This window comes from Zhongshania guokunii (genome assembly GCF_040892635.1).
GTDB classification, from domain to species: Bacteria; Pseudomonadota; Gammaproteobacteria; order Pseudomonadales; family Spongiibacteraceae; genus Spongiibacter; species Spongiibacter guokunii.
The window spans coordinates 519,043-576,713 of record NZ_JBFRYA010000001.1; the positions used below are offsets into that span (position 1 = coordinate 519,043).

At 51.6% G+C, this 57,671-nt stretch carries 51 protein-coding genes and 2 tRNA genes (2 of these 53 only partly in view); 32 read left to right on the forward strand and 21 right to left on the reverse strand.

Annotation, left to right across the window (positions count from 1 at the left end):
• Positions 1-912 carry the start of a transcription-repair coupling factor gene (mfd, locus tag AB4876_RS02390; RefSeq protein WP_368380046.1) on the reverse strand. The gene continues 2,532 nt to the left of window position 1, outside the view, so the window shows 912 of its 3,444 coding nt (coding positions 1-912); the start codon lies at positions 910-912; its stop codon lies off the left edge, out of view.
• A 161-nt stretch (positions 913-1,073) separates the two neighbouring features.
• Here mfd and AB4876_RS02395 point away from each other — a divergent pair, with 161 nt between their 5' ends.
• From AB4876_RS02395 to nqrM, 9 genes are all read left to right on the forward strand, one after another.
• Positions 1,074-2,540, forward strand: coding sequence for a glyceraldehyde-3-phosphate dehydrogenase (locus AB4876_RS02395; RefSeq protein ID WP_368380047.1), 1,467 nt, complete (start codon positions 1,074-1,076; stop codon positions 2,538-2,540).
• Positions 2,541-2,771: 231 nt separating this feature from the next.
• Positions 2,772-4,112, forward strand: coding sequence for a Na(+)-translocating NADH-quinone reductase subunit A (locus AB4876_RS02400; protein WP_368380048.1), 1,341 nt, complete (start codon positions 2,772-2,774; stop codon positions 4,110-4,112).
• Between the two features lie 3 nt (positions 4,113-4,115).
• Positions 4,116-5,312 (forward strand): NADH:ubiquinone reductase (Na(+)-transporting) subunit B, encoded by a 1,197-nt coding sequence (locus tag AB4876_RS02405; protein ID WP_368380049.1) that lies wholly within the window; start codon positions 4,116-4,118, stop codon positions 5,310-5,312.
• Positions 5,305-6,072, forward strand: a complete 768-nt coding sequence (locus tag AB4876_RS02410) for a Na(+)-translocating NADH-quinone reductase subunit C (RefSeq protein WP_008247647.1) — start codon at positions 5,305-5,307, stop codon at positions 6,070-6,072. The genes AB4876_RS02405 and AB4876_RS02410 overlap by 8 nt, the downstream gene beginning before the upstream one ends.
• Positions 6,073-6,075: 3 nt before the next feature.
• Entirely contained in the window at positions 6,076-6,741 is a 666-nt protein-coding gene (locus AB4876_RS02415) for an NADH:ubiquinone reductase (Na(+)-transporting) subunit D (protein WP_368380050.1), read from the forward strand.
• On the forward strand, positions 6,741-7,349 hold the full coding sequence (gene nqrE / locus AB4876_RS02420) for an NADH:ubiquinone reductase (Na(+)-transporting) subunit E (protein ID WP_008247650.1): 609 nt from the start codon (positions 6,741-6,743) through the stop codon (positions 7,347-7,349). The genes AB4876_RS02415 and nqrE overlap by 1 nt, the downstream gene beginning before the upstream one ends.
• A 23-nt stretch (positions 7,350-7,372) precedes the next feature.
• Positions 7,373-8,596 (forward strand): NADH:ubiquinone reductase (Na(+)-transporting) subunit F, encoded by a 1,224-nt coding sequence (gene nqrF / locus AB4876_RS02425; RefSeq protein WP_368380051.1) that lies wholly within the window; start codon positions 7,373-7,375, stop codon positions 8,594-8,596.
• A complete protein-coding gene (locus AB4876_RS02430; protein WP_368380052.1) occupies positions 8,556-9,617 on the forward strand; it encodes an FAD:protein FMN transferase in 1,062 nt (353 codons plus the stop codon). Before nqrF ends, AB4876_RS02430 begins: the two co-directional genes overlap by 41 nt.
• A gap of 1 nt (position 9,618) precedes the next feature.
• Positions 9,619-9,858, forward strand: a complete 240-nt coding sequence (nqrM, locus tag AB4876_RS02435; protein ID WP_008247660.1) for a (Na+)-NQR maturation NqrM — start codon at positions 9,619-9,621, stop codon at positions 9,856-9,858.
• 100 nt (positions 9,859-9,958) lie between these two features.
• Here nqrM and AB4876_RS02440 read toward each other — a convergent pair whose 3' ends face one another.
• The gene (locus AB4876_RS02440; protein WP_368380053.1) at positions 9,959-11,068 is read right to left on the reverse strand and encodes a 3-deoxy-7-phosphoheptulonate synthase; all 1,110 of its coding nucleotides are present in this window, start codon (positions 11,066-11,068) and stop codon (positions 9,959-9,961) included.
• Between the two features lie 134 nt (positions 11,069-11,202).
• Here AB4876_RS02440 and AB4876_RS02445 point away from each other — a divergent pair, with 134 nt between their 5' ends.
• Genes AB4876_RS02445 through AB4876_RS02455 form a run of 3 tightly spaced genes read left to right on the forward strand, consistent with a single transcriptional unit; the run spans position 11,203 to position 14,434 of the window.
• The gene (locus AB4876_RS02445; RefSeq protein WP_368380054.1) at positions 11,203-12,450 is read left to right on the forward strand and encodes a lipoprotein-releasing ABC transporter permease subunit; all 1,248 of its coding nucleotides are present in this window, start codon (positions 11,203-11,205) and stop codon (positions 12,448-12,450) included.
• A 59-nt stretch (positions 12,451-12,509) separates the two neighbouring features.
• Entirely contained in the window at positions 12,510-13,214 is a 705-nt protein-coding gene (gene lolD, locus AB4876_RS02450) for a lipoprotein-releasing ABC transporter ATP-binding protein LolD (RefSeq protein ID WP_368380055.1), read from the forward strand.
• Positions 13,214-14,434, forward strand: a complete 1,221-nt coding sequence (locus tag AB4876_RS02455; RefSeq protein WP_368380056.1) for a lipoprotein-releasing ABC transporter permease subunit — start codon at positions 13,214-13,216, stop codon at positions 14,432-14,434. The genes lolD and AB4876_RS02455 overlap by 1 nt, the downstream gene beginning before the upstream one ends.
• Before the next feature lie 110 nt (positions 14,435-14,544).
• On the opposite strand, the gene AB4876_RS02460 is transcribed toward AB4876_RS02455, so the two are convergent.
• Positions 14,545-15,066 carry a DUF2062 domain-containing protein gene (locus AB4876_RS02460; RefSeq protein WP_368380057.1) on the reverse strand — a complete coding sequence of 174 codons (522 nt, stop codon included), beginning with the start codon at positions 15,064-15,066 and terminating at the stop codon, positions 14,545-14,547.
• A 105-nt stretch (positions 15,067-15,171) separates the two neighbouring features.
• Here AB4876_RS02460 and AB4876_RS02465 point away from each other — a divergent pair, with 105 nt between their 5' ends.
• The 14 genes from AB4876_RS02465 (at position 15,172) to AB4876_RS02530 (ending at position 28,001) form a co-directional block, all read left to right on the forward strand.
• Positions 15,172-17,559 (forward strand): DNA internalization-related competence protein ComEC/Rec2, encoded by a 2,388-nt coding sequence (locus AB4876_RS02465; protein ID WP_368380058.1) that lies wholly within the window; start codon positions 15,172-15,174, stop codon positions 17,557-17,559.
• Positions 17,560-17,623: 64 nt separating this feature from the next.
• Positions 17,624-18,262 (forward strand): MotA/TolQ/ExbB proton channel family protein, encoded by a 639-nt coding sequence (locus AB4876_RS02470; protein WP_368380059.1) that lies wholly within the window; start codon positions 17,624-17,626, stop codon positions 18,260-18,262.
• Positions 18,259-18,723 carry an ExbD/TolR family protein gene (locus tag AB4876_RS02475; protein WP_368380060.1) on the forward strand — a complete coding sequence of 155 codons (465 nt, stop codon included), beginning with the start codon at positions 18,259-18,261 and terminating at the stop codon, positions 18,721-18,723. Before AB4876_RS02470 ends, AB4876_RS02475 begins: the two co-directional genes overlap by 4 nt.
• A gap of 28 nt (positions 18,724-18,751) precedes the next feature.
• A complete protein-coding gene (gene msbA, locus AB4876_RS02480; RefSeq protein ID WP_368380061.1) occupies positions 18,752-20,551 on the forward strand; it encodes a lipid A export permease/ATP-binding protein MsbA in 1,800 nt (599 codons plus the stop codon).
• Between the two features lie 6 nt (positions 20,552-20,557).
• The gene (lpxK, locus tag AB4876_RS02485) at positions 20,558-21,556 is read left to right on the forward strand and encodes a tetraacyldisaccharide 4'-kinase (RefSeq protein WP_368380062.1); all 999 of its coding nucleotides are present in this window, start codon (positions 20,558-20,560) and stop codon (positions 21,554-21,556) included.
• 91 nt (positions 21,557-21,647) lie between these two features.
• The gene (kdsB, locus tag AB4876_RS02490; RefSeq protein WP_368380063.1) at positions 21,648-22,412 is read left to right on the forward strand and encodes a 3-deoxy-manno-octulosonate cytidylyltransferase; all 765 of its coding nucleotides are present in this window, start codon (positions 21,648-21,650) and stop codon (positions 22,410-22,412) included.
• Positions 22,412-22,897 carry a low molecular weight protein-tyrosine-phosphatase gene (locus AB4876_RS02495; RefSeq protein ID WP_368380064.1) on the forward strand — a complete coding sequence of 162 codons (486 nt, stop codon included), beginning with the start codon at positions 22,412-22,414 and terminating at the stop codon, positions 22,895-22,897. Before kdsB ends, AB4876_RS02495 begins: the two co-directional genes overlap by 1 nt.
• Positions 22,897-23,904 (forward strand): UDP-N-acetylmuramate dehydrogenase, encoded by a 1,008-nt coding sequence (gene murB, locus AB4876_RS02500; protein WP_368380065.1) that lies wholly within the window; start codon positions 22,897-22,899, stop codon positions 23,902-23,904. Before AB4876_RS02495 ends, murB begins: the two co-directional genes overlap by 1 nt.
• Complete coding sequence (locus AB4876_RS02505) at positions 23,904-24,503, forward strand: alpha-ketoglutarate-dependent dioxygenase AlkB family protein (protein ID WP_368380066.1); 600 nt, start codon at positions 23,904-23,906, stop codon at positions 24,501-24,503. The genes murB and AB4876_RS02505 overlap by 1 nt, the downstream gene beginning before the upstream one ends.
• Positions 24,504-24,570: 67 nt before the next feature.
• Positions 24,571-25,215, forward strand: a complete 645-nt coding sequence (gene uvrY / locus AB4876_RS02510; RefSeq protein ID WP_368380067.1) for a UvrY/SirA/GacA family response regulator transcription factor — start codon at positions 24,571-24,573, stop codon at positions 25,213-25,215.
• Positions 25,216-25,234: 19 nt separating this feature from the next.
• A complete protein-coding gene (gene uvrC / locus AB4876_RS02515) occupies positions 25,235-27,076 on the forward strand; it encodes an excinuclease ABC subunit UvrC (protein WP_368380068.1) in 1,842 nt (613 codons plus the stop codon).
• Between the two features lie 41 nt (positions 27,077-27,117).
• On the forward strand, positions 27,118-27,678 hold the full coding sequence (gene pgsA, locus AB4876_RS02520; protein WP_301026861.1) for a CDP-diacylglycerol--glycerol-3-phosphate 3-phosphatidyltransferase: 561 nt from the start codon (positions 27,118-27,120) through the stop codon (positions 27,676-27,678).
• A 134-nt stretch (positions 27,679-27,812) separates the two neighbouring features.
• A tRNA-Gly gene (locus tag AB4876_RS02525) sits at positions 27,813-27,888 on the forward strand.
• Between the two features lie 39 nt (positions 27,889-27,927).
• A tRNA-Cys gene (locus tag AB4876_RS02530) sits at positions 27,928-28,001 on the forward strand.
• A 135-nt stretch (positions 28,002-28,136) separates the two neighbouring features.
• Here AB4876_RS02530 and AB4876_RS02535 read toward each other — a convergent pair.
• From AB4876_RS02535 to AB4876_RS02580, 10 genes are all read right to left on the reverse strand, one after another.
• Positions 28,137-28,862, reverse strand: a complete 726-nt coding sequence (locus AB4876_RS02535; protein ID WP_368380069.1) for a copper resistance protein B — start codon at positions 28,860-28,862, stop codon at positions 28,137-28,139.
• Entirely contained in the window at positions 28,859-30,745 is a 1,887-nt protein-coding gene (locus tag AB4876_RS02540) for a copper resistance system multicopper oxidase (RefSeq protein ID WP_368380070.1), read from the reverse strand. Before AB4876_RS02540 ends, AB4876_RS02535 begins: the two co-directional genes overlap by 4 nt.
• Before the next feature lie 83 nt (positions 30,746-30,828).
• The gene (locus AB4876_RS02545) at positions 30,829-31,275 is read right to left on the reverse strand and encodes a hypothetical protein (protein ID WP_368380071.1); all 447 of its coding nucleotides are present in this window, start codon (positions 31,273-31,275) and stop codon (positions 30,829-30,831) included.
• Between the two features lie 95 nt (positions 31,276-31,370).
• Positions 31,371-31,787, reverse strand: coding sequence for a Cu(I)-responsive transcriptional regulator (cueR, locus tag AB4876_RS02550; RefSeq protein WP_368380072.1), 417 nt, complete (start codon positions 31,785-31,787; stop codon positions 31,371-31,373).
• Between the two features lies 1 nt (position 31,788).
• Positions 31,789-34,254 (reverse strand): heavy metal translocating P-type ATPase, encoded by a 2,466-nt coding sequence (locus AB4876_RS02555; RefSeq protein WP_368380073.1) that lies wholly within the window; start codon positions 34,252-34,254, stop codon positions 31,789-31,791.
• A gap of 11 nt (positions 34,255-34,265) precedes the next feature.
• Positions 34,266-34,538, reverse strand: coding sequence for a heavy-metal-associated domain-containing protein (locus AB4876_RS02560; RefSeq protein ID WP_368380074.1), 273 nt, complete (start codon positions 34,536-34,538; stop codon positions 34,266-34,268).
• Between the two features lie 74 nt (positions 34,539-34,612).
• Complete coding sequence (locus AB4876_RS02565; protein ID WP_368380075.1) at positions 34,613-35,767, reverse strand: sulfate/molybdate ABC transporter ATP-binding protein; 1,155 nt, start codon at positions 35,765-35,767, stop codon at positions 34,613-34,615.
• A gap of 25 nt (positions 35,768-35,792) precedes the next feature.
• Complete coding sequence (gene cysW, locus AB4876_RS02570) at positions 35,793-36,653, reverse strand: sulfate ABC transporter permease subunit CysW (protein ID WP_368380076.1); 861 nt, start codon at positions 36,651-36,653, stop codon at positions 35,793-35,795.
• Positions 36,650-37,519 carry a sulfate ABC transporter permease subunit CysT gene (gene cysT, locus AB4876_RS02575; RefSeq protein WP_368380077.1) on the reverse strand — a complete coding sequence of 290 codons (870 nt, stop codon included), beginning with the start codon at positions 37,517-37,519 and terminating at the stop codon, positions 36,650-36,652. Before cysT ends, cysW begins: the two co-directional genes overlap by 4 nt.
• Before the next feature lie 42 nt (positions 37,520-37,561).
• The gene (locus AB4876_RS02580) at positions 37,562-38,578 is read right to left on the reverse strand and encodes a sulfate ABC transporter substrate-binding protein (RefSeq protein ID WP_368380078.1); all 1,017 of its coding nucleotides are present in this window, start codon (positions 38,576-38,578) and stop codon (positions 37,562-37,564) included.
• Positions 38,579-38,774: 196 nt separating this feature from the next.
• Between AB4876_RS02580 and AB4876_RS02585 the strand changes: the two genes are divergently transcribed.
• From AB4876_RS02585 to AB4876_RS02600, 4 genes are all read left to right on the forward strand, one after another.
• Positions 38,775-40,346 carry a sigma-54 interaction domain-containing protein gene (locus AB4876_RS02585; RefSeq protein WP_368380079.1) on the forward strand — a complete coding sequence of 524 codons (1,572 nt, stop codon included), beginning with the start codon at positions 38,775-38,777 and terminating at the stop codon, positions 40,344-40,346.
• Positions 40,347-40,678: 332 nt separating this feature from the next.
• Entirely contained in the window at positions 40,679-41,494 is an 816-nt protein-coding gene (locus tag AB4876_RS02590; protein ID WP_368380080.1) for an SHOCT domain-containing protein, read from the forward strand.
• A 195-nt stretch (positions 41,495-41,689) separates the two neighbouring features.
• Positions 41,690-42,511: a hypothetical protein gene (locus tag AB4876_RS02595; RefSeq protein ID WP_368380081.1), complete on the forward strand. Its 822-nt coding sequence runs from the start codon at positions 41,690-41,692 to the stop codon at positions 42,509-42,511.
• 48 nt (positions 42,512-42,559) lie between these two features.
• The gene (locus tag AB4876_RS02600; protein ID WP_368380082.1) at positions 42,560-42,853 is read left to right on the forward strand and encodes a hypothetical protein; all 294 of its coding nucleotides are present in this window, start codon (positions 42,560-42,562) and stop codon (positions 42,851-42,853) included.
• 36 nt (positions 42,854-42,889) lie between these two features.
• Here AB4876_RS02600 and AB4876_RS02605 read toward each other — a convergent pair whose 3' ends face one another.
• The 3 genes from AB4876_RS02605 to AB4876_RS02615 all read right to left on the reverse strand — a co-directional run bounded on the left by AB4876_RS02605 (position 42,890) and on the right by AB4876_RS02615 (position 45,211).
• Positions 42,890-43,192 carry a P-II family nitrogen regulator gene (locus AB4876_RS02605; protein WP_368380083.1) on the reverse strand — a complete coding sequence of 101 codons (303 nt, stop codon included), beginning with the start codon at positions 43,190-43,192 and terminating at the stop codon, positions 42,890-42,892.
• 3 nt (positions 43,193-43,195) lie between these two features.
• On the reverse strand, positions 43,196-44,140 hold the full coding sequence (locus tag AB4876_RS02610) for a sodium-dependent bicarbonate transport family permease (RefSeq protein ID WP_368380084.1): 945 nt from the start codon (positions 44,138-44,140) through the stop codon (positions 43,196-43,198).
• Between the two features lie 147 nt (positions 44,141-44,287).
• Complete coding sequence (locus AB4876_RS02615; RefSeq protein WP_368380085.1) at positions 44,288-45,211, reverse strand: cation diffusion facilitator family transporter; 924 nt, start codon at positions 45,209-45,211, stop codon at positions 44,288-44,290.
• Between the two features lie 156 nt (positions 45,212-45,367).
• On the opposite strand from AB4876_RS02615, the gene AB4876_RS02620 reads away from it, so the two are divergent.
• Positions 45,368-46,588: a DUF3754 domain-containing protein gene (locus tag AB4876_RS02620; RefSeq protein WP_368380086.1), complete on the forward strand. Its 1,221-nt coding sequence runs from the start codon at positions 45,368-45,370 to the stop codon at positions 46,586-46,588.
• On the opposite strand, the gene AB4876_RS02625 is transcribed toward AB4876_RS02620, so the two are convergent.
• The 5 genes from AB4876_RS02625 to AB4876_RS02645 form a co-directional block, all read right to left on the reverse strand.
• Positions 46,550-47,275 carry a 4'-phosphopantetheinyl transferase family protein gene (locus AB4876_RS02625; RefSeq protein ID WP_368380087.1) on the reverse strand — a complete coding sequence of 242 codons (726 nt, stop codon included), beginning with the start codon at positions 47,273-47,275 and terminating at the stop codon, positions 46,550-46,552. The two genes, AB4876_RS02620 and AB4876_RS02625, sit on opposite strands and share 39 nt — an antisense overlap.
• A gap of 49 nt (positions 47,276-47,324) precedes the next feature.
• On the reverse strand, positions 47,325-48,659 hold the full coding sequence (locus AB4876_RS02630; protein WP_368380088.1) for a glycosyltransferase: 1,335 nt from the start codon (positions 48,657-48,659) through the stop codon (positions 47,325-47,327).
• Positions 48,660-48,736: 77 nt separating this feature from the next.
• Positions 48,737-52,840 carry a non-ribosomal peptide synthetase gene (locus AB4876_RS02635; protein WP_368380089.1) on the reverse strand — a complete coding sequence of 1,368 codons (4,104 nt, stop codon included), beginning with the start codon at positions 52,838-52,840 and terminating at the stop codon, positions 48,737-48,739.
• A gap of 618 nt (positions 52,841-53,458) precedes the next feature.
• Positions 53,459-54,448, reverse strand: coding sequence for a sulfotransferase (locus tag AB4876_RS02640; RefSeq protein WP_368380090.1), 990 nt, complete (start codon positions 54,446-54,448; stop codon positions 53,459-53,461).
• A 302-nt stretch (positions 54,449-54,750) separates the two neighbouring features.
• Positions 54,751-55,221: a hypothetical protein gene (locus AB4876_RS02645; RefSeq protein ID WP_368380091.1), complete on the reverse strand. Its 471-nt coding sequence runs from the start codon at positions 55,219-55,221 to the stop codon at positions 54,751-54,753.
• A gap of 449 nt (positions 55,222-55,670) precedes the next feature.
• Between AB4876_RS02645 and AB4876_RS02650 the strand changes: the two genes are divergently transcribed.
• Positions 55,671-57,671: the 5' portion of an ATP-binding protein gene (locus tag AB4876_RS02650; RefSeq protein WP_368380092.1), read on the forward strand. It continues 1,662 nt past the right edge of the window; 2,001 of the gene's 3,663 nt are visible here — the first part of the coding sequence; it begins with the start codon at positions 55,671-55,673; its stop codon lies off the right edge, out of view.

Below are 57,671 nucleotides of genomic sequence, written 5' to 3' on the forward strand. Positions count from 1 at the left end.
CTGTTCATAGCGCTGCTGAATATCTTGCCAATAATGCTCCGCCGCACCTTCAATACCCGCCGTATTTAAAACATGGGTGTTCTCGGGCAGATAGTCAAACAGGGTGCCAGTTTCACTGAAAAACAAGGGCAGGTAATACTCAATCCCCGAGGGTGCAATACCGTCGCTCACGTCTTGGTAGACCGGACATTTGCGGTGATCGACGTTGAAGCGCTCGTGCCAGTTGCGGCGAAATAGGGCAATGCCATCGTCGTCTAAGGGTACTTCCTTGCCGGGTAGCAAACTTATGCTGGTGACCGATTCGAGGCCGCGCTGCGTCTCGGGGTCGAAACTGCGCAGGCTGTCGATTTCCATGTCGAGCAAATCTAGCCGATAGGGCGCCTCGCTGCCCATTGGAAATATATCAATAATCGCACCGCGGCTGGCGTATTCGCCGTGCTGGTAAACCGTGTCTACGTGGCGGTAACCACTTTTTTCTAGTTCGCGCCGAAACTCGCTAATGTCGATGACTTGGCCGCGCTTGAGTACCAAGCTGTGCTTGCGCACGTAATCTGGCGGCGCAATGCGCTGCATCAAAGTGCTAATGGGCGCGACGAGTATACCCTTGCCCATGGTGGGCAGTTCGCTGAGGGTCCGCAGTCGCTCTGAAACAATATCCTCGTGGGGAGAGAAGTTGTCGTAGGGCAGGGTTTCCCAGTCGGGCAATAAACTCACTGTGAGCTCAGCGGCAAAAAACCGTAGGTTCTGTTCTAGTTGATACGCCGTGGCGGTGTCGGCGGTCAGTACCAGTAGGGGTGCGTCTAGGGCGCGGGCAAGCTCTGCGGCAACTAAGCCGTGGCTCGCTGGGGGGCACTGACCCCAGCGGATTACGCCCGCGTTGGCGGGGAATTTAATGCTTGGTAATTCAATCACAGTAGAGGGATTCAGCTTTAGTCTGCGTTAAATGACGCATTGTAACCCGCTATTGGTAGTTATTACATTGCGTAGATCGCGATGGGCGGTTGAACTTGGGCTCAGTAATAAAGATAATACGCCCTCAAATTTATCCCCCCCTAAAGCAAAGGGTACCTGCCGTGACTGAAAGAAGACGTGAGCGTCCTGATGATTACTTCGCCGATTGGAAAGAACGCGAAGCGTTAGCTGAGGGAATGATCCCTCTGATTGGTAAGCTATACCGCAGCAACAACGTTAAAACCTACATCTATGGAAAGAATCTGGTCAACCTTTCGGTGCTAGATATCATGCAGGCCCACCGCTTTGTGCGGCAGGTTGAGCAAAACGAAATTTCAGAATTTGAAACCTTCCCAATTATCCAAGCTCTCGCCACGTTAGATCTCGGCACTGCGCATATTGATGCGGGTCGGATTGCTGTGTCTTATGAAGAGAGCGGTAAGGCTGCCGGTTTGTCGGTAGAAGACTTTGTTCGCAGTCAGGTAGAAAACCTGATTGGCGGTGCCAAAGATCCGGGGCGTCCATCGCGCGACGTGGTGCTGTACGGCTTTGGCCGTATTGGCCGCTTAGTTGCTCGCCTGTTAATTGAAAAGGCCGGTGGCGGTGCTAACTTGCGTCTGCGTGCGGTTGTTGTCCGTCACGGCGGCGCTGAAAACGATTTGGTTAAACGGGTTAGCTTGCTCCGTCGTGACTCCGTTCACGGTCCTTTCAATGGCACTATCCGTGTTGATGAAGAGCGCCAGTCCTTCGTTGCCAATGGCGTAGAAGTGAAGGTGATTTACGCTAATTCACCGGAAGAAGTCGATTACACTGCCTACGGCATCAACGACGCTATTTTAGTTGATAACACCGGAAAATGGCGTGATGTAGAGGGTTTATCTACACATCTTGGTCGCCCTGGCATCGCCAAGGTTATATTGACCGCGCCGGGTAAAGGCGATATGAAGAATATCGTACACGGTGTTAATAGTGATCAAATTCTGCCTGAAGACACTATTATTTCCGCGGCTAGCTGTACCACCAATGCTATTGCACCGCCACTTAAAGTGCTGGACGACAAGTTTGGCGTTGAGAATGGCCACGTTGAAACCGTTCACTCTTACACCAATGACCAGAATCTAATCGACAATTACCACAAAGGTGATCGTCGTGGTCGCAGTGCACCGCTAAACATGGTTATTTCTGAAACCGGTGCCGCCAAGGCGGTTGGTAAAGTATTACCGGCGATGTTGGGCAAATTGAGTGGCAACGCGATTCGAGTGCCAACGCCTAATGTGTCACTGGCCATTCTCAAGCTGAACTTGAAGACAGAGACCACCAAGGAAGAGCTTAACGAGTTTATGCGTAAAGTAGCTTTGCACTCGCCACTGCGTAAGCAAATTGACTACTCTAACTCGCCTGAAGTTGTGTCTAGCGACTTTGTGGGCTCACGTCACGCCTGTGTATTCGACAGTGAAGCCACGATCGTGAATGGTAAAAGCGCCATTCTGTATTGCTGGTACGATAATGAATTTGGCTATAGCTGCCAGGTTCACCGCGTGCTAGAGAAAATGGCTGGTGTTGAGTACGCGGTTTATCCCCAGGATTGAGTGGGGCGGGCTGGTTTGAGTTTCGGTCAGCCCTGACCATAAATGTTTCTGCTTACCACCGATATCCTGGTCTTTCAGTGGTAAGCAGTTCGGCGAGTCTTTATACTTGCCGCAGTTTTTGAGGCGCACGGCTGGTCACACAGTCCGTGTGTTACTCCCGGGGCGTTTCCGCGCCGGAATTTACGCAGATTTGCAATTTCGCGTTCAACCATAAGAGTGTTAGGCAGCCTTATGATCAAAATTAACAAGGGCTTGGATCTGCCCATATCCGGTGCGCCCGATCAGCATATTGAGCCTGGCTCAAAAGTGCGAGCGGTAGCGGTGCTGGGCTTTGACTATCTTGGTATGAAACCTACCATGGCAGTTAAAGTCGGCGATCGGGTTAAAACCGGACAGTTACTCTTCACCGACAAGAAAACCCCCGGCGTGCGCTACACTGCGCCAGCAACTGGCTTGATTTCCGCAGTAAATCGCGGCGAGAAGCGGGTGTTGCAGTCGGTGGTCATCGACGTCGAAGACGATGAGTACGAAACTTTTAGCAAATACGATGCTGCCGCCCTCAGTGGCCTGAGCGCCGAGCAGGTTGCTGAGAATCTTCAGCAATCGGGCTTGTGGACAGCATTACGGACACGCCCGTACAGCAAGGTACCGGCAATCGGTAGTAAGCCAGCGGCAATTTTCGTAACCGCAATCGACACTCACCCCTTAGCGGCAGATCCCGCAGTTGTGATTGCCGATGCCGAAAGCGATTTCACTAATGGCTTGGAATTACTGTGTCGCCTGACTGACGGCAAAGTCCACTTATGTGTCGCGCCAGGCAGCTCAGTGCCAAGTTTGGATAACGAGCAATTGCGCGTAGCAGAATTTGGCGGCGTGCATCCCGCTGGCTTGGCTGGCACCCATATTCACTTTTTAGAAGGCGCTAGCGCTACTAAAGTGGTGTGGACTATTGGCTATCAAGATGTGATTGCCGTGGGCAGATTGTTCACTACGGGCATGCTAAGCACTGATCGCGTGGTGGCCCTGGCTGGCCCTCAAGTAGAAAAGCCGCGTTTAATTCGCACTCGTCTTGGCGTAAGTCTAGAAGAGTTGTGTGCGGGCCAGGTTCGGCCGGGCAACAACCGTATTATTTCCGGCTCAGTGCTGGGCGGTCGCACCGCGCGCGGCGCGGGCGCCTTCCTTGGCCGCTATCACAATCAAGTGACGGTGCTTGCCGAAGGAACCCAGCGCGACTTTATGGGCTGGTTGTCACCTGGCGTAAACAAGCATTCGGCATTGCGAATTTATATTTCGCAATTTTTTAAGAAGCCAATTGCTTACACCACGAATACCAATGGCAGTGAGCGCGCTATGGTGCCGGTTGGCGCTTATGAACGCGTAATGCCGCTGGACATTTTGCCGACTCAGTTACTGCGGTCAATCATCGTGGGCGATACCCAGATGGCGCAGTCCTTGGGATGTTTAGAGTTGGACGAGGAAGACCTCGCGCTGTGTACTTATGTTTGCCCAGGCAAATATGAGTTCGGCCCGATCCTTCGCGACAATTTAAGCCGCATAGAGAAAGAGGGTTAAGTTATGGGGCTGAGAAAAATTCTTGACGATATGGAGCCGCATTTCGAGAAAGGCGGTCGCTATGAAAAATGGTACGCGCTGTACGAAGCTGCGGACACTATTTTTTATTCGCCATCTAGCGTCACTAAAAGCAATGCTCACGTTCGCGATGGTGTCGATCTAAAGCGAATTATGATTACCGTTTGGTTTTGCGCGTTTCCGGCGATGTTCTACGGTATGTGGAATATCGGCTTTCAGGCCAACCAAATTATGCTGGACTCTGGCATCGCCGCCGGTGAAGGCTGGCGTCATGCCATGATCTCAATGATGGCCGGATACGATCCTGCCAGCCTCTGGGATAATTTCTGGCACGGCTTTTGGTATTTCATTCCGGTTTACGCCGTAACATTTATTGTTGGCGGTTTCTGGGAAGTACTGTTTGCCATGAAGCGTGGCCACGAAGTTAATGAAGGCTTCTTTGTTACTTCAATTCTTTTTGCCCTGATTTGCCCGCCGAGTATTCCTCTGTGGCAGGTTGCCTTGGGTATCAGCTTTGGTGTGGTTATTGCCAAAGAAGTATTCGGCGGCACCGGCAAAAACTTCTTAAACCCCGCTTTAGCGGGCCGCGCGTTCCTCTTCTTCGCGTACCCCGCGCAGATGTCTGGTGACGCAGTATGGACGGCCGTTGACGGCTTTACCGGCGCAACACCGCTGTCTGTCGTAGCCAGCGATGGTATGGCGGTTTTGCAAGAAAAGATGACGTGGATGGACGCCTTCCTCGGCAATATGCACGGCTCAATGGGTGAAGTGTCAACCTTGGCAATTTTCCTGGGTGGCGGCGTACTTTTGTGGACCGGCATTGCCTCATGGCGCATCGTGGTTGGTGTGTTGATCGGTATGTTTGGCCTGTCGATGCTGTTCAACTCCATGCAGAGCGACAATTTAATGATGGCCATGCCTTGGCATTGGCATCTGGTATTGGGCGGCTTTGCTTTCGGTATGATGTTTATGGCGACTGACCCTGTGTCATCGTCGATGACCAATACTGGTAAATGGATTTTTGGCGCCTTGATCGGTTGTATGGTGGTGTTGATTCGCGTAGTTAATCCCGCTTTCCCAGAGGGCATGATGTTGGCAATTTTGTTCGCTAACTTATTCGCGCCGCTAATCGATCATTTTGTGGTGCAGGCAAATATCAAGCGGAGGTTGGCACGTGGCTAATAACGACAGTATCCCAAGAACGCTGCTGGTTGCCGTTACCCTGTGTATTGTCTGCGCTCTGGTTGTTGCCAGCGCGGCAGTTATGCTGAAACCGGCGCAAGTAATCAATAAAGCTCTAGACCGCAAAGCCAATATCTTGGCGGCGGCTGGACTGCTAGTCCCCGGTGAAAGTGTCGAGGAGCAGTTTAAGCAGGTCACGACTAAAATTGTTGACTTAGAAACCGGTAAGTTTACCGATGAGTTAGCTATAAAAGGTTTTGAGCAAGCTAAAGTGGCCAAAGATTCAGCGACTTCAATTGCGCTGGGTGATGACGATCTCGCCAAAATTCGCCGTCGTGAAAACTTCGCTATGGTGTATTTGATAGAGAAAGATGGCAAATACGATAAGGTGATTTTGCCGGTTCGCGGCTACGGCTTGTGGTCAACACTTTACGGCTTTCTGGCATTGGAAAATGATTTCAATACTGTTGCGGGCTTAGGTTTTTACGATCACGGCGAAACGCCTGGATTGGGTGGCGAAGTCGACAATCCAAAGTGGAAGGCGATTTGGCCTGGTAAAGAGATCTACAGTGATGGCGATGTTGCTATTGAACTGGTCAAAGGCAATGTAGACAGCAGCACACCTAATGCCGAAAACAAGGTGGATGCACTTTCTGGTGCGACGTTAACCAGCCGCGGTGTTAGCAATTTGCTGCGCTTCTGGATGGGTGAGCTGGGTTATAAATCTTTTTTAAGCAACTTGCGTTCAGGGGAGGCATAAGCCATGTCGACAATGAGAGAAGCCCTAAGCAAGCCAATTTTACAGAACAACCCCATCGCGCTGCAGATACTCGGTATCTGCTCGGCCTTGGCGGTGACCTCCAGCCTTAAAGTAACGCTGGTAATGTGTATTTCTGTGACCTTGGTGACGGCCTGCTCTAGCTTTGCGGTATCGCTGATCCGCAAACAGATCCCGAGCAGTATTCGTATTATCGTGCAGATGGTGATTATTGCCTCGCTGGTAATCGTGGTCGACCAGCTGTTAAAGGCCTACGCCTTTGCTATTAGTAAACAGCTTTCGGTATTCGTTGGTTTGATTATCACCAACTGTATCGTAATGGGCCGCGCCGAAGGTTACGCAATGAAGAACCCGCCAGTGGCAAGCTTTGTCGATGGCATTGGTAACGGTCTGGGCTACAGTGTTGTGCTAATTAGTATTGCCGTGGTTCGCGAATTGCTTGGTTCTGGCAAATTATTTGGTTATGAAATACTGCCCCTTATTACTGATGGTGGCTGGTATGTGCCTAACGGTTTGTTGTTATTGCCACCAAGCGCCTTCTTCCTGATTGGTATTTTTATCTGGGTTTTGCGCTCAGCTAAACCAGAGCAGGTGGAAAAGGAAGAATTCAAAATCACTAAAAACACTCGCAGCGTTAAGGAGGCTTTCTAATGGAACACTTTATAAGCCTATTTGTGCGCTCGGTGTTTATCGAAAACATGGCGCTGGCCTTTTTCTTGGGTATGTGTACGTTTTTGGCGATTTCCAAAAAAATTCAGGCCGCGATTGGCTTGGGTATTGCGGTCATCGTGGTAATGGCGCTGACCGTCCCGGTCAATAGCTTAATTTATAACCATTTGCTCCGCGAAGGCGCACTGGCTTGGGCCGGTTACCCAGACGTGGATTTGAGCTTTCTCGGTTTGCTTAGTTATATCGGCGTTATCGCTGCCATAGTGCAAATTATGGAAATGGTATTGGATAAATACGTGCCGGCGCTTTACAACGCGCTGGGCGTATTCCTGCCGTTGATCACAGTTAACTGCGCAATTATGGGTGGCTCGCTGTTTATGGTTGAGCGCGACTACGGCTTTGCCGACTCGGTAGTATACGGCGCGGGTGCCGGCACTGGCTGGGCATTGGCGATTGTTGCCCTGGCAGGTATCCGTGAAAAACTCAAATACAGCGATGTTCCCGAGGGCCTGCGTGGTCTCGGTATTACTTTCATCACTGTTGGCTTAATGTCGTTGGGCTTTATGTCCTTCGGCGGTATTGATCTCTAACCGAGAACACTGGAGAGGAATTAATGAATACAGTAGTTATTCTCGGTGTGGGCATGTTTACCGCGATTGTATTGTCGCTGGTGTGCATTATTTTGTTTGCGCGCTCACGCCTAGTCAGCAGCGGCAATGTCACCATCGAGATCAATGGCGAAAAAACCATTACCGTGCCTGCAGGCGATAAATTATTAAACACTTTGTCTGGCCAGGGCGTGTTCTTGGCTTCAGCCTGCGGTGGCGGCGGTAGCTGCGCCCAGTGTAAGTGTATTGTTAGCGACGGCGGCGGCTCGATGCTCGCTACCGAAGAAGCGCATTTTAGCCCTCGCGAAGCTCGCGAAGGCTGGCGTTTGTCTTGCCAAACTCCGGTTAAGCAAGATATGAAGATTGAAGTGCCAGAGGACGTCTTTGGTGTTAAACAGTGGGAATGTACTGTTGAGTCCAACCCCAATGTGGCAACCTTCATCAAAGAGCTGACCTTGAAACTGCCAGAGGGTGAGAACGTTAACTTCCGCGCTGGCGGTTATGTACAGCTAGAATGCCCGCCGCACCATGTTAAGTATTCGGATTTTGATATTCCGGCTGAATACAAAGGCGACTGGGAGCGTTTTGGCTTCTTGAATGTTGAATCTAAAGTGGAAGAGACGGTTATTCGCGCCTACTCCATGGCCAATTACCCAGAAGAGCGGGGCATTGTTAAGTTCAATATTCGCGCGGCGACGCCACCACCAAATAATTTGGCCTTAACACCGGGGCAGATGTCGTCTTGGGTCTTTAATCTTAAGCCTGGCGACAAGGTGAAGGTTTATGGTCCCTTTGGTGAGTTCTTCGCGAAAGATACCGACGCTGAAATGGTGTTTGTCGGCGGTGGTGCTGGTATGGCGCCGATGCGCTCCCATATCTTCGATCAGCTGATGCGTTTAAAAACCAAGCGCAAAATCACTTTTTGGTACGGCGCTCGCTCTATGCGTGAAGCCTTCTACGTAGAAGAGTACGATAAGCTGGCTGCAGAGAATGAGAACTTTGAGTGGCATTTGGCGCTCTCTGATCCCCAGCCTGAAGATAATTGGACTGGCATGACCGGCTTTATCCATCAGGTCTTGTTTGAAAACTACCTGAAGGACCACGAAGCACCGGAAGATTGCGAGTACTATATGTGTGGGCCGCCGATGATGAACTCGGCTGTTATCAAAATGTTGGAAGATCTCGGTGTTGAACAAGACAATATACTTCTCGATGACTTCGGTGGGTAATTTGCCTCGCAACACAATAAAAGCAGCCTTAGTGCTGCTTTTATTGTTTTTGGTAGGCTGCTCAGCGAAACAAGCGCCATTTTTACAAGTGAATGGCAGTACCATGGGCACCACTTATCACATCACTCTGCGTCAGCCGAGCGATGAGTGGACGGAGCACAGCCTTAAGGAGGCGCTGGACCTGCGCTTGCAGGCGTTTAATCAGCTCGCTTCAACGTACATCCCAGACTCTGAATTAAACCGTTTAAATGACGCGCCGGTGAATGAGTGGTACCCGGTCATGCCCATGCTGTTCGATATCTTAGTATTGTCGACTGAAGTGAGTTGGGTCACAAATGGCGCGTTTGATATTACGGTTGCACCGCTGGTGAACTTGTGGGGCTTTGGGCCCGTTAAACACGAAGGCAAACCGAGTGATGAGGCTGTTGCCAAAGCGCTCGAAACCGTAGGCTTTGGTGAAATTGAGCTGGATATCCTCGATAAAAAGGTGCTTAAGCATAAAGATCTTCACATCGACTTGTCGGCTATTGCCAAGGGCTACGGTGTTGATGTGGTCGCTTTATGGCTGGAATCCCTCGGTACCAAGGACTATTTGGTCGAGATTGGCGGTGAGATGCGCGTCGCGGGCCTGAGTCCGCGCGGCGATCAATGGCGAATTGGGGTAGAGAATCCCGATGTGGAAAACCCAGAAACCACGCCGATCCGCTTAGGTAATATTGGTGTGGCCACCTCGGGCGACTATCGCAATTACTTTGAAGAAGACGGGGTGCGTTACTCGCACACCATTGATCCGAATACAGGGCGGCCGATTAGCCATAATTTGGCCTCGGTTACGGTATTGGACGCCTCTTGTGCTTATGCAGATGCGCTGGCCACTGCGTTTTCGGTTATGGGCGCTGATAAAGCGCTGAAGTTGGCTGAACAAATGGCCATACCGGTTTATATTATAGAAAAGGGCGACGCGGGCTTTGTCCGCCGCTACAGTTCCGCGTTTGCTCCGTATCTGGAGCAGGAGAAATAAAATGGCAACGATATTTGCTGCGTTTTTTGTGATGCTACTGATTGTCGGCGCAATGTCGATTGGAGTCTTAATGGGTCGCAAGCCCATTGCTGGGTCTTGCGGAGGGGTTGGCGCTGCACTGAGCGACCCTGACTATATCTGTGACTTGTGCGGTAATGACCCGAAGAAATGCACCGAGGAAAACGATGCAGCAGCGGCTGCGCGGAATAAATCGAGCACGACGTTTTACGACGCAAGCTGAGATCGCTTAATGCTTGACGGGAGACGATAGACGCTAAGCAATGACAAGCGCTCGCCTTTGAATAGTGAGCGCAGCGAATAAAGGCGTCTCCCGTCTCCCATCAAGCGTCCTGCCAAACAGTAACTCGCTCCAAATATGCCTTCCTCGCAATTTCCATGTCTTTCAAGAACGGCTCTAGTTCATTAAGCGTTAGCGCTTGAGGTCCGTCGACTAGGGCTTTTGTTGGCGCAGGATGAAAATCAACCAACACCATGTTGGCGCCGGCTAACACACCTTGAGCGGTGGCGTGGCAGAGTTCTAAAACTCCGTCGGGGGCGACATCGCGGCTGCCCACCGAGTGGGAGGGGTCGATGCAGACTGGCATTCTGGTTAGTCTTTTCACTGTCGGTACTTGCGCGAAATCCACCATATTGCGGTGGGGGGCGCCAAATTCACTTTTCATGCCGCGCAGGCAAAAAATAACTTGGTTATTACCCTCGCTAGCGAGGTATTCCGCTGCGTTTAGTGATTCATTCAAGGTGATACCGAAGCCGCGTTTAAGTAAGGCGGGGTAGGTGTTTTGGCGGCCGATGGCCTTGAGTAACTCAAAATTCTGAGTGTTGCGGGTGCCGATCTGCATAATCACGCCACAGGGCTTGCCAGCGTCTGCAAGGGCTTGGTCGATTTCCTGCATATGGCTTTCATGGGTCACTTCCATGGCGACAACTTTTATGCCGTATTTACCCGCCAAATCAAATACCCAAGGTAGGCAGCTTTTGCCGTGCCCCTGAAATGCATAGGGATTGGTGCGGGGTTTGTAGGCGCCCATGCGTGTGCAGCTGAGCCCGTTGGCCTGCAGTGCCTTGAGCATTTCTTCGACGTGTTTCGGGTTGTCTACCGCGCATAGTCCAGCAAAAATGTGGAGCGATTCTTGGTCGAAACTCAGGCCCTGATAATGAAATCCACTGGAGCGCTGCTGGTCTTTATGGCGGCCCAGTATGCGGTATTCTTCGGATATGCGGATTACTTTCTCTACCGCCGGTAAACTTTCAATTTCTTCGATATCGAGGGCGTGGGTGTCGCCAAGCAGATAAATCTCCCTGAGATTTTGAAGTTGGCCACTGACCTGATGTTGTCTAATTTTTACGTCTGGCAGTTGCTTAAGGTGGGCCAAGGTTTTGATAAACGCGGGGTCTAACTCGCTGATGTTGGGATGAAGTATTAATAGCATGTAAAACCTCTTATACCGACGCTAATCCAATATTGGTTTAGCGAATACAAATAGCAAAATATGTTTTCTCATAATCCCTATGCTCAATGATAGTATAGGCGCAGATTTTCGACGTGGATTACGATTAGCTTCCTATGGCTGTTCCCCTATTTTTACGCATTGGTATTCGCTACTTTCGGCGCGCCTCGGGCAACGATCGTTTCCTGTCGCTAGTGTCTTGGTTTTCGCTACTGGGCATGCTGATTGGCGTGGTGTCCTTAATTGTGGTCATGGCAGTGATGAACGGCTTTGAACGCGAGCTGCAGCAGCGGGTTTTGTCGGTAGTGCCCCACGGCTATATCGAAGGTCCCCAGCGCCGATTAAGCGATTGGCAGCGCTATGCAGCCACCGTCGAGCAAAATCCACAAGTTAGCGCCGTGGCCCCCTATGTGGGTGGCAAGGCGATGTTGGCCGTATTTAAGCGTTTGCGAGGCGTGTCACTGTACGGTATTGATCCAGAGCAAGAGCGGGGCGTGTCGGCGGTGGGTGAGCACATGGTCGCTGGTGACTACCTTAGCGGCGACGCGGGCCAGTACCAAATCATTATTGGCGATATTCTCGCGCGTCAGCTCGGGGTGAATATTGGCGATGGCGTTACTGTAATTCTGCCTAAGGTGACAGTTACCCCCTTTGGTTTATACCCCCGTGAGAAGGAGTTTATCGTCAGTGGCGTATTCAGTGCCGGTGCTCAGCTCGACGCCACCAGTGCCTTTATTCATATCAGCGACGCTCAGCGTCTGTATCAGCTTGGCGACGATGTTGAAGGTCTTCGTCTGCAATTAACGGATATGTTTGCCGCGCCACATTTACTGCCGGAGCTAGCAGCGCTGCTGCCAGAGGGCAGTGTGGCGGTGAGCTGGAGCGACAGCCAAGGCAGCTTGTTTCAGGCCGTTAAAATGGAAAAGCAAATGGTGCGTTTGCTACTGCTGTTTATCGTGCTCATCGCCGCCTTTAATATAGTCTCTATCCTCAGTATGGCGGTATCTGCTAAACGGGGCTCTATTGCGGTGCTGCGTACTATGGGCAGCACGCCGGGCTCGATTATGGCCATTTTTATTGTTTATGGAATGGCTACCGGTTTAATCGGGCTTGGCTTGGGTTTGCTGATTGGTGTGCCTTTGGCCCAGCATATTGGCGAAGTGGTCGCTTTTTTAGAACAGCTGAGCGGTTTGCAGCTGTTTAATCCCCAGGTGTATTTCATAACGCGTCTTCCCTCCTACTTGCAGTGGTCAGATGTGGCCGTGGTTAGCGGCTTTGCTTTGTTGCTTAGTTTACTGGCTACGCTGTATCCCGCTTGGCAGGCCTCCCGAGTGCAACCTGCGGAAGCTCTGCGTTATGAATAGAATGTATCTGCCTAAATTGTATGTAACTAATCTGTCTATGAACAAAGAGTGTCGTATTTATGCATAATCCCAGCACCCCAGAAGATTCGGTTCTGGCCTGCCGCAATTTACATAAAAGCTTTGTTCAGGGCCCAGAACAGCTGACGATTTTGAACGATATTAATTTGGATATCGGTCGCGGCGAGCGGATTTCGATTGTTGGTCCCTCTGGCGCGGGTAAAACTACCTTGCTGCATATGTTGGGCGGCTTAGACACCCCATCGCAGGGCAGTGTGCTGGTGCGGGGCAAGGATATTGCGCAAATGAATGATCGTGAGCGCAGTCGCTTGCGCAATCGCGAGTTGGGCTTCGTTTACCAGTTTCATCACTTGCTCGCAGAGTTTTCGGCGCTCGAGAACGCGGCGATGCCGCTGCTGATTGCCGGTGAAAAGCGGGCGCAGGCCTTTGCAAAAAGCATTGAACTGCTAGAGCGGGTAGGCCTTGGTCATCGCCTGCAACACCGTCCGGCTCAGTTGTCTGGCGGTGAACGTCAACGAGTGGCGATTGCGCGGGCTTTGGCGAATAGCCCCGCCTGCGTGTTGCTGGACGAGCCAACCGGTAATTTGGATGGCGACACGGCGGCGTCGGTACAAGCATTATTGCTGGAATTAAATAGAGAGCTGCAAACCAGCTTGGTCATTGTCACCCACGACATGCAGTTGGCGCACCGTATGGATCGAATTCTCACCCTTGCTGATGGCCGACTGCAGGAGACCGCAGCCTGATGCGTTCACTGGCAGTGTTTATTGGCCTGCGCTACAGCGCCGACCGCTCAGGGAATCAGTTGGTATCGTTTCTGTCGCGGCTATCTATGGTGGGCTTGGTCCTTGGCGTAGCGCTATTGGTTACGGTGTTGTCGGTGATGAACGGCTTTGATCGAGAAATGCGCAATCGGATTTTAGCGCTAGTGCCGCATATTAGCCTGCAACCCTGGGCGTCGGGCACCACCGATTGGCAAACCTTACAAAACGATGTTGAGCGCCATCCAGCGGTAATGGCCACGGCGCCGTTCGTGCAGGGCAGTGCCATGTTGATTAAGGGCGGTTTGGTCGAGCCTGGCTTATTTTACGGTGTAGAGCCGCTCGCGGAAGCCAAGGTGTCCAATATTCGGGATTACGTTGATTTAAGTATTTTGAGCGCAGACAGCAAAAATGTAATCCTTGGCAAGGCACTGGCCGAGCGCCTCGGGGTTGAGCAGGGCGAGCGGGTCACGCTGGGCGTGCCTCAAGCCACCGGCAGTCAGAATGTGCGCTTTGTGCAAATGAAGGTGGCCGCGCTAGTCGCGACCGGCACCGAGCTGGACCAACAGATGGTCCTGATGCACATCGATCAAGCGAGCAAGCTATTTGTGGAGCCGCCGTCTGTGTCGCTGCGGGTGACGGTTAACGATGTGTTTGAAGCGCCGCAAATAGCCTGGGAGCTAGCCTCGGTGCACGGCCGAGATTTTATGCTCAAGGACTGGAGTCAGCAGTTTGGCAATATGTATCACGCCATTCAAATGTCCCGTCGTCTCGTGGTGATTATGTTATTGGCCGTGGTTGGGGTTGCAGTATTTAATGTGGTTTCGACCTTGGTTATGGTCGTAAATGACAAGCGCGCCGATATTGGTATTTTGCGTAGCCAGGGTGCTAGCCAGGGCGATATTCTGCGGATTTTTCTGAGCTATGGCGCGGTGATCGGTGCGGTAGGTGCTGTTGCTGGCGGTGTGCTTGGGGTTTTGTTGGCGGCGGTTATTGGCGATGTGGTGGCGGGTGTGGAAAGCTTCTTTGGCTTAAAACTGCTGCAAAGCGATGTTTACCCCATTAATTATTTACCCGCCGATATTCGTATTCCGGATGTGTTGGCGGTGTGTGGTCTGGCCTATGCGATGAGCTTATTGGCAACGATATACCCAGCGTGGCGGGCCTCTCGGATGGCGCCCGCAGAAGCCTTACGCAATAGTTAATCTGAAAGAAAATAGCTCGAACGCGAGCGGCTTCAATAAGGTAAGGTTATATTTTTCAATAGGTTGAAAGTGTTTATTGAGAGTGCTGATGAGGCTTTTTTGCTGCTTGCTTAAGGCTTGCGGCGGCTTTCTTGGCGTTTGCGCCAGCGCCGAATAACGTGAACACGCCATAAAACATGAATGCTGGCGGCGCCAACTAGGCCCGCTAGCAAGCCGGTGAGGAAGCAACCAACTAGCATCGGCCGCCACAAATACGTAAATTCTTCGGCTAGCCATGTCCACGACAATTCAAAATGGAAGGAGTTGGGTGGTACACCCATTACCATTGCGCCAAATTTATAGGTAAAGTAAAAAATAGCAGGCATGGTGATCGGGTTAGTGATCCAGACCAGCATCACCGAAATTGGTAAGTTTGCGCGGAAGACGATGGCGGCGAGGGCGGCAAGAAGCATTTGCGTAGGTATAGGCACAAACGCAATAAACAGGCCTAGAAAAAACGCCAAGCTCACAGAGCGGCGGTTTAAATGCCAAAGATTGGGGTCGTGTAACAGACTGCCAAAAATACGAACCGAGGGGTGCTCGCGCATTTTTTCCGGCGTCGGTAACCAACGTTTAAATAATTTACGAGCCATCCGCTCAATTCTAGTTCACATGTGTGACAGTTAAAATGTATCCAGCCGCATGCCATAGCACACGGAGCGGCGCCATTATGCACGTATCGAACGGGGTACTCCAGCATGTTGTCATGGATGACAGCGGCAATTGCGGCAATTGTCGCGGTAGCTTTTGCGCCCAGCCTGCCGCCACCGCCATTTCTGGTGGGAAGCGCATTGGCCGGATTTGGTTTCTGCCTTTTACTGCCGTTGCGTATTCGCTGGCCGCTTGTAGCTTTTTTATTGGCGGGCGGTTACGCCTGTGGCTACGGTTATTGGCGCAACGCCGAACTTTTGCCGGTCGCCTTGGAAGGTAAAGATTTGGCCGTTAAATTGCGTGTGTTAAACGTACCCGAACAGCGCTTTGCAAATCCCCCGTATTATCGTTTTGACGCGGTATCACTCGGTCCACTTAGCTGTAGCGATCATGGCGATCAAGGTTGTAATTCGGTGCAGCTTCCACGGCGGCTGGGCCGCCTGCGCCTTAATTGGTATGGCGCCGAGCCACCGGCATTGGGTGAGCTTATCAGTGCTGATGTGCGCTTACGACGTCCTCATGGCTATCGCTCGGCCGGCGCATTTGATTATGGTCGCTGGTTATTTGTGTCGGGTTACTCGGCGATCGGCTATGTGCGCAATCCAGATACGACGCCGCGCTTATCCGGCGCAGGGCTTTCTGCAGCAATTCTGCGTCAGCAGTTGATTGCTGCGCCCCTGGCCTATATCAGCCAATACCGTCATGGTTCTGTTATGAATGCCCTGTTATTTGCCGATCGCAGCGCGATCAGTTTCACTCAGTGGACACTGTTTAGCCAAACCGGCACCAGTCATTTAATGGCTATTTCCGGTATGCATATTGCGATGGTACTGGCTTGGGGCTGGTTTTTTGGGCGCCTCATGGCTTTGTTGGGGCTGCGCTCTTATTTAAACGCGCCGGTATTCGCCTTCAGTTTTGCGCTGGTATATTCGGCAATGGCAGGCTTTCCGGTGCCGACCCAGCGCGCCATGCTCATGGCGGCCACCGCATTGCTGGCGTATAGCTTGCGCCGCCATATTTCCCGCTGGCAGGGTTATTTGGCGGCGATGCTCTTGGTGCTGGTGCTAGACCCACTTGCGGTACACCAAATTGGCTTTAGCCTGTCATTCGCGGCGGTTGGCGTATTGTTGTGGGCTTATCAAGGTCAGCGTCAGCGCAATTCGTTAAGTCTGTTGCACTCACAATGGGTGGTGATAGTGGGGCTGTTGCCTGCGCTGGGCTTATGGGGCTTTGGCTTTAGTGCCCTGAGCCTACCTGCTAATTTGGTGGCTATTCCGCTGGTGGGGCTAGCTATACTGCCCGCCTTATTCGGCGGATTAATACTCTATCCAGTACTGCCTTCATTGGCTGCTCACGTGTTCTCGGTAGCAGATACCTTGCTCGATATTTTGTTCAAAGTCTTGGTTTGGCTGGCAGATTGGTTGTCATTAGTTCATTTTAACCCGCCATGGCCGGCGCTTATTTTGGGCTTCATTGCCGTCATGATTTTACTATTGCCGAGGGGGGTGCCGGCCAAATGGTTGGCAATCGTTCCTTTGTTGGCCTTGTTTTGCTGGCCAGTTCCGCGGCCAGCAAAAGGGGAGTTGTGGCTAACGGTACTGGATGTTGGTCAGGGTTTGGCGGTGTTGCTACAAACTCGCACCAAGACTTTGCTTTACGATGTGGGCCCGGACTTTAACAGTGGCTTTAATACCGCTGATGCGGTGGTGATTCCCGCTCTGCGCAAGCTTGGGATCGATCGCCTCGATACGCTGGTACTGAGCCATGCAGACCGAGATCACGCCGGTGCGGCCCCAGTACTGATGGAAAAAATGGCAGTGAATAAAGTGTTTTGGGGCGAGCGACTTAGCGGTTTGGCCGTACCTAGTGAGGAATGCGCACGTGGGCAGCGTTGGCATTGGGATGGTTTTGTATTCGAGTTCTTGGCTGGTGGTCGCAATAGCGGCGTGAAAAAAGCAATCGGTAACAATAGTTCCTGCGTGCTGATGGTTAGGGCGGAAGCGCGGGGTAGGGGGCTAGCGCTAATTACCGGTGATATCGAGGCTGATATCGAGCGACAGCTGTTAAGGCCAAATAGGCAGGTGGGCCTTGCTACGGGGGATGCAAAGCAAAATGGTCTGCAGGCCTCGGTGTTAATTGCTCCTCATCACGGCAGCAATACCTCGTCGACTAACGCGTTTATAACAGCGGTTGCGCCAAGCGAGGTGGTATTTTCGGCAGGCCTACACAATAGCTACGGCCACCCGACTGCTGGGGTCCGCAAGCGATATGCTCTACACGGCAGCCGCTGCTGGCACACAGGTCAACACGGTAGCATACAGTTTCGCTATCAAGATGGGCTGCTTACCGAGCTAGGCCCAGTCCGCGCGAGGCAATATTACTGGGAGGGAGCTTTAAATCCAGAAATATGCGCCAAATTCAAATCCGCGGGCTGATTCACTTCTTACCTTGGCCATCACTCCGTATAATGCACGCACATAAAAATTGTAGGATTGTGATGTGCTGGAACTGGTGAAAGCGGGCGGCTGGTTAATGCTGCCAATTATATTGTCTTCAATTATCGCGCTGGCTATATGTGTAGAGCGTTTTCTAAAATTAAACCCCGACAAGGTGGCGCCTCGCAATCTGCTTAACCAAGTCTGGGGTTGGCTGCAAAATAAACAGCTCGACGCTGATAAATTGCGCGAATTGCGCCGCGGCTCACCCCTCGCGCAAATCCTCGCCACCGGGCTGGCCAACGCCAAATTCGGTCGCGACATCATGAAAGAGAGCATCGAAGACACCGCCTCTCATATCATTCACGATCTCGAACGCTACTTAAACGCCCTTGGCACAATTGCCGCAGTTGCGCCGTTGCTGGGGTTATTGGGTACCGTGTTAGGTATGATTCGAGTTTTTACCGAAATAATGGTGCAGGGTACCGGCAACGCTGGGGTTTTAGCTGGCGGTATTTCTGAAGCGCTGATTACTACGGCATCAGGGCTTTGCGTGGCTATTCCCGCCCTAATTATGCATCGCTATTTTTTGCGCCGGATCGATGAGCTGGTAGTAAGGATGGAGCAAGACGCAATGAAGCTAATCAACGCCATGCACGGTGAGGTCCAAATTAAAGACGGCGCGGCGGGTAAAAAGTCGTGAAATTTAAACGCCAGCGCATGGACGATAGCGGGGTTAACTTAACCCCGCTGATCGATGTGGTCTTTCTGCTGCTAATTTTCTTTATGGTGTCGACCACGTTCACCAAAGAAAGCCGTCTGAATTTAGAGCTGCCGAGTGCTCAGGGCGAGCCGGCGCGCCAAGAAAATAAAGTTTTAGAAGTGGTGATTGATGCCAGCGGCCACTACCGGGTTAATGAACAAGCATTGCTTGATCACACTGTAGAATCTTTAATGGCGGCAATGCGTGAATTGGCCGGCAGTGACAGTGAGCTGCCGGTAATCATTACTGCAGACGCCAATAGCCCCCACCAATCGGTTATTACCGCAATGGATGCAGCCGGTCGGCTTGGCTTTGCCAAATTAAGCTTAACGACGCAAGATCCGAATTTAGCAAGCCCTGACGCAAATACTGCTGATCTAAACAGCACTTCTGCCAAGTAATTTTTAACATCAGGAAACACCCTGCACTATGAGTAATAATAAATCTGATCTCGTTATTTACGGACGCTTACTGAAATACGTATTGCCGATGTGGGTGATGTTTTTATTTAGTGTGCTGGGCTTCTCCCTGTATTCAGGCGTACAGGTCTTACTTGCCGATATGATGCAGCTGATAGTTGATTATATTGGCGGCAATATGGTGCCGGGCGACGGCGGCATGTCGGCAAGATTTATGTGGGCACTGGGCGGTAAAGACTTTGTGTTAACCGATGCGCGGCTGTGGATTGTGTTAATGATGGTCGTGCTTGGCGTGTTGCGGGGCATGGGTTACTTCGCCGGTAATTACTTTATATCGATTGTTTCGCACAGCCTAGTTCACAATTTACGCTGCGAATTGTTTAAAAAAATGCTGCATATGCCAAGTAGTTATTTTGACCAAAACTCCACCGGCATGATGATTTCTAAGATCACCTTTAACGTTGAACAGGTAACCGGCGCGGCGGTCAATGCCACTAAAGTGGTGCTGCGCGAAGGTACTTTTGCGTTAGGACTTATAGCCTATTTGCTGTACACCAACTGGAAACTCACCATGGTGTTTTTCCTCGCCTTGCCGCTGATTGCCGTTACGGTTTACTGGGTCGGAAAGCGGTTTCGCAAGCTCAGCAAAAATATTCAAAATGCCATGGGTGACGTCAATCAGGTCACCAATGAGTCGATTGGCGCCTACCGAGAGATTCGCCTTTACGACGGCGTTGCCTATGAGAGCGCACGCTTTTTAGAGGCCAGCGGCCGCAATCGCAGCCAAAACATTAAAATGGCTTACTACAACGCTATCAGCCCCTCGGTAATTCAGTTTCCGGTGGTGGTCGCAACTGGAGTTCTGGTGTGGATCGCCCTTGGTCTGGGGGGAGAAATGTCGCCGGGTGCCTTTGTCGCCTATTTGTCGGCAGCGCTATTTTTACCTAAACCGATGCGGCAGTTGGCCGATGTGAGTAGCACTATTCAAAAAGGCTTGGCAGCAGCAGAAGATATATTCGAATTTATCGACGCGGAGCAGGAAAAAGACAAGGGCAGCTATCATAGCGATACCACTCGTGGTGAGATTGAAATTCGCAATCTTAGCTTTGCCTACAATAGTGACAGCGATTTAGTGCTGCGCGACGTAAATCTAAAGGTCGCGGCGGGTAAATCCCTGGCACTTGTGGGCCTGTCTGGCTCAGGGAAATCGACTTTGGTGAGTTTGTTGTCGCGTTTCTACGAACATGAAAAAGGCGATATACTGCTCGACGGCGTGGATGTGCGGGATTATCAACTGGCCAATTTACGCGACAAAATGGCCCTCGTTACCCAGCAAGTTACCCTGTTTAACGACACCATTTTCAATAATATTGCCTATGGCAAAATGGCCGGTGCCAGCCGTGAAGATGTTCGCGCGGCTGTTGAGGCGGCGCACGCCAGCGAGTTTATCGATCAGCTTCCTAATGGCCTCGACACCATGATTGGTGAAGACGGGGTAATGCTGTCGGGTGGTCAGCGCCAGCGTTTGGCGATTGCGCGTGCTTTCTTAAAAGATGCGCCAATTCTGATTTTTGACGAAGCTACCTCGGCGCTGGATAACCGCGCTGAGAGCCATATTCAAAAAGCCATGGAAGAAGTCATGAAAGGCCGCACCACCATTGTTATCGCCCATCGTTTGAGCACTATCGAAATGGCCGATCAGATCGTGGTAATGGAGGCTGGGCAAGTTAAGGAGCAGGGCAGTCACCAAGAGTTACTCGCGCTAAACCAGCGTTACGCTCAGCTTTACCACAAGAATTTTGAGGAATAAGCCAGCGTGGCGCTGGAGCAGAAACTCAATCGCGCGTGGTACGGCAAGCCGGGCTTACTTCGGACATTGCTTCCCCTCGAATGCCTATACCGAGGGGTAGCCGCTGCCCGTCGTCAGCTCATTCGCGGCCATTCCTGTGGCGCGCCGGTCATTGTCGTCGGCAATATTTCAGTGGGCGGCAGTGGTAAAACTCCCGTGGTATTGGCTTTGGCTGAATATTGCCAAGCGCAGGGCTTTCGGGTGGGTATTGTCAGTCGCGGTTATGGTGGCCGAGCGCCAGAATATCCGTATTTGCTTACTAGTAACTCTGGTCCTGCCGAGGCGGGAGATGAACCCTACCTAATGGCTAAACGCAGCGGATTGCCGGTTGCAGTGGCGCCAGACCGTCTCGCTGCGGCGCAATTATTAGTTAGCCAAAGCGGCTGTAATCTCATCATTAGTGATGACGGCCTCCAGCATTATCGTTTAGCGCGAGATATCGAAGTATTAGTGATCGACGGCGAGCGCGGCTTTGGCAATAGCCACTGCCTGCCGGTTGGTCCGCTGCGGGAGCCGCGGTCGAGAGCCCGCGATATTGCGCTGCGTATTATCAACGGCGGCGACACCCAAAATAATTCCGGCTTAGGTGGTCATGCTATGCGCCTAAAGGGCACGGTGGCGGTGAACTTGGCAACGGGTGAGCAGCGCGCTTTGGCCGACTGGCCCGCAGCTGAGCGCCGGGTTCATGGCCTTGCCGGTATCGGCAACCCTCAGCGATTTTTCCGCAGTCTGCGCGCTGCCGGTTTTGATGTTATCGAACATGCTTTTCCAGACCACTATCCCTATGCCGCGGGGGATTTACAGTTCACCGAAGCACGGCCGGTGTTGATGACCGAAAAAGACGCGGTTAAGTGTCGACATTTTAGTTTGGATCAACACTGGATGCTGCCGGTAAACGGGGTGATCGACGATGAGTTTTATAAAAAATTGCAGTCTCGTTTGGCAGAATTTAAAGCTAAGCGCTAAGGTTTTGTTGCCGGTGCATTAGTTTGATTCACCGCGAAGCACATATAACAGCAACGATTGACCACGAGAATTGATTTAACTTGGAGTTTCCATGTCTTACACCGTAATTATCCCCGCACGTTTCGCGTCGAGTCGTTTACCTGGCAAGCCCCTGTTGGATATTGTCGGCAAACCGATGATTCAGCACGTGTGGGAGCGGGCTTGCGAAAGCGATGCCAGTCGTGTGGTCATCGCAACTGAAGATCAGCGGGTATTTGATGCCTGCCAAGGCTTTGGCGCCGAAGTAGTGATGACCTTGGCCAGTCATGAGTCGGGAACTGATCGCCTGCAAGAAGTGGTGAGCCATTTGCAATTAGGTGCCGACGAAATCGTGGTGAATGTGCAGGGCGATGAGCCGCTGATCCCCAAGGCTGCGATAGCACAAGTAGCGGCTAATTTGGCCGCAAACGCTGGCGCAAGTATTGCTACCTTGGGCGAGGCGATTGACGATATTGAGGTGGTATTTAACCCCAATGCGGTGAAGGCAGTTGCCGATATTCAGGGCTACGCCCTGTATTTTAGCCGCGCGCCCATGCCTTGGTGTCGTGATGAATGGGCCGGGGAGGACGTTAAGCTTCCGAGTTCGGCACCATTTTTGCGCCATATTGGCATTTACGCCTACCGAGTGGGCTTTTTACATCAATTCGTAAGCTGGCCGGTGGGCACGTTAGAGCGCTTTGAGAAACTGGAGCAGTTGCGGGCCATGGAGAACGGGGTGCGTATTCATATTGCCGAGGCCTGTGTGGCAATACCAGGCGGTGTTGATACCGAGGCAGATCTGCAATTGGTGCGCGACATTGTCGCGGCGGGTCGCTAATGGGTTGCAGTGTACTGTTTGTGTGCTTGGGCAATATTTGTCGTTCACCGACCGCGCATGGCGTGTTTCAAAAAATGGTGAGCGATGTTGGGCTTATGGATGAGATTCAAATTGATTCCGCTGGCACCGGCGACTGGCATATTGGTCGCGGCCCAGACCCGCGCAGCCAAGCGGCCGCGCAGAGCCGAGCTTACGATTTGTCTGCGCTCAGGGCAAGGCAGGTCTGCGCTGAGGATTTTCAAAAATTTGATTATATTTTGGCCATGGATAACAGCAATCTACAGGATTTGCGGAAAATGCGCAGTGCCCAAGACACCTGCCATTTAGGTCTGTTCCTCGATTTTGCTAGCGCTTCTGCTGTACGTGAGGTACCTGATCCATATTACGGCGGCGAAGGCGGCTTCGATGAGGTGCTCGACCTTGTGGAAGATGGCGCTCGCGGCTTGCTGGCGACAATTCAGCGTAAATTGGCGGAGCAGGGCTAATGGATATTAAGCGCCATGTCGATCTGCAGCCCTATAATACCCTTGGGGTCAGGGCTAAGGCTGATTATTTTGTTGAAGTGAGCAGCCTCGAGGAGTTGTGCGAGGCGATTCAATTTAGCAGTAGTCGGCGGCTGCGACGGGTGTTTATTGGCGGCGGTAGCAATCTGGTACTGCGCGGCGATGTGCAGGGATTGGTTATTCACGTCGCTTTGCTCGGCATTAGTTGCGAAGCGCTCGGCGACGAGCGTTTTATTACGGTGGCGGCGGGGGAGAACTGGGATGCCCTTGTTAAATACTCGCTGGCGCAGGGTTGGTATGGTCTAGAAAATCTCATCTCCATTCCAGGCTCGGCTGGAGCGGCACCGATTCAAAATATCGGCGCTTATGGCGTGGAGCTGGCCAATGTACTAGTCTCGGTTACCGGCTGGGATGTGGCGCTTAACAGCCTACGCAACGTCAGTTTGTCTGATTGCCACCTGAGCTATCGCGACAGTGTGTTTAAGGGCGCACTGCGTGACACTTTTATAATTACCGCCATCACCCTGCGCCTGCAAACAAGCCCTGCGCTTGAACTAAGCTACCCCGCACTGCGCGAGGCGCTGCCAGCAAATTGCAGCCCCACACCCGAAATTGTCGCTGAAACTGTGGCGCGAATTCGCGCCGAGAAGCTGCCAGATTTTCGTCTAGAGCCGAATGTGGGCAGCTTCTTTAAAAACCCAATCATTACAGCTAATCAGGCCAAGGCACTCCTTGCTGAATATTCAGAGTTGCCCCATTGGTCGATGCCTGAGGGGCGCGTCAAACTGGCGGCGGCGTGGCTGGTAGACCAAGCCGGCTGGAAAGGGCGGCGCCTAGGCGCGGTGGGTATTCATCCCCGCCAAGCGATTGTACTGGTTAATTATGAGGCGGCCAGTGGTGGTGAGGTGCTGGCGCTGGCTAGCGCTATTCAAGCTGATGTCAGCGCGCGCTTTGGCATTGGTCTTGAAATTGAGCCTCGCATTTACTGATGTTTTTTGGTCCCGAGCATATTCCACTAGAAAATGGCGGGCTTAGCTACTACCCGCAGTATATCGACGATCCCGACACTCTCTACCAACTGCTGCGCGACAATACCCCATGGCAGCAGCCGGTGTTGGAGGTGTATGGGCGTCGGCATGTAAGCCCACGGTTAGTGGCTTTTATTGGCGATGTCGGCGTCAGCTACCGCTATAGCGGATACCAACATATAGCCCAGCCATGGCCAGATGTTCTCAGCTCCTTGCGTGACAAAATTGTGATTGATACCGGCTATGAGTTTAATTGTGCGCTGCTAAATTATTATCGCGATGGCAATGACTGCATGGGCTATCACAGTGACGACGAGGCCGTGTTAGGAAGCGATCCCTGTGTGGCGTCGCTGAGCATAGGTTGCCCTAGGGATTTTATGCTCAAGTCAAAAATAAATAAGCGCCCAGCGCAGAAAATTAATCTCGCCTCGGGCTCCTTACTATTAATGCTACCGCCAACACAACGCTATTGGCAGCATGCGCTACCAGTGCGTAAAGGGCTAAGCCAGGGCCGAATTAATATAACCTTTCGCAAAGTGCTATTATCGCCACAGGATTAAACCACAGCAGGCTGGTTAGGCCGAGATTGCAGTGGTATTGTGACAAGCATTGGATGCGAGAATATACATGATTACAGTTTTAGTTGCCGACGATCACGCCATGGTGCGTACCGGGATTGTGCGAATGCTCGACGACGCCGATGGCATCTCTGTTATCGCGCAAGCAGCAAGTGGCGAAGAAGCCATTAGTAGCTGTCGAATTTTAAGCCCCGATGTAGTATTAATGGATGTGCGTATGCCGGGTATTGGCGGCTTGGAAGCTACCCGTAAGCTGCGTTTAGTGTCGCCAAAAACCCGTATTATCGCCCTCAGTGCCTACGATCAAGAACCCATGCCTAGCCGCCTCCTAAAAGCCGGTGCCTCAGCTTATGTAACCAAGGGTGCGTCAGAGGAAGAAATGGTGCTAGCTGTGCGGCAAGTGGCTAAAGGTCTGCGCTACTTAAGCCCCAGTGTCGCCCAGGCGATTGCCTTAAAAGGGTTTGACGGCGACGCAGAATCGCCGTTTGAATCGTTGTCTGAGCGCGAAATGCAAATCAGCTTGATGATTGCCAATTGCCAGAAGGTGCAAGACATTGCTGATCAGCTGCATATTTCTGCCAAAACCGTAAACAGCTATCGCTATCGGGTTTTTGAAAAACTCAATATTGGTGGCGATGTTGAATTGACCTTATTGGCCATGCGCCACGGTTTAATCGAGTCCCCAGGCGCTTAACTGTCGCCGTCGCAATACTATGACTGATACTGAATTAAAGCATTTCGACTCCGCCATTTTTTTAAAAACTGTTACGGCCAAGGCGGGGGTCTATGTGATGCTCAATGCGGCGGCCGAGGTTTTATACGTTGGCAAGGCCAAAAACCTTCGCAAGCGCCTGAGCAGTTATTTCCGCGCTAGTGGTTTAACCACAAAAACAGTGGCTCTTGTTGGCCGTATTCACGATATTGAGGTTACCGTCACGTCCAGTGAGCGGGAAGCGCTGCTGCTAGAGCAAAATCTCATAAAGCAGTACAAACCACCCTATAATATTCTGCTTAGAGACGATAAATCTTATCCCTATATTTATCTCAGTACCGACCACGAGCACCCGCGCCTAAGCATTCATCGCGGCCGCAAAACTGGCAAGGGCCAATATTTTGGACCCTACCCCAGCGCCGCCGCAGTGCGCGAAAGTTTGAGTTGGCTGCAAAAAGTTTTTCGGGTGCGCCAGTGCGAAGACAGCTACTACAAAGGTCGGAGTCGGCCCTGCCTGCAGTATCAAATTGGTCGCTGTTCGGGGCCCTGTGTGGGCGTGGTTAGCGATCAAGAATATGCCTTAGATGTTAAGTATACTGAATTGTTTTTAAAGGGAAAAAGCTCGGATATACAGGCCGATTTGGCCAATCAAATGGAGCGCCATGCGGCGGCCTTAGAATTTGAGCAAGCCGCCGAGCTGCGCGATCGAATAGCCCATTTGCAGCAAGTGCAGTCGACCCAATGTATTGAGGGCGAAACCGGCGACATGGACATTCTTGGTGGTGTTATGGACGGCGGCCAAGTGTGTATTCAACTTGTTTGCGTACGCGGCGGTCGAGTGCTGGGCAGTCGCAGCTACTTCCCTAAAAGCCAGCTGGAAGAGCCCTTGGTGATGCAGTTAGAAGCCTTTGTGGCACAGCACTATCTAATTGGCAGCGGCGCTAGCGATATTCCACGGGAAATTATCAGTAATATTATGCTGGACGACAGCGACCTGCTGGCCGCCAGCCTAAGCGAGCAGGCCGGGCGCCAAGTATCACTTAGCCACAAGGTGCGCAGCAATCGCGCCAAATGGCAAAATTTAGCGCTGACCGCCGCCGAACAAAATCTCAAGAACCGTCTCGCGTCGTCGGCCAGCAGTCTGAAACGTTTTAAAGCCCTGCAGGAGGTTTTGGGCTTAGAGGCCTTGCCTGAGCGCCTAGAGTGCTTTGATATAAGTCACAGTAGCGGAGAGGCCACGGTGGCTTCCTGCGTGGTGTTCGACGGCAACGGCCCGCTCAAATCCGATTATCGTAAAATGAATATCGATGGCATTGCCCCTGGCGACGATTACGCGGCAATGTACCAAGCCCTTAGTCGGCGCTACACGCGCGTAAAAGCCGGCGAAGTGCTCATGCCCGATATTTTGTTTATCGACGGCGGTAAAGGGCAGCTGACTCAGGCCAAAACCGTAATGGCAGAGCTGGGTATTGAAGATTTACTTATGGTTGGGGTGGCGAAGGGCAGTGATCGGCGGGCCGGTTTAGAAATACTCATTCGCGGTGACGACGGCCGTGAAATCAGCTTGCCTGACAATAGTCCAGCCCTGCATTTAATTCAGCATATCCGTGATGAGTCCCATCGGTTTGCCATTACTGGCCATAAAGCTCGTCGCGACAAAAGCCGACGCCAGTCAACGCTAGAGGGGATACCTGGGGTCGGGGCCAAGCGACGCCGAGAACTGCTCCGGCATTTTGGTGGCTTGCAAGGGGTTAAGCAGGCAGGAGTGGAAGATTTGCGACGGGTGCCGGGTATTAGCGAAAAAATTGCCCTGCAAATCTATGAAGACCTGCGCAGCGCCTAGAAAACGAATAGAATAAGCCCTGCTGCATTGACGAGACCACTATGAATATACCGAATACCCTAACTTTATTCCGGATTGTGCTCATTCCGGTGCTAGTGGTTTTATTTTACCTGCCCGCTGCGCACACCTATTTCTTAACCGCGGCCGTGTTTGCGGTGGCCGCAGTTACCGATTGGCTAGACGGTTACCTCGCCCGCAAATTGGGGCAGAGCACCGCGCTAGGCGCGTTTTTAGACCCCGTTGCCGATAAATTAATGGTGGCGGTAGCCTTGGCTCTGCTCATCGAGCGCTATGACGCCTCGTGGTTTACTATTCCAGCTATTATTATTATTGGTCGCGAAATTGTCATCTCGGCGTTGCGCGAATGGATGGCCGAGTTGGGCAAACGCACCAGCGTGGCGGTGTCGTATTTGGGTAAAGTGAAAACTGCGATGCAAATGATCGCTATTTTTGGCCTGCTATTGGTGCCGCCAGAGCACAAAGGCTATTTGTACTACGCCAATATTGTATTTCTGTACACAGCCGCATTGCTCACTTTGTGGTCAATGTTGATTTATCTGCACGCGGCGTGGCCAGATTTACGTGATACAGCGGGTGATTAAGAAAAAAATCACGTTAAATCAGCAACTTTCCTTGACAGAATTTGGTGACTGACTAGAATAGGCGCCTTCTTAAAGCACAGCTTAAAGGTGTTTTAGAACTTGTGGGAACAAGTTAAAAATCCAGATGTTGTGATGCGGGAATAGCTCAGTTGGTAGAGCGCAACCTTGCCAAGGTTGAGGTCGGGAGTTCGAGCCTCCTTTCCCGCTCCAAAACATCACACAGTATAGCGTTTTCAGTACTGTATTATTGGCGCGGTGGCAGAGTGGTCATGCAGCGGACTGCAACTCCGTGTACGCCGGTTCGATTCCGACCCGCGCCTCCATTTTTACTTGATTTCCCCAGTAGTTTTCCATTCCCCATCTAATCCTGACCAACTTTAAGTTTTTAGCTTCCTCAGTGTGTTTGATAATAATTTCCGGACCGACTCTGGTATTCGCAGAGCCGGCGATTGAGATTGTTAGAACCAAGCGCGAATCCCGGCTACCCATTGAAGGGTTTCGATATCGCCGTCGTTGCTTCTGCTTATGTTGGCGGTATTGCCGTATTTTTTGGTCCAGTTAAGCCCGATATAGGGCGCGAATTCGCGGCGAATTTCGTAGCGCAGGCGCAGGCCAGCGTCGATCTTCGCGAGGCCGCTGCCTTGCTCATATTTAGGGGCATTGCGGCTATAAAGGGTGGTTTCGAGTTCGGGGCTGAGGATGAGTTTCTGGGTGAACATTAACTCGTACTCGGCATCGATGCGCAGCGCGGTTTGGCCGCCTTCACCAAAATACAGCGCGCTGTCTATCTCGAAAAAATACGGTGCCAAGCCCTGCAAGCCTACTGCAAACCAGTGTTGGTTTTGGTCTTGGTTAAAGTCGCCACGCCAACCGGTTTGCAGATCCCAGTAGGGGGCAATAGCGTGGCTGTAAAGCACTTGTAGTTCAGATTCTTCGCGCTGACCGTCGACAAATTCGCCTTCGGTTTTTAACCATAGTTTGTCTAGATTTTTGCCCAGCCAAACATCGGCATTCCAGCTGCTAATATCGAGATCGTCGTTTTGTGAGTCGTTGTTAAGGCGCTGCTCTAATTGGTTTATCGACACCATGCTAATGAGCGGGTCGGCGGCTTCGTGGGCGAAGCTCATATTGTTTACGGCGATAGCCAATAGGCTCACAGTGAATCCGCGCTTAGTCATTTTCATGCTACACCTCCTTTATGGCTGATGCGCACTTCTCGCATCATACCGGGCATGTGGTAGAGCAAGTGGCAGTGATAGGCCCAGCGGCCCATTGCATCGGCGGTGACGAGGTAGCTGATTTTGGAACCCGGTTGAACCAAGATGGTGTGTTTGCGGGGAATGTATTCGGGGTCGCCGGTTTCTAGTTCGCTCCACACGCCGTGTAAGTGAATAGGATGGGTCATCATGGAATCGTTCACCAAGGTAATACGCACGCGCTCGCCAAAACTAAGGGCAAGGGGCTCGGCATCGGCAAAGGGAATGCCGTTTACCGACCACATATAGCGGTGCATATTGCCGGTGAGGTGCAACTGAATTTCACGGCTGGGTTCGCGGCGATCTTGGGTAGGGTATAAGTTGCGGAGCTGGCTATAGCGCAGCACTTTACGACCATAAAGCTGCTGGTGGTCGCGCAGGCCAATTCCTGGATCATCGAGTCCGTTTTGGGGGCTGTTGGCGCGGGCGTCAACCTGGGGGCCAAATTCGGTTTTTACATGTGTGATTTCCTTATTGCTACCAAAACCGGCTTTGCCCAAAGGCGTTGCCATGGGCATGTTCATGTCAGCCATTTCGTGTTGGCTGTGATCCATGCCTTTCATGCTACTCATGTCATGGCCACTGTGATCCATGCCGGTCATAGTGCTCGCACCTTCGCCGCCGTGATTCATACCGGCCATCGCCATGCCCATATCGCGATGGCTTAAGATTGGTGCGGGGTCCATATTTGGAATGGGCGCACTCAATGCAGGGTTAGGGCTGAGGGTGCCGCGGCTAAAGCCGCTGCGGTCAATGCTTTGCGCAAATACGCAGTAAGCGCTGTCGTCATTGGGCTCCACAACAACATCGTAGGTTTCTGCCACGCCGATGCGAAATTCATCGATGGTGAAGGGTTCAACGTTTTGGCCGTCTGCGGCAACCACGGTCATTTTAAGGCCGGGAATACGTACATCAAAAATGGTCATGGCGGCGCTATTTATGAATCGTAAGCGGATTTTTTCGCCTCGCTTAAAAAGCCCCGTCCAGCCTTGTTCCGGCGTTGCGCCGTTCATTAGATAGGTGTAGGTATAGGCGGTCACATCGGCAATATCCCGCTCGCTCATGCGCATTTGGTTCCACATGCTGCGCTCAGACCAAGTTTGGCTCAGGCCTTTTTCTTTAATATCGCGCCATAAATCACCAGCAGTGCGCTCGTTAAAATTATAGTAATCACCGCGTTTTTTCAGCTTGGCGTAAATATCTTCTGGCGCCTCATCTGACCAGTCAGAGAGCTGCACCACGTAGTCGCGGTCGTAACTCACCGGATCGGGGTCTTTGGGCTCGATTACAATGGCGCCGTAAACACCAGTTTGCTCCTGAAAACCAGAGTGGCTGTGATACCAGTACGTGCCGCTTTGCTGCACTTTAAAGGCGTAATCAAAATATTCTCCTGGCTTGATACCTGCGTAACTCATGCCCGGCACGCCGTCCATTTCTGCCGGCAGAATCATACCGTGCCAGTGAATAGAACTGTCGTGGGCAAGGTGGTTGCGCACCCGCAGGGTGATATCGTCGCCTTCCTTCCAGCGTAAGATGGGGCCGGGCACGCTGCCATTCACCGCGGTAGCGATTCTGGATTTGCCGGTAAAATTAACCGGCTGGTAGCCAATGTCTAAATCAAAATGTTTGCCGCTGAGGGTTTGGCGTTCCGTAAGTTTTGGCGAATTGGCCGCGCCCCAGCTCAGTGGGCTGCCGCTCAAACCAATTAGCGCGCCAGCACTGGCTGCGCCCATTACAAACTGACGTCGTGACACGCTTGGCTGTGGAAGCGAGTTGCCAGCGGCGATAGTGGGATTTATTTTGTATTTCATCGTTATATTCCATAATTAATTGCTATTAGCGCTGGTTGTCTAGAGGGTTGATTTCCCAATCGACAGGCGCAGTTGTCTTGTAATCAACTAAAAATGGGTGGTTTAAACAGCGAGGAGGGGTGTTGAGGCAGTAGCTGAAGGTCAAACTCGGCTATAGAGAAATGGGGTTTAATGGTCTGTTTAGCGAGGTTTGCGGCGAGCAGTGCAACGGTGCCGCAACTGCCAATACAGCACTGGCATTTGGCGTCGCAGTGAACGCTGTTACTGGTCGAATCATGAGACGCTGAGTGCAGGCTTATATCTGTGGTGTTTTCAGCGTGTGAGCTATGGCTTGAATGATGCTGGGAGCTGTTGTGTTCGCTATTGTGTTCGCTGTGGCTTTCGCTAACGCAATGACTTGCAGCAGACGTCATTGGTGCGTAATTCGCCGCGTGGGTCATTCCTAACATCGGCACCGCAGCCAGCACTGACTTACTGAAATAAATCAGTATCAGTAGACTCAGCAGCGGAATGTTAAGAAGCTTTTTCATAATTTAACGGCTAATAATCTCTTAGTGATCTGGCTCATTTATCGGCGTGAAGTTCGATGCCTTAGGAATGCAGTGAATCTCAGATATTTTTCATACTACGTCTTTTTGGCTTTTGCTTCACCACATTGCTGTTCTAAGCCCTGCAGTATTGGGCACTCGGCGCGGTTGTCACCGTGGCACTCTGTCGCTAAATTTTGCAAAAGATTACGCATGGCGCTGAGTTCAGTGATTTTATCATCGAGTTCTTTAATATGCTGCAAGGCCAGCGCCTTCACATCACTGCTGGCGCGGCCCCGATCTTGCCATAGCGACAGCAGTTGTTTGATCTGGTCTAAAGAAAAGCCCAGTGAGCGACTACTCTTTATAAAGCTTAGGGTGTGCAGATCGTTGTTTGAGTAAATGCGATAGCCCGCCGCACTGCGGCGGGACTCTTCAATAAGACCAATCCCCTCGTAGTGGCGGATCATTTTTGCCGATATGCCGCTGGCTTTGGCGGCTTCACCGATATTCATTTTAGTTGTCCTCGCTGGGATTGTTCGCGCTATCGGGTTTCCAGCGCTTTAAGAGCAGGGCATTGCTCACCACGCTCACGCTGCTAAAGGCCATGGCCGCACCGGCAATAACGGGGTTCAGTAATCCAAACGCCGCCAGCGGTATACCGACCGCATTATAGATAAAGGCCCAAAACAAATTCTGCTTGATTTTTCGGTAGCTGCGCTGGGAAATCGCAATGGCGTCTGCCACCAGTGCTGGGTCACCGCGCATCAAGGTTATGCCTGCGGTGTGCATGGCGACGTCGGTGCCGGTGGCCATGGCAATGCCAATATCAGCCGCGGCGAGGGCGGGGGCGTCGTTTATGCCGTCGCCGACCATGGCGACAACGCGGCCTTCGCTGCGCAGTTGGCTAACTTTCTTTGCTTTGTCGTCGGGCAAAACATTGGCGACAAAATCGCTCAGGCCTAATTTTGCGGCGACTGTGCTGGCGCTGCCTTGATTGTCGCCGGTGAGCATAATGGTCTCGATGCCCTTGGCATGGAGCAGGGCGATGGCCTGTGCTGCCGAGGCTTTGATCTCGTCGCCAAAGGCCAGTAAACCAATCAGTTTTGAACTATCACCTTCAACTGCCAACCATGACAGGGTGTTGCCTTGCGCTTCTAGGTCTTCGGCGGTTTTTCCTAAATCGCCAAGCTCAATATTCAGCTCTTTCATTAATCGTGTATTGCCGAGGCTTAGTTGCTGGCCGTCGACAAGGGCACTTACCCCGCGACCAGCCAAGGCTTTGGCATTGCTGGCTTGGTCTACGGCAATGCCTTGTTCTTCAGCCCTGCTCATAACCGCTTTTGCCAGCGGATGATCGCTGCCGGATTGCACGGCGGCCGCGAGTCGAATTAATTCCCGCTCATCGCCGTTCACGGCCTTGGTGGCAGTTAGGCTTGGTTTGCCCACGGTCAAGGTGCCGGTTTTATCGAAAATCACGGTGGTGGTTTTGTGAGCGATCTCCAGTGCTTCTGCATCCTTAATTAAAATGCCGTATTTTGCCGCTACCCCAGTTCCGGCCATGATCGCGGTGGGTGTAGCTAAGCCAAGGGCGCAGGGGCAGGCGATAACCAATACCGCCACGGCATTGATTATCGCGCCTTGAATATCGCCGTTATAAAGCCACCAAGTGACCAAGGTGGCGAGGGCAATCACTAACACCACTGGCACAAACACCGCGCTGACTTGATCTACCAAGCGCTGGATCGGCGCTTTGGCGGCTTGGGCATTTTCGACCATGCGAATAATGCGCGACAAGGTGGATTCGCTGCCGATTGCGGTGGTTTCAATCAGTAAGACGCCGTCGACATTGATCGCGCCGCCGGTGACCTTATCGCCCACGTCTTTACTAACGGGCAGGTTCTCGCCGGTGAGCATAGACTCGTCGATGTGACTGGCACCTTCTTTAATCACGCCGTCGACAGGGATTTGTTCGCCGGGTTTTACAATGACCAAATCGCCGCTGCGGATATTTTCAACGGCCACTTCTTTGTCACCGTTCTCGCCACGAACTCGCGCAGTAGCGGGGCGCAGGGATTGCAGGGCCTGAATGGCTGCGCTGGTTTGGCGTTTGGCGCGGCCCTCTAACCATTTACCCAATAGCACCAAGGTAATAACAACCGCAGAGGCTTCAAAGTAATAGTGGCCGCTAGCATGGCCGCCGCTATGTGTTTGCTCCGCAAAATACGGCCGCATTAATTCAAATACGCTCAGGCCGTAAGCGGCACTGGTGCCGAGTGCGACCAGTAAATCCATATTGCCGGTTTTGGCTTTAACTGCGGCCCAGCCAGCGCGGTAAAAGCGCGCGCCCAGCCAAAACTGTACCGGTGTCGCGAGTAAAAATTGCAGCCAGCCCGGCGCCATCCACTGGCTGCCAAACACGCTGAAAACCATCGGCAAAAATAAGGGCGCCGATAAAATCGCGCCAATAATAACAGCCCGGGCTTCTTTGCTAGAGGCACTGATTTTGGAATCTGATCTTACCTTGGCTTGCTCAGTGTCTAGCGTTGCTTGGTAACCCGCATTGCTGACGGCGGCGATTAATTCGGCGTTGCTAATTGCGTCTTTAGCAAACTCAATTTTGGCGATTTCTGTTGCTAAATTCACGCTCACCGCAAGCACACCAGGGCTTGCTTGCAAGGCTTTTTCTATTCTGCCAACGCAGGAGGCGCAGCTCATGCCGCCAATCTTAAGGCGAACCGTGCTGGTGCTTACGTGGTAGCCCGCATTCTTAACGGCCGCGCTCAGTTGTTCGCTGGGTACCGCTTTGGCTAGGGTGATTTGCGCCGTTTCGGTGGCCAAATTAACGCTAACCTTGCTAACGCCATCGACGGCGATTAAGGCTTTTTCAATATGACTAACGCAGGAAGCACAGCTCATGCCTTCTATGCCAAAGCGAAGTTCTTGCTGAGCTGGCTGCGTGTTTGATAAGGCTGCGGTCATGGCAAGCTCCTTTACTCAGCATTGCCGAGTGCTAGCGGTGAAGCCTGATAGCCCGCCTCGGCAATGGCGGCGATGATGGTGTCAGAATCTATGTCGGCGCCGTTAAATTGGATGTTTGCTAATTTAGCGGCCAAATTAATCTCGACCCCCTCAATACCGTCAAGTTCATCGAGCGCCCGAGTGATTCTGCCTACGCAGGCGCCGCAGTTCATGCCCTGAATCGACAATTGCAAAGCTGCTTTATGGTGAACAATACTCGCGGTGTTACTTGTAGATACGCTCATGATTAAGCCCTCCGTTGATCGAGGCTTGATCATCGACCTTACCACAATGGCAAGGTCAAGGGCTTTTTTAAAAATTATCCGGCGAGGCGTTCGCGCTCTCTGCCAATAAGGATTGGCGCGCGGAGCTGCTCCCTTACTGCCGTTATCGTTTGCGGGGCAAATACGCTGAACTGCATTAAGCGCAGCCGCAAGGTGGCGCCGATCTGAAAGCGGGGCACATCGTGGTGTAAATGGGGCAGTTCGACACGAAGCGTAGAATGACTCTGGGCAAACGTGCTATGCGCAAAACTGACCTCGGCGCGCACAATCGGCCCCGTGCGTTGAATGCTATTTACCACCACCTCGATGCCCACTTGCTCGGCGTCGGCAATGCGTAAATCGCTGGGGCGAACATAAACATCAACGGCGCCCTCATCTAATACGGCAATATTGGCAGAGGGGGAATAGGCGCCAATTTCGGCGTCGCCGACATACACGGCGCCGTTCTGCAATTGCGCGGCGATAATATTACTGTCACCTAAAAAGTTGAACACCAGCGGCGATGCAGGCTGTTCATAGACTTGATCGACGCTGCCGAGCTGGGCGATTTTACCTTTTTGCATAATCACCACTCGGTCGGCCAGTTCCAGCGCCTCTTCTTGATCGTGGGTAACGAACACAGTGGTCACACCGGTTTGCTGGTGTAAATCGCGCAGCCACTGGCGCAGTTCTTTACGCACTTTGGCGTCTAGGGCGCCAAAGGGCTCGTCGAGGAGAAGTACTTTGGGGTCGATAGCCAAGGCACGGGCAAGGGCCACCCGTTGACGCTGGCCACCAGACAATTGGTGGGGGTAGCGGTCTTCCAAACCGCCCAATTGCACTAGCTTTAATAATTCGTCGGCGCGTGCCCGAATCGTTGCGCTCGAACGCCTAAAGGCGCGGGTTTTTACGCGCAGACCAAAGCTCACGTTTTCGCGCAAGGTCATGTGCTTGAACAAGGCGTAATGCTGAAACACAAAGCCAATTTGCCGCTCACGCAGCGGGGTGTTGGCCATGTCCACGCCGTCAAAGTAAACACTGCCAATGTCGGCGTGTTCTAATCCGGCAATAATACGCAGCAAGGTGGTTTTGCCGGAGCCAGATGGCCCGAGCAGCGCGAGTAATTCACCGGACTGAATATTAAGACCCACATTGTCGAGGGCCTTGAATTGGCCAAACTGTTTGCTTATGCCGCTTAATTGAATGTCCATTTTTTGTTTCCCAATCAATTTAAAATTAATGTTTTAGGCCGTGGGTTTTTTCTAACACGGCTTTTATGGCCAAGGTAACAAGTGCCAAACAGGCTAAAATCGAGGCCATGGCAAAGGCGGCGGCAAAATTGTATTCGTTGTAAAGAATCTCTACGTGCAAGGGCAGGGTATTGGTTTCGCCACGAATATGGCCAGACACCACCGACACCGCGCCAAACTCGCCCATGGCCCGCGCATTACAGAGCAGCACGCCGTAGAGCAGGCCCCAGCGAATATTGGGCAGGGTGACATGCCAAAAGGTCTGCCAACCATTGGCGCCAAGACTTAAAGCGGCTTGCTCCTCGTCGCTGCCTTGTTCCTGCATTAACGGTATTAGCTCGCGGGCTATAAAGGGAAAGGTCACAAAGATACTGACTAGCACAATGCCGGGCAGCGCGAACAAAATGTGAATGTCGGTGTTGTCTAGTAAGGGCGCCGCCCAACCGCTGGCGCCAAACATCAGCACAAAGATCAAACCTGTTACCACTGGCGATACCGAGAACGGCAGGTCTATTAAGCTGCTTAATAAGACCTTGCCGCGAAACTCAAACTTGGCAATTGACCACGCCGCCGCTACGCCAAAAATAAGATTTAAGGGTACAGCTATCGCCGAGGCGATGATCGTCAGCTTAATTGCCGCTAGGCCGTCGGCATCGCTCAAGGCTTTGCCGTAGGTCTGCCAGCCATTGCGCAATGCTTCGGCGAACACGGTAAATAGCGGCAATAATAAAAACAGGATTAAAAAGCTCAGGGCGATGGTGCTCAGCAGCCAGCGCGTGAGCTTGCCTTCGCTTATGGCCGAGTGGCTTGACGCCTTGGAAATATTTACCTGCTGGGATGAGTTCATGCTACAAACTCCTGAGCAGGCGTAGTGCTGACATTTTGCGAACTGGATTTATAGCGCTGACTCCACACTTGTAAGGCATTGATCAGAATTAGCAGCACAAAGGAAATGAGCAACATGGCAGCGGCCACCGCAGTGGCGCCAGCGTAATCGTATTCTTCTAATTTGATCACGATGAGTAAGGGCGCAACTTCGGACACATAGGGCACATTGCCGGCAATAAAAATCACCGACCCGTATTCGCCAACGCCACGTGCAAAGGCCAGTGCAAAGCCACTTAATAAGGCCGGTAGCAAGGTCGGAAGCACGACGTGGTAGAGGGTCTGCCAACGATTGGCGCCAAGCGAGGCGGCGGCTTCTTCGAGTTCTTTTTCCAGCTCTCGCAATACCGGTTCAACGCTGCGCACCACAAAGGGCAGGCCGATAAAGGTCAGCGCAATCACAATACCAAGGGGCGTGAATGCGATCTCAATACCGATTTTGTTAAATAGGCTGCCGAGCCAGCCGCTGCCCGAATAAAGCGTGCTTAACGCAATACCCGCGACCGCCGTTGGCAGAGCAAAGGGCAGGTCGATAATGGCATCGAATAGTCCCTTGCCAGTAAAATCGTAACGCACAAACACCCACGCAATGATTAAACCAAACACTGCATTGAGAATGGCCGCCGCTAAGGCGGTGGTGAAGGAGATCGTCAAGGCGTGAGTTACCCGCTCGCCAGAGATTAAATCCCAAAATTGCGCTAGGCCCAGTTCAGCTGTTTTAAAGAACAGGCCCGACAGCGGAATAACAACGATGAGGGCGAGATACAGCACTGTGTAAAACAGCGCTGGCGCAAAGCCAGGCAGCGGTGAGTTTGTTTTAAATTTCATACTAATTTCAGCCTTAGTCTTTGAGTGTTGAGATTGCAGTGCTTAGCGACGGGGCCGATAGAGCTGGTCAAACACACCGCCATCTTTAAAGTGTTTGGCCTGCACCTGCGTCCAGCCGCCAAACTCTTGATCGATATTCACTAAATTTAATTCGGCCAAATGCGGAATATCAGTGCTGGTGATTAGCTCAGGTTTGGCGGGGCGGAAATAATGTTTGGCAATAATGGTTTGCCCTGCAGGGCTGTATAAATACTCAAGATAGGCTTGCGCAATTGCGGCCACCCCGTGCTTTTGAGCATTGGCAGCAACAAGGGCCACCGGCGGCTCGGCTTTAATCGACAGCGACGGCAATACAATTTCGAACTTGTCGGCGCCAAATTCGTTGAGGGCCAAATACGCTTCGTTTTCCCAAGTAATGAGCACGTCGCCAATGCCGCGTTGGGCAAAGGTGGTGGTCGCGGCGCGGGCGCCGGTATCTAAAACGCTGACTCGTTTGAATAAAGTGCTGATAAATTCTTCGGCGGCGGCATCACTCCCGTAGGCGTGTTTGGCAAAGGCGTAGGCGGCCAAATAATTCCAGCGCGCGCCCCCCGAGGTCTTGGGGTTGGGGGTAACCACACTAATGCCGGCCTTAATTAAATCTGGCCAGTCGTGGATTTTCTTGGGGTTGTTTTTGCGTACCAGCAGCACAATTGTCGAGGTGTAGGGCGCGCTATTGCTGGCGAGTTGCGACTGCCAGTTCTCTGGCAATTTACCGGTTTTCTGGGCGATTACGTCAATGTCGTAGGCTAGCGCCAAGGTCACCACGTCGGCTGACAAGCCATCGATTACCGAGCGCGCTTGCTTGCCGGACCCGCCATGGGATTGCTTGATAGCAATATGATCGCCGGTCTTTTCTTTCCAATAACGGCTGAACTCAGCATTAAACTCTTGATACAGCTCGCGGGTTGGGTCGTATGAAACGTTTAATAGGCTGTAGTCTTTGGCGTAAACCGGCGTGCTTAGCAGGCTAATAAGTAGTAGTGGGGCGAATACGGCTAGGAAAACGGGGGCTTTCATTTGTAGTCCTTTAATAAAGCGGGAAATGACAATTCAATTAATGCATATCAAGCTCCATGCCACTCAGCAGTAAGTAAATAAGGTCTTGTTTTATAAATGAAATTTATCGACTATCAAGCAAGTCAAAAAATATATGTCATATATGGCTAATAATTACGCTATATTTGGCGTAATTTAATTTAAATATGACACTGCAATGCAAAGCCCGTCTGAAAAACGTTTTTTAGCGCTCTGGACCGAAGCAGGAAAACACGCTGCGCTTAGTGAGATCATGCCGCCGCTAGCTGCTGTCTTGAACGAGGTAATAGACTTACAAGAACTCTATTTATTCGCCTATAATGGCGTAGACGAATGGCGGATAAGCGGCAGTTGGCAATACAAGCCAGGCCCAGAGCGAACACCGCCGCAAGGCGTTATTGACGCGTCTATACTCACGAAGATTTCAGCGTGGGCACACGTCACTACACCGCTGAGCGATCAGCAGGATACTGAGCACTTGGCGGTGATTGCTGGCTTGTTAGGTGCCGACTATCGTGAGCGCGCTTCAGTGTTAATGCCCTTGCGCCGCAACAAGCAATTGATCGGCATCGCCGCCTTGTTCTGCGCGTCGCCGTGTTCTACAGAGCAAGGGCAAGAACTCATTGGCCTTGCCGAACCTCTGCTGGCCTGTATCGAAAACGATCAGCAACTCACCGATATTCAGCGTTTACGGGCAAGAGCAGAGGCTGACCGGCAAAGCCTGCTCAGTCGCTTGGGCCGCCGCTCGCTATCCGAAAATATTGTGGGCGCCGAAGGTGGGTTAAAGCAGGTAATGCGCCGAGTTAATCAAGTGGCACCAACCCCCGCTGGGGTCTTGATACTCGGTGAAACCGGCGCGGGCAAGGAGGTCATCGCCCGCGCTGTTCATGAGCGTTCGGCGCGGCACAACGGGCCGTTTCTGCGTGTTAACTGCGGCGCACTGCCACCAGAGCTGATCGATTCGGAATTATTTGGTCACGAAAAAGGCAGTTTCACCGGCGCGCTTGCCAGCCGCCGCGGCTGGTTCGAGCGGGCAGGGGGCGGCACGCTTTTTCTCGATGAAGTCGGCGAGCTGCCACCCGCCGCCCAGGTGCGCTTGCTGCGGGTGCTGCAAGACGGGATTATTCAAAAAGTCGGCAGCGAGCATGACGTACAAGTTGACGTGAGAGTGATTGCCGCAACTCATCGCGACCTTCCGAAGATGGTTCAAGAGGGCAGTTTTCGCGAGGATTTGTGGTATCGCCTAGCGGTGTTTCCAATAATCTTACCGACCCTAAATGAACGTCTCGACGATGTAGAAGACCTCGCCAAGCACTTTATTCAGCGTGCCGCGATGCGCATGGGAGTGCCGGTGCCGCCGCTGTCGCCAGCGGATGTCCGCAATTTAAAACGCTATAACTGGCCCGGCAATGTCCGGGAGTTGGGTTCGGTGCTGGAACGCGCAGTAATATTAGGTCATGGCGAGTATCTCGACTTAGAGATGGCGCTGGGGGCGCCGTCGCCAAAACCTAAAAGCGCTAACAAAAGGGACGCTACCGACCTTGCGAATAGTGTTAGCGACCCAGCAGATGAATCTTTAGAGGCGGTGATTACTGCGCATATTAAACACATGCTCGCCGACACCAAAGGCCGAGTAGATGGTCCCCACGGCGCGGCCAAGCGACTGGGGGTTAATGTGAGTACCCTGAGGGCTAAATTGCGCAAATTGGGCATCGATGCCAATGCCTTTCGGGCCTCCTCGCGAGATTAAACTCACCCCTGTGCCGCGCAGTAATGGGGCGTTATTGAGTAAGTATTGAGAAGCTCTTGGCGAGATTGCTGAGTTGAACAATATATGTACGAAGCTTATAGCTATATGCTCGGCAAATGCCTATGATTTCATCTATTCAGGTCAATCTATCTTTAGTCAATAATTGACGCAGACCCTGCCAGCGGTAGTCTTTATTACTGCACAGCCACACCAAAATCGTCATCTTTTGCAGCCTTATATTAAAGGCCTGCAACATTACAACTGATTATTGCTGCTAAAGAATTTGCTATCGGTTAGCGCCAGTTACGGCCCTTATTTAACAGGATGTTTTTATGCAAAAGCTCACCAATGTCGGCGAAAATATCGTCAATAGTATCGCCTCACGCTACGGCCTAAGTTATGGCGCGGTTGTGCACATGCTAGTAGCCGTCAACAACGGTGGTAGCTCAATGGCGCAATTCAATTGCTCGGAACTCGGTGGCTCGGGGCAGTGGATGCGGGGCGGCATGACGATGGTTGGCGATATGTTTAATAACGGACTCAAAGCCACCGTTAATAATTTATGCAATGAGCTAGCTGGCGCGCTGGCCAATAATCAGATGTTTCCCGTTATTCCTGCGGGCACGCGTGGTAGTAATCAGTGGTGGCCAGCGGATTTGGGCAGCCCGTTTAGTAGCGGCGCGCAGAATAACAGCCGTTATGCGGTTTTCCCCAATCGCCTTGCCGTGGAGTTAAATGGCCAAGTCTCGGTATACGACACCCTTAATCACAATATTGGCGGGGTGAGCCAGCAGCAGGGCAATAATCAAACGCTAACGTTTACTAGCCAGTTCGGCAACATTGCCACCAATAACCTACCCTTAATTTCTGGCCCAGGAATGCAGCCCCCAGCCCAGCCAAATTTTGCACAGCCGACTGAATTCAAACAAGCTCCGCCTGCACCGCAAAATAATCCGCCGGCTAATCACAGCAATGCAAACTCCGGCAATTCAAATACCGCCAGCAACAACTCAAATACGAGCAATACCAACTATGACGTAAATCAAACCTTGGATTTACTTGGTAAATTAGCGCAATTGCGCGATGCAGGCGCTTTGTCGGATGAGGAGTTTAATACTAAAAAAGCGCAGTTACTCAGTCGAATTTAATGGCGTTTAATTTCAGCTCAAAGACCGGCTTCATCCAAATTAAATTTAGCTATCCTTATTAAAGGAGGGGAGTTAGGCCCACTATTTGCAATAGTATAGGTAGCAGATGTAAGAACTCTCTATAGGCACGGCGAATCCAGTACCGGAAGCGCCGCATAGCTTGAAAGGTGGATGCAATGACAGGCCAGCAAGGTAATGAGCAAAGATATATTGCGTGGCAAAATGCAATTTAATATGCAAAACAATAAGCGGAATTGTAAGCAGAGGTATAAACAAAACGGGTATGTGCTGACCACCGAGCTGGTGCTGCTTGCATGTACCCTAGTTTTAGGAACCGTCATTGGCTGGGTGGCGATTCGCGATGCCTTGTTACAAGAGATGTTCGACTTTGCCTCAGCCATAGAGAATCAAACGTATTATGCTTTCGATGGCTTGTCTGCTTCACAACTGCCAGCAGGCTTTGCCAATTCTGCAAACACCAATCAGCAGGCGCGCTCATCGTATATTGCGCCGCTTGACGGTGAGGGCGGCCTTATTATTGTCGACAATGGCGATGACGGCAGTGTGGTGGTGCTAGACCCCGACTCGACCGACCCTGTTGATCCGCCCGTAGACCCGCTAACACCGCCGGTAGAGCCGCCCAGCGACTTACTGCTTAGCGAAACACCCTTTTTGGATCTTATTGACCCCCTCGGTATTGAAATACTAAATGAAAAAATTAGTATTAGAGATTGTATCGTTCGCGGGTCGAGCTACAACATCAATATAGTAAGCATACTGGACGGTGCGCTCAGCGGCCAATGCGAAACCATTGGTGAGCCGCAGGATCCCAGCACAATTCCTGATGATCTCGAAAATATAGCTTTTCTTGATCTTCTCGATCCTATTACCGCGCTAGTGACTGACGTGGTGAGTATCAATGATTGCGTAAGTCTTATCAGCGGTGCTAGCGGTGGACAATTGTTTATCAATCAATTGGCTGTTGATGGAGTAGGGTTTTGTCAGCCAGGGTTTTAATTGCCAAAGTTTGCCCCAAGATTCATCACTTTTTATATGGACCTATACATGGACGTGAAACAAAGCCAAATACCGAAAGCATTTGCCCCAGATCTTGATCTCAATAGCGTGGGCATCACTCACAGCTACGGTGAGGTTAAGGCCTGGCGAGAAGCCTATGAACAGCGTAGGAATAAGCGCGAGGAGAGCGAGCGAAACAAAGAAAATCTCGAGCTTTCAGCCCTGACTGCCGACAAAATCGATAATTTGCTGCGGCGGGCAATGTTTGCCACTGGTAACCGAGACGTGCAGCTAGCATTGCGCCGCTTAGAGCGAACACTCAACCGTGCAGAAAACGCCTAGTTGAAATACAAGGCGTTTACGGGTGGCAATTGAGGATTAAAATTTTTCCGGCCTTATCACTTCAACATCGCTCATAAATAGAATCATGGCGTAGTTATCGTAGTAGCTTTCTTTTAGGTGGCTGGCAATCTGGCTGGCGATAGCCGCGTCGCTAACTACCTCAATCCGAATATTGCCGTTGGCATCCCACGCAGCGTTGCGCACGCCGCGGCCACCTTTGCCCCGCGCATCGGTAATGGTGTAGCCCTGGGCGCCGAGGCGCTCAATATCTTTGATTAAGATATTTTCCAGCACGGCTTCAGTCACAATGGTTAGCAGTTTTTTTATATTTTCGCTCATCGCTTAAGCTCCGAAAAAGGCGTGAATATATTCCGCCATTGCGTAATAAATTGGGATACCGATCACCACATTAAAGGGGAAGGTGATACCCAGTGATGCGGCCAATGACAGGGTCGGGTTTGCCTCGGGCACCGAGATCCGCATTGCTGCTGGTACGGCGATATAGGAGGCGCTGGCGGCGAGTATGGCCAGCATTGCGGTACCGCCCACGGAGAAGCCCAGTAAACAGCCTGTAGCCGCACCAAGTACCGCCGACAGCATCGGCATGCTAATACCAAACACGATCAGGAAAACGCCGTACTTCTTTAGGGTGCCTACGTGCTTAGAGGTGATTAGGCCCATTTCTAAAAGGAAGAGGGCTAAAATGCCTTTGAATAAATCGAAGAATAGAGGTTTGATCGACGCCAACTGCTCGGCCCCGGCAATCCAGCCAATGAGCAGGCCGCCAATCATTAGAATGATGCTCTTACCCAGTAGCACTTCGTGGCCAACTTGGGCCCAGTTGGTTTGCTTAGAAAAGCCCTTGGCGATCACGATGCCGACCAGAATAGCGGGAATCTCCAACATCACTACAAACAGCGGCATTTGCTCCTCGTAATAAATTCCCCTTGCGCTCATATAAGCTACGGCTACGGCGAAGGTGCCCATACTTACCGAGCCGTAGTGCGCGGCGATAGAGGCTGCGTCCACACGACTAAAGCGTCCGAGGTAGCGCAGAAGAGGGAAGGCTATTAGCGGTAAAAGGATACCGAGGCCAATAACTACCAGCATCTGAGGCAACAACTCAAGGAAGGGCTGTTTGGCAAGCTCGATGCCGCCCTTCATACCGATGGTCAGCAGCAGCATGATGCTGACTAAGTCGTATATAGCGGGGGGGAGGCGTAATTCTGAGCGCAGTAAACCGGCACTGAGACCGAAGATAAAAAACAAAATGACGGGATCTATCATACCGCACCAAACCTCTTACCAGACGCTAGACCAAATAGGTTAGCGATTGCGCGCAATCTAGCGGTAGCCGCGTGAATTAGCGAATCATTTCCGCTGCTAAAGTCTAAAATCGATGGGGAATATTCACAGCGACTAACTAATAGGGTTTTAACTGTGGTCGGCGTGACGATGTTTCGTCGAGTGATGTTGGGCTGAACGCGACAAGTCGCGGCAATTTTCCTTGGGAAACTCCAGCTCGATAGTGGTGTGGCTCAACTCATATTTGGCCATGGCGGCGGCGATATTCGCTTTAAAAACAACCAACTCAGGCTGCGAATAATCTTGGTTCAGGAGCAAGTGGGCGGTTAGCACATGGTGTTCGCCGTCGAGTGACCAGAGGTGAAGGTGATGAATGTCGCTAACATGGTCAATCGCTTGCAGGTCGGCTTGGATTTGACTGCGCAGCGCCTGATCCGGTGTGGCCTGCAAAAACAGGCGCAGGGTTTCTAACAAGGTTTTTACTACATTAAATAATATGAATAGGGTAAAGCCGATGGAGAGCAGGGGGTCGAGAATCGGAATTTCCACCACCATTAGCACAAGCGATAACACTAAAATGGCGACCCAGCCCAAAACATCTTCGAGTAAATGCCAGTTGAGCATGCGCTCGTTAAGGGTTTTACCGTGGCTTAACTGGTAGGCAGCATAGCCATTTACGGTAACGCCTAAAATGGCTAAACCGAGCATGCCGGTGGCGTCGGGCATTTCTGGGTTGGCCAGTCGCGGTATGGCTTCACTTAAAATCCAGATAGCGCCAACGACCAATACCACGCCATTAATCAGCGCGCCAAGCAGGGAGAAACGCCGGTAGCCGTAGCTATAGTGATGGCTAGCCTCTTTATCACTGACTTTATTTAGCAGCCAAGCGGAGCCAATAGCCAAGCAATCACCTAGATCGTGAACAGCATCGGCCATAATTGCGGTGCTATTGGTTAAATATCCACCAATAAATTCAATAATTGTGAACACAAAATTTAGCGCAAAGGCAAAGCCAATGCGCTCTGAGGCGGTGTGATGGTGGTGGTCGTGCATTATTCACCTCAGTTTGGGGCTTAGGGTCAAAAACGCTAAAACAATATACCTCGCAAAAACAATAGCCTATGCTGCGTGGCTATGTCGAGAAAGGAAACTTGCAAGTTAATCAGGGATACATTGCTAATTACAGCATAACGTTAAAAGGTTGTTGCCATGCCGAAACTGGCTTTAGTCCGCTTTATTCCATTCCGCCGCGCGGATATTTTACAAATGTGCCTGCAGGAAGCGCAGTTAGACACCGCTGGCTTAGCCCAATTCCAAATGGGTGCCGCTCATATTGAACGTCATTTTTGCGACGACTTTCACCAAGTAAAGCACACCCTTAAAGATGCCTACTTCAGTCTGGACCCCGACGCGGATACCCGGCTGGTACACCTCGATAATAGCGATAATACTGCAGACCTAGCTCGCCAAATATCGCAATTACTCGAGCGGGCAAATTACGATAAAGTCACGCCAGAAGTCTTGTCGAGGGCGATGAATTCCAGCTCATTATTTGATATTAGGTTGGTGGTGAACTTGGATGATTTCGCCGAGGTCTTGCTATACACCCGCGGGGTTAGTGAGCGCACCGAGGAAATTCGCGGCCCATTTAATCTTTGGCGGAAAAACATTGATTTTATCAATTACGACCGTGTGGTTTTGTATTTGCGGTTTAAAGATAAAATGGATAAAGACAGCCCATTTGCGGACTGCCGCCCTGGATCAACCATGCTCAAGCTGTTTCAAAATGTGCCGGAAGGCGATTTGGAAATGCTGTTTCCCAACACCCAAGTTGGCATGCGGCTGCGTGATAAATTGATGATTGGGATACCGGCGCTGGTGAGTGGTGGCATTGTACTCACGACCAAACTCGGTGCCACTTTGGTATTAACGGGCTCGCTACTCGGTTTTTGGCTGGGTTTACACAAAGAGGCGGTGACCTTAGATAGCAAGGCCTTAATCGTTCTATTGGCGGGGGCGGCGACAATTGCCGGCTATTTGTGGAAGCAATTCAGCAATTTCAAAAATCGTAAATTGCGCTTTACTGAGGCCCTCACCCGAAATCTTTACTTTAAGCTGTTGGACAATAATGCCGGTGTTATTTATCGCCTGCTAGACGACGCTGAGGAGTCCGAGTGCAAGGAAAGCCTGCTGGCCTATTATTTTCTGCTCGCCGCTCAGCAACCCTTAAGCGCTCAGGAGTTGGATCAGCGCATTGAAGTGTGGTTTTCTCAGCGCTGGCAGTGCCAACTCGATTTTGATATCGATGATGCCCTGCAAAAACTCGCCATGCTCAACTTAGCCTATCTCGATGGTGGCTATTGGCGCATTTGTAAAATACAGGATGCGCCCCTAGGGCAAGATGTAAGTGAGCAGGCCAATGGGGTGTGATTGCCAGCGCACCAGAATTTCACGCCCGGCACGGAGGCTCGGGCTGAGGTCTCTTAGCAACTGCAGTGTCAGCTGCTTTGCCTCTGTGTCTAGCGCGCAAAGGCGCACATCGAGGAAATCAAAATAGCGGCCCACGTTTGGATAGAGGGCCTTAAACAAGCTTTCTTTGGCTGAGAAAATCAGTGAGAAAGCAAAGCCAAAATGGTCTTCCTGCGTGTCGTTCGTAAATTGATTGCACAGCATCTTGCGCTCTTCGGGGCTGATTATGCTGGGCAGAATTTGGCGCGCGCTCGGTTCATCGATAATCGTTTCTAAATCTAGGCCTACGCCAACGTCAGTAAGCTGGACGCCTCTTGTGGCCTGCATAAAACAAACGGCGTGATTTTTACTATGGCTGATCGACCCCACTACCGCAGACGGCCACAGGGGGTTGCGTTGGGCGCCAATGGCAATATCGCTTGCTGGAATTGCCAGGTTCTGCATCGCTATTTTTGCTAAATAGCGGCCCGCTAAAAATTCCGCCTTGCGCCGCAGGCTTGCTTCTCGCAATATTGACGGAAGGGCGATCGTAAAGTCTTCGAACAGACTGTCACGGTAAGCATTAATATTGAACTGACAGCTAATGCCAACACCGCTTGGTTTTGCAGCACAAAAAACTAAGGGTCTCAGCTCGTTTATAAACGTCATTGGTGTAGGCCAGCGCAAAGCAATGTTTTTGCGCTGCGCACATAGGGGATCAAGCAGACTCAGCTAAGCTAGGGTCTAGCACCGCCTTTATTGCCGCAGGTGATGCTTGGCTCTCGTCGGTTGGGGTAAGAAATTCCCAGTCTTCGAGCAGATCGATGGCTCTCGCCACACCATCTTCAGCATTGATGCGTCCTGCCATTGCGCGCGCAGCGTCTTGCATTGAACTCATTGACGCCTGCCCAATGGCCTGCGCAAATACCTCTGGCGTTAAGGCTTTTCTGTTTAAAGCGGGTGGCGCTATACCGTTTTCGGCCAGTCGCCAAGCCCAAAATGGCTGGTCGCCAAAGAACGGGATGACGACCGAGGGAATGCCAGCGCGAATAGTCGCCGCCGTGGTGCCAGCGCCGCCGTGGTGCACCGCGATAGCAACACGAGGAAACAGCCAGTCGTGGGGCGCAGCTTGAATTACATGAATATTGTCTGCATTACCCTTGGGTGGCGCCATGCCGCCCCAGCCCGTTGCGATAATGGCGCGGCGGCCACTGCGGCGCAGGCTCTCGTAAATAATCTTGCTAAGTGCTTCGGCATCATCGCCGAGCATGCTGCCGAAGCCGATGTAGATTGGCGGCTCGCCGGCATCGAGAAATGCTTGTAGCGCCTCTGGCGCGTGCCAGGTTTTAGCCTCGCTGAAAAACCAATTGCCGCAGACTTGAATCCCCTGCGGCCAAGCCGCAGAACGCGGCAAAAGGCTGGGGCTGTAGGCGTATAAAATTCGCCGGTCTTTGTTTTTAATACGGTAATAGGGGCCATACCAAGGCAGCGCGCTAAGGCCGAGTTCGCGCCTAACCATGCCGTAAGCAGGGCTCAGCATCTGCCAGGTCACACTGCGTAATACCGTGTATAACAGCATATTGGCTGTGCCGCTGCGCGGTCGTTTTGGCGGCGGCATCATCATGGGCGGAATATCTGGACAGGGGGTTACTGGCTGCAGATGGGTTTCAACCATGGGTATCTTTAGCGCCTCGGCCAAGGAGTTAGCTAAAACGGCAACCATGCCATTGCCCAGCAACAGGTCGGCGTCTTTTGCTGCGGCTAAGCCCTGCGCCGCCCAATCTACCGCCATGGTTTTAAGGTGGTGGCGAGCCGTACTCATGAGCGCAAAAGGATTTAGGCCGCGCTGTAGGGCGCGGGGGTCTTTGGCCATCACTTCTAAAAAGTCGGCGCTGAGCTCGGCAAACTCCAAACCGTTGTCGCGCACTAGTGCTTCACAGGTTTTGCCGCTGACTATGCGCACCTTATGGCCTTTGTTTTGTAAGCCTTGGCCAAGCGCAATAAAGGGTCTTACATCGCCTTGGGTGCCCACACTAAAAATAATGATATTCATAAAAGTCCAAAAATAATTCTTTGTCTAAGGCGAGGCAGCCCCGCCTTAATTTATTCGATCCGTTCGGCTCGCAGATCTTAAAAGCGGCCTTTTAATTGCAGTTCATTGGCAATGAGTGGGCCGATAAACTCCAGTGGCGCCGCGTCAAACATTTGTTGGTGATGGCAATCAATATGCTCCACGCTAAGCTTGCCAACATGGCTTTGCCAAATTTCTGGGTCTTGGTGAAGTACCTCGTTAATTTGATTTTCTGCGGGATGAGAAGCAGCAATAAACAACATGTCGGTGTTGAGTTTACCCGGCACAAAGCGCTGCGAGAGGGCTAGGTTGTTTTCTATAATCCGACGCACGCTGGCAATAATGTCGCTATTGCTCTGCTGTATTTCTTTAACAAAAGGCAGGTTGGCAATATCGTATTCATCGCATAAAAACTCGGTGAGATTGTTCATTGTTGTCGGCTTGTTGCCCATCGCGTCGGTGCTAAAGCCCATAAACGTAAGCGCACTGCGAACTAGCTGGGTTTCGTCCATTTGCTGAGGAACAGGCTGTGAATCTTTTTGCACGTAGGGGTAGGCATCTAATACCGCCAGGAAGGAGACTTGCTCGCCTGCTAGCTCGAGGCGGCGCGCTACTTCGTGGGCGAGCAAACCGCCCATTGACCAGCCTAATAGTTGATAGGGGCCAGCCGCTTGCACGCGGCGAATGTAGGCAATGTATTCCTCGGCTATTTCGCCAATACTTTCAGGTAACTCGTTCTGGAAATATTCCAAGCCGCGGGCTTGCAGTCCGTATATTGGTTGCTCAGTACCTAAATAACGGCTTAGGCCAGCGTAGGCCCAGCTCAAACCCACTACTGGGTGAATACAAAACAGTGGGTTAGCAAGCCCCGTGGTTTTGAGTGGCAGCAGTTGGCTTAGTGGATGCACTTCGCGCTGGGTTTGCAATTGCTGGGCGAGTTCGGCAATGGTGCTGGCTTCAAATACAGCGGCTAGGGGAATATCTCTTTGCATGAGTTCGCGCAGCCGCGCGACCATTCGCGCGGCAGTGAGCGAGTCGCCGCCAAGGTCGAAAAAACTGTCGTGAATACCCACTTGCTCAACTTCAAATACCTCAGCCCACAAGATGGCGAGTTGACTTTCAATCTCATTACGAGGGGCAATATATTCGCGGCTGATTTGCCATAAAGGCTGGGGCAGTGCTTTGCGGTCGAGCTTACCGTTAACATTAGTGGGTAGGTGCTCCATTACTGTGAACACAGTTGGAATCATATAATCGGGCAATGATTTTTCGAGTTCGGCGCGCAAAATACAGGTGTCAATCTCATGTAACAAGCCATCACTTTGCAAACTAGGTACGACATAGGCGGCCAAGCGTTTCTCACCGCGCGGGTCTTCGCTAAGGGTGACAACCGCTTGGCGTACACCACTGCAACGTTGGATATTGGCTTCAACGTCTTCAGCCTCAATGCGGAAACCGCGAATTTTCATTTGAAAATCGTTGCGACCGAGGAAGTCGAGCACGCCGTCGGCGCGCCACCGGGCGAGATCGCCGGTTCGGTAAAGTCGGCCTTCACCAAAAGGATTGCTAATGAAACGCTCTGCGGTGAGTTCTGGGCGATGCAAATACCCCTGTGCGACACCGGCGCCGCCGATAAACAACTCGCCAATTGCACCCACCGGAACCGGCTGCATCGCTTGGTCGAGCACGTACATTTGGGTGTTCCATATTGGCCGGCCAATGGGTGGCGTGTCTAAATCGTCACCATCTAAGACCATCAAGGTAGACCAAATAGTGGTTTCGGTAGGGCCGTAAAGGTTGACCACTGGGTGGCCTAGCTTGCGCATTTTTCGCGCAAGGTGAGACGGCAGCGCTTCGCCACCAACCAGGGGTCGCACACCGCTAATTTGCTCGGCGTGATCGGCCAGGAGCGCCTGCCAGTGCGATGGCGTAGCTTGCATAATACTAATTTCACTACGCTGAATAAGCGCGGCCAGCGCTGCGGGATCTTTGGCGGTGTTGCGGTCGGCGATATGCACACTGGCGCCGGTCATCAGGGGCAAAAATAATTCAAGTGCGGCAATGTCGAAGGCGACGGTGGTGAGCGCTAAAAATTTATCGTTGGGGCTAAGTGCCAAACTGTCTTGCATGGCAAGCAAAAAATTAAGCAGACTGCGATGTTCAATGACCACCCCTTTAGGGCGACCGGTTGAACCTGAGGTGTAGATAACATAAGCGGGGGTATCGCCGCTGATTCTCGCTTTTAATTCGCTGTGGCGCGGTGTGTGGCTGGGGTGATCATTTAGCTTTAACTCCTCCACATGCAGGGTCTTAGCCGTGATATTAATTAGTCCAGCGGCGATGTCGGCGGTGCTTAATAATAAATCAGGCTTACCTTCTTCGAGTATTAAGGCGAGGCGCTCTGGCGGCGCAGTGGGATCTAAGGGCAAATACGCTGCACCAGTTTTTAAAACGGCCAACAGCGCAATTGGCATCCATTCATTGCGGGGCAGGGCAATGGCCACAATGTTGCCCGCACCAATATTGTTTACTAATAAGGCGTGGGCAAGGCGATTTATTGCTTGATTTAGTTCCCGGTAATTTAAGGTTTTGTCGTTGCTGCGGAGCGCAGTGGCTAACGGGGTTTCAACAACTTGGGCGTCAAAAAGTGCTGGCCAGTGGGTGTTTGGAAGCGGGTGATCGGTGTCGTTCCACGCGCTCATTAATTGGTGGTGTTCGGTATTGTCGAGCAGATTGATCTTGGCAATTACCTGCTCTGGGGCGGCTAGAACAGCGTCAATCAAACGACAAAAGCGATCGCGATGCTTGTCTAAATCTTGCTGAGTATACAAAGCGGGATTAGCGTCTAAATCTATGCTTAAACCAGCGTTGTCGCCGCGGTCATAAATAAATACCGTTAAATCCTCAACCGTGCCGTTGCACAGGTTCTCGGCGAGGCATGTGTGGCCACCAAAGCCCAAGTCGTAGTCGAAGGGCTCAATGTTCACGCCCACCCATGAGATTTGTTGGCCTTGGCCAAGTAAACCAAGCTCTCTGCGTAAATCCTCGTAACGATACTGCTGGTGTCGGAGTGAGGAGCGCACGGTTTTAGCCACTTGTTGGAATAGCTGTGGCAGGGTTTGCTCAGGGGTCATGGCCAAACGGATAGTGACCGCATTCGCCATCATGCTCGGAATACTGCGCATGGTCTTGCTGGCCCGGGCTGACACCGGCATACCAAACACCAAATCATCTGCGCCAGTCATGCGGTAGATATAGGCTGCAAATAGGGAGATTAACACCTGCGGCAAACTGCCTTCCGAGTTTTTGCCCAGCTCGCGGAGTATGCGACTGTTGGCCACAGAGATTTTTGCGCTGCTGCGTCGCAGTCCACCTGCACGGTTAGCATTGTGCCGCGTTAAAGACACGGGCTCTGGCAGGCTTTGCAATTGTTCCAGCCAGTAGTCCCGGTCCCGGTCGAAGCGACTGCTGCTGCGGTAGCTGGCTTCGTGCTCTAGTTGCAGGGCGATTGGCAGAAATGGGGTGGGGCCAATGTCGCGCTCGGCCAGTAAAGCATTGTAAATATCTGCTAGGCGACGAGCGATGATGCCGGCGCCAAAACCGTCGAGTACAACGTGGTGGCAGCGGTGATACCAGTAGTAGCACTGATCGTTGATTTTAAGTAGCGCGCATACCCACAGCGGATCCCGAGCTAAATCAACTGGGGCGCTGAGCTCAGTCATCATCCATGACCTAGCGGCTGCCCGCGGGTCTGCTTCATTACTAACATCTACAAACGGGAACTCGCCTTTATAGGCGTCTAGCAATATTTGGCGGGGACCTTCGTCGGTGTCGTGAATTTCTAGGCGGGTAGTTTCTGCTTCAACAGTAATTTGCTGTAGCGCGGCACGAAACAGGGCGGGCTTAATTTCACCCTGTATTTCGCAGTATTCGGCAACATTGTATATGGCGTCGTGGGGCCCAATTTTTTCGCCAAACCACAGGCCTCGCTGGGATTGCGCTAGCGGAAAAACACCCTGTTCAGATTTTAATTCGTGAGCACGATCAGAAGGGCTGCCCTTGGCAAGTTGCTTAAACGCAGTTGTGTCTAGCGCTAAATAATCTTGATCTGGTTTGGATTGCGGTTTTACTTTGGGCGCCTTAATAGCGATGTTTTCAGTCATCGGATCGGTCTCTTCACGCTGTGTTTTGAGTACGAAACCGAAGCAGGGTGCGGGGTTGTGGCCATAGCGATGACGCAAAACTTCTGCACGGGGTGCAATGCATATTTGAGCTTGTGTGTGACATAGTGGAATATTTACTGCCTTTATTAAAACGGCGATTCGTTCACTTGTGCCTGCACAGCCCCAATAAGTATCGAGCCTCCCTTCGATTTCCTATTACTCGGCTGTGTTTTAATAATACGTACTTACACCTAGGTATACACGAAGTATAGTGTGACATAGTGCTCACGAATGATAATTGGCATTGAACTTTTATAAGGGTGTTAGATACTTACTGCACATAAATTAAGAACTGAGAAAATGCGAAAAAAGCTTTTGAGTAATTGTGACATTTGCAAGCGCGCAACAGGCTCAATTTCAAATAGGGTGGTATTTCGAAAACTATATGAGGCTCTAAAACAGTGGGCAAATAAAACCTAAGCTATACCGCTTTAGCGTAGATATATTGGTGTTGAAAAGGGGCGTAGTACTTTACACGCTAGAGTTTCCGCCCTAGCGCTTAAATAATAGGACTGAGCTCGATGACCATTTAGATCTGGGGCTTAGCTTCGGTAAAGCCTAGGACGGGTGCGCCGCTTTTAGTATTGCCGACAGCTGCGGCTGATAGTTTACTAAGGCTGGATTCAAATTATGGCGCTGACGCACGGTCATATCGCTCGGGGTGGCGCAAAGATCAATATTTAGTAGTGGCTGTAGTTTATGCATCGCTGCGCTGGGGTCTGCTATTAACTCGGCGTAATCAAGTTCAATAGCATGGCTGCTAGGCATACTCGCAATTTCAGCCTGATAAATCGCCACCTGCTTGGCAAGATCTTTCGCTAGCAGTGACCGGCCCGCTAGACTGGTTAGCTTTTTACCTACTATGGCGCGAAATCCACGGAGCATCTGCCATGCGCAGTATCCAGTACGGTAGCCGCGGCGGCCATTGCCAGTATCTAGGAGCATTTCCAGATATTTTTGTGGGCCTTCAAGGTAGGCGAGTAGCGCATTCAGCATGCTGTTTAACACAGCAATAGGTTCACGGCGAATATAGATGAATCGTGCATCCGGAAAACGCGCCAAAATAGATTGCGCATTGCCGGTATCCCAAGGGTTTTTTAATAATACCGCTTGGCTGCCAGGCTCTACGGCGATCAGTTTGCGGCAGAGTTGGCTGAACAATACCGTGTTTTGCTCGCTCAACTTAAAGCTTCCGCTTTTTTTGCGCAGTAAAAAGCCGTATTCCTCAACTGCATCCGCATCAATACGAGTGCCGTCGATATTGCGGTCAGTGATACCCATGGCTTTAAAACATTGGTTAAGCCGGTTTTTATCCTGCTCTTCGCTGTTGTGATGGTGATTGTACAAAAGACGATCAAAATACATTAGGTGGTACAGGGTTAAATGCGCCACTGGGAATGATTTTGCCATGCAGTCATAAAGAAAGGTGGTGCCTGAGCGGTGTAAACCCATGATAAAAATAGGGCGTATCGGTAGGTTCGCCAATTCATTTAGGTAGGTATGATCTTCATCAGGGGTCGGAAAAAAAGGGTCTACAGGGTATTTCAAGGCCTACCTCGGGGTCGGTATTAAATTACTAATTACCCAGCAAGCGGTGTTGCCGCGCACGCAAGTTCTGTACTTTACTTGATTGCGCGACGCGAGAATGATCCAGCTTTCACTTATGAGAAGTAATGCGCATTTTTGATTAATTGTAAGCTAATAACGACTGAATTAAATTCTATCTCAGATTCACTATGACACAAAGTTAGTATTATGCGGATTATTTCCGGTGAGAATGAAGGCGCTGTTCGATCCGCAGTTTTCATTCTCACCACCTAAGGCGTGCTGCCGCGAGTGTGACTATATTGCTAGAGTACCCCAGGCAATACTGGAACCGTGGTATTGAGTAGCTCAATTGCAATCGGTAGTAAGCCAGAGGTTAAATCGCCACCAACGAGAGGGATTCCGCCGCCGAGTAAACCGCTGCCTAACAGCACGTTAAGCTGCGGCGTTGCAGAATTAACAAGATCAATAGCCATTGGTAAAGCGCTAGCGCCGACGCTACTTGTTAAGTCGGTAAGCACTGGTAATACACTGCCAACAAGGTCGCTGCCAAGCAATTGATTTACTGTTGGCAGGGCGCTATTTACTGTTTCTAGCGCAAGCGGGGTAAGTCCGCCCACTAGATCGTTGACGGGTAAGCCAGTGCTGAGTACGTCTAGGTTTGGCACGCTAGCTGGGCTAAGGCTGCTGCCAAGCAAACCAGCAACAAGGTCTTGGGCATGGCTGGCACTACTCATTGAAATGCTTAGGAGTAAGGCTAAGTGATGTAGTTTCATATTCGCTTCCTTGGGTTGATTTAAATGCTATGACACATAGCGAGTTAAGCTATGTCCTGTTCAGCAAATTAAATGCCAATAAAAACTTATAAAAAAATATAAAATTTATTATCAGTTTTCTAAGCAGCGCTAAACGCCGCGCAGAGGCTAGCATAGTAGTATTACGTATTTACTTTTCGTGGAGTTATGTGAGCGCTGGATTTAGATTTTTACGTGACGTGATCGCGGCGATCAGGTCGCGCAAAGATTTTTCGCTTTATTTTGTGGCATTGAATCTTGATGAGCGTGATATTTATTAGTGCACTGTAGGGCTGGGTGCCCTTAATTAATCGCGAAGTATGAGGCATTTACTCTCATCGAATGAACTGAATTAGCTTGGTTAGGCAGATCCCCCCAACAGCATCGCTACTGCTATAATCCGCGTTTTACTCTAGGACAAACGCCCCAGCATGTACGGTCTTAAACAAATAATCATGATCGACGGCCATATTGCCGGCAAAGTAACCCGCATTAATGTCTCTGAAAACGCCAATTTATCGGGTACCAATGGCGCGGGCAAAACCACCATACTCAAGCTATTGCCGTTTTTCCTGGGGATTACCCCCTCTGAACTAATCAGCAAGGGCTCTACCAAAAAGCCCTTTGTTGAGTACTATTTGCCGCGCCCGAGCAGCTATTTGGTGTTTGAGTACGAGCGCGAGAGCGGCAGGGTGTGCGCGGTTGTCTATCGTCACTCCTCGGGCCGCACGCCTTCGTATCGGTTTTTGCACGCGCCTTTTGCTATCGAACAATTTAGCTTTATTGCGGACGGCGGTAAGCGCCGCTTATTTAATAACCAAGAGATAAGCGGCCATTGGCGGAGTTTAGGGCTGGAGTTCACTCATCGCCAAATAGACACCATTATGGATTACCGCGCCGTTATTCAAAACGACCGCGGCTTGCTCGCTCGCCAACAGGGCTTGCGCGCCGTTGCTGCACGTTACTGCATGGGCGACCAGAAAACCCATATGCAGCATATGGAAAAACTGGTTCACGCCACCTTGGGCAAAGACAATAAGCTCACCCGCATTAAACTGATGCTGGCCAGAATCATGGAAGAGGAGGGCATTAGCTTTCCTAAAATTACCCTGCACCGAGAAAACGAAGAGTCGGTGCTCAGTATTTCCACCCTGCGAGATTTTCAGGGCCAGCTGCCTGAGTTGCGCAAGGTCATTAATCAAAACAGCGAGCTAAACCTTAGCTACGCAGAGCTCGGCGCGATTATTGGCGGCTTGCTTATTCACGAAGAGCAAACGCAGGCGCGCTTATCCGAGCTTGAGGCGGAGTTCGAGGAAATCACGCAGCGAATTCTAATTGAGAACGAACGCTACGACGGCCAAACCAGCGAGCTTAGCGCCAAGCGCAACGACCTGAAATCGCGCTGCAATAGCCTGTATAACGACATTGAAACCTTGCAGGCCGCCGCCGATGCGTGGGACGAAATGGGTATAGAGGCGATTATTGCCGACTACGCCATACTGCCATTTTTTGAAACCCAAGCGGCCCAGGCCAAGGAAACCCTCGATAGCTTGCTGTCTGAGCAGCAGGATTTAGTGCAGCGCTTTGAACGCCTTGGCGAGCAGGCCAAGCGTGATCATCAGCGCCAAGCGGCAGATATGGACGGCGAACTCGCAATACAGCGTGAGCAGCTTCATCAAGCTAAGTCCGACTATGAGGATGAGCGCACTGAGGAATTTCAAAATCATAGTAAGCACCTTAGCCAGCTTGCCGCGAATCAGCGGCCAGAGCGCGACGCCGCAATGCTTAAGCTCAATGCCGCGCAGGCGGAATACGATAATCCACCGCTTAGCGAGGAAGAGCGTTTAAGCCTAGAGCTTGCCGAAGCAGCCGTTGAGCGAGCCGAGTTGGCACTTGAGCACCAAGCCCCTCAGCTCGACAGCCTAAAAAACCGTTATGAGCAGGCGATTAGCGCGCGGGAAAACGCAGAAAGTGAGCGTCAGCAAAGTGCCAATGTGCGCAGCGATATTGAAAAACAATATCGCGAGCAACTGGCGCTGCACAGCCCAGACGACAAATCCTTGCTGTCGGTATTGCGTGAACAGCAGCCAGATTGGGCGCAGAGCATTGGTCGGGTCATTAATCCAGAATTGCTACAGCGTCGGGATTTACACCCCACTAAAACCAGCGGCGACAACCACAATCTTCTTGGTTGGGATCTGAAACTCGATGCCATCGAAATACCTAGCTACGCCCAGTCGCAAGCTGAACTTCAGCAAAATCTAGATGCGCTTAAACGCCGTGTTGAGTCCGCAAAAAAAGACGAAGAAGCCTGCGAGAACGGCCTGCAAAAGGCTAACAAACTGGTTCAAGAAGCGGATAGCGCCTTTCAAGAGGGGCGCCATACCCAACAAAATTTAGCGCGCCAGCTAAAAGCGGCCAAAGATGCCAGA

Coding starts and splice junctions, on each gene's coding strand:
- kdsB (WP_368380063.1), top strand. CDS start 21,648: ATGTCTTACACCGTAATTATCCCCGCACGTTTCGCGTCGAGTCGTTTA.
- AB4876_RS02605 (WP_368380083.1), bottom strand. CDS start 43,192: ATGAGCGAAAATATAAAAAAACTGCTAACCATTGTGACTGAAGCCGTG.
- AB4876_RS02580 (WP_368380078.1), bottom strand. CDS start 38,578: ATGAAAGCCCCCGTTTTCCTAGCCGTATTCGCCCCACTACTACTTATT.
- AB4876_RS02400 (WP_368380048.1), top strand. CDS start 2,772: ATGATCAAAATTAACAAGGGCTTGGATCTGCCCATATCCGGTGCGCCC.
- AB4876_RS02440 (WP_368380053.1), bottom strand. CDS start 11,068: ATGCTATTAATACTTCATCCCAACATCAGCGAGTTAGACCCCGCGTTT.
- AB4876_RS02465 (WP_368380058.1), top strand. CDS start 15,172: ATGTTGTCATGGATGACAGCGGCAATTGCGGCAATTGTCGCGGTAGCT.
- msbA (WP_368380061.1), top strand. CDS start 18,752: ATGAGTAATAATAAATCTGATCTCGTTATTTACGGACGCTTACTGAAA.
- AB4876_RS02415 (WP_368380050.1), top strand. CDS start 6,076: ATGTCGACAATGAGAGAAGCCCTAAGCAAGCCAATTTTACAGAACAAC.
- AB4876_RS02600 (WP_368380082.1), top strand. CDS start 42,560: ATGGACGTGAAACAAAGCCAAATACCGAAAGCATTTGCCCCAGATCTT.
- AB4876_RS02455 (WP_368380056.1), top strand. CDS start 13,214: ATGCGTTCACTGGCAGTGTTTATTGGCCTGCGCTACAGCGCCGACCGC.
- AB4876_RS02645 (WP_368380091.1), bottom strand. CDS start 55,221: ATGAAACTACATCACTTAGCCTTACTCCTAAGCATTTCAATGAGTAGT.
- AB4876_RS02635 (WP_368380089.1), bottom strand. CDS start 52,840: ATGACTGAAAACATCGCTATTAAGGCGCCCAAAGTAAAACCGCAATCC.
- AB4876_RS02560 (WP_368380074.1), bottom strand. CDS start 34,538: ATGAGCGTATCTACAAGTAACACCGCGAGTATTGTTCACCATAAAGCA.
- nqrF (WP_368380051.1), top strand. CDS start 7,373: ATGAATACAGTAGTTATTCTCGGTGTGGGCATGTTTACCGCGATTGTA.
- AB4876_RS02505 (WP_368380066.1), top strand. CDS start 23,904: ATGTTTTTTGGTCCCGAGCATATTCCACTAGAAAATGGCGGGCTTAGC.
- uvrY (WP_368380067.1), top strand. CDS start 24,571: ATGATTACAGTTTTAGTTGCCGACGATCACGCCATGGTGCGTACCGGG.
- nqrM (WP_008247660.1), top strand. CDS start 9,619: ATGGCAACGATATTTGCTGCGTTTTTTGTGATGCTACTGATTGTCGGC.
- AB4876_RS02625 (WP_368380087.1), bottom strand. CDS start 47,275: ATGACGTTTATAAACGAGCTGAGACCCTTAGTTTTTTGTGCTGCAAAA.
- AB4876_RS02540 (WP_368380070.1), bottom strand. CDS start 30,745: ATGAAATACAAAATAAATCCCACTATCGCCGCTGGCAACTCGCTTCCA.
- AB4876_RS02565 (WP_368380075.1), bottom strand. CDS start 35,767: ATGGACATTCAATTAAGCGGCATAAGCAAACAGTTTGGCCAATTCAAG.
- AB4876_RS02620 (WP_368380086.1), top strand. CDS start 45,368: ATGCCGAAACTGGCTTTAGTCCGCTTTATTCCATTCCGCCGCGCGGAT.
- cysT (WP_368380077.1), bottom strand. CDS start 37,519: ATGAAATTTAAAACAAACTCACCGCTGCCTGGCTTTGCGCCAGCGCTG.
- AB4876_RS02630 (WP_368380088.1), bottom strand. CDS start 48,659: ATGAATATCATTATTTTTAGTGTGGGCACCCAAGGCGATGTAAGACCC.
- AB4876_RS02460 (WP_368380057.1), bottom strand. CDS start 15,066: ATGGCTCGTAAATTATTTAAACGTTGGTTACCGACGCCGGAAAAAATG.
- AB4876_RS02555 (WP_368380073.1), bottom strand. CDS start 34,254: ATGACCGCAGCCTTATCAAACACGCAGCCAGCTCAGCAAGAACTTCGC.
- AB4876_RS02445 (WP_368380054.1), top strand. CDS start 11,203: ATGGCTGTTCCCCTATTTTTACGCATTGGTATTCGCTACTTTCGGCGC.
- uvrC (WP_368380068.1), top strand. CDS start 25,235: ATGACTGATACTGAATTAAAGCATTTCGACTCCGCCATTTTTTTAAAA.
- AB4876_RS02595 (WP_368380081.1), top strand. CDS start 41,690: ATGAGCAAAGATATATTGCGTGGCAAAATGCAATTTAATATGCAAAAC.
- AB4876_RS02495 (WP_368380064.1), top strand. CDS start 22,412: ATGGGTTGCAGTGTACTGTTTGTGTGCTTGGGCAATATTTGTCGTTCA.
- AB4876_RS02545 (WP_368380071.1), bottom strand. CDS start 31,275: ATGAAAAAGCTTCTTAACATTCCGCTGCTGAGTCTACTGATACTGATT.
- pgsA (WP_301026861.1), top strand. CDS start 27,118: ATGAATATACCGAATACCCTAACTTTATTCCGGATTGTGCTCATTCCG.
- cueR (WP_368380072.1), bottom strand. CDS start 31,787: ATGAATATCGGTGAAGCCGCCAAAGCCAGCGGCATATCGGCAAAAATG.
- AB4876_RS02615 (WP_368380085.1), bottom strand. CDS start 45,211: ATGCACGACCACCACCATCACACCGCCTCAGAGCGCATTGGCTTTGCC.
- lolD (WP_368380055.1), top strand. CDS start 12,510: ATGCATAATCCCAGCACCCCAGAAGATTCGGTTCTGGCCTGCCGCAAT.
- AB4876_RS02610 (WP_368380084.1), bottom strand. CDS start 44,140: ATGATAGATCCCGTCATTTTGTTTTTTATCTTCGGTCTCAGTGCCGGT.
- AB4876_RS02405 (WP_368380049.1), top strand. CDS start 4,116: ATGGGGCTGAGAAAAATTCTTGACGATATGGAGCCGCATTTCGAGAAA.
- cysW (WP_368380076.1), bottom strand. CDS start 36,653: ATGAACTCATCCCAGCAGGTAAATATTTCCAAGGCGTCAAGCCACTCG.
- AB4876_RS02535 (WP_368380069.1), bottom strand. CDS start 28,862: ATGAAAATGACTAAGCGCGGATTCACTGTGAGCCTATTGGCTATCGCC.
- nqrE (WP_008247650.1), top strand. CDS start 6,741: ATGGAACACTTTATAAGCCTATTTGTGCGCTCGGTGTTTATCGAAAAC.
- AB4876_RS02590 (WP_368380080.1), top strand. CDS start 40,679: ATGCAAAAGCTCACCAATGTCGGCGAAAATATCGTCAATAGTATCGCC.
- murB (WP_368380065.1), top strand. CDS start 22,897: ATGGATATTAAGCGCCATGTCGATCTGCAGCCCTATAATACCCTTGGG.
- AB4876_RS02585 (WP_368380079.1), top strand. CDS start 38,775: ATGCAAAGCCCGTCTGAAAAACGTTTTTTAGCGCTCTGGACCGAAGCA.